At 72.3% G+C, this 55,204-nt stretch carries 54 protein-coding genes (1 of these 54 cut by a window edge); 13 read left to right on the top strand and 41 right to left on the bottom strand.

Annotation, left to right across the window (positions count from 1 at the left end; all coding sequences use genetic code 11):
- On the top strand, positions 1-643 hold the 3' portion of the coding sequence (locus tag ACE3QY_RS11845) for a matrixin family metalloprotease (RefSeq protein ID WP_374456229.1). The gene continues 794 nt to the left of window position 1, outside the view; the window shows 643 of its 1,437 coding nt (coding positions 795-1,437); its start codon lies beyond the left edge, outside the window; the stop codon is at positions 641-643.
- A 15-nt stretch (positions 644-658) separates the two neighbouring features.
- On the opposite strand, the gene ACE3QY_RS11840 is transcribed toward ACE3QY_RS11845, so the two are convergent.
- The 7 genes from ACE3QY_RS11840 to ACE3QY_RS11810 are packed head-to-tail and all read right to left on the bottom strand — an operon-like array spanning position 659 to position 5,254.
- On the bottom strand, positions 659-1,105 hold the full coding sequence (locus ACE3QY_RS11840) for a TadE/TadG family type IV pilus assembly protein (protein WP_374456228.1): 447 nt from the start codon (positions 1,103-1,105) through the stop codon (positions 659-661).
- Positions 1,102-1,554 carry a hypothetical protein gene (locus ACE3QY_RS11835; RefSeq protein WP_374456227.1) on the bottom strand — a complete coding sequence of 151 codons (453 nt, stop codon included), beginning with the start codon at positions 1,552-1,554 and terminating at the stop codon, positions 1,102-1,104. Before ACE3QY_RS11835 ends, ACE3QY_RS11840 begins: the two co-directional genes overlap by 4 nt.
- The gene (locus ACE3QY_RS11830; RefSeq protein ID WP_374456226.1) at positions 1,551-1,946 is read right to left on the bottom strand and encodes a TadE/TadG family type IV pilus assembly protein; all 396 of its coding nucleotides are present in this window, start codon (positions 1,944-1,946) and stop codon (positions 1,551-1,553) included. The genes ACE3QY_RS11835 and ACE3QY_RS11830 overlap by 4 nt, the downstream gene beginning before the upstream one ends.
- Positions 1,947-1,955: 9 nt before the next feature.
- Positions 1,956-2,138: a hypothetical protein gene (locus ACE3QY_RS11825; protein WP_374456225.1), complete on the bottom strand. Its 183-nt coding sequence runs from the start codon at positions 2,136-2,138 to the stop codon at positions 1,956-1,958.
- Positions 2,139-2,163: 25 nt separating this feature from the next.
- Positions 2,164-3,105 carry a type II secretion system F family protein gene (locus ACE3QY_RS11820; RefSeq protein WP_374456224.1) on the bottom strand — a complete coding sequence of 314 codons (942 nt, stop codon included), beginning with the start codon at positions 3,103-3,105 and terminating at the stop codon, positions 2,164-2,166.
- Positions 3,102-3,956, bottom strand: a complete 855-nt coding sequence (locus ACE3QY_RS11815; protein WP_374456223.1) for a type II secretion system F family protein — start codon at positions 3,954-3,956, stop codon at positions 3,102-3,104. The genes ACE3QY_RS11820 and ACE3QY_RS11815 overlap by 4 nt, the downstream gene beginning before the upstream one ends.
- The gene (locus ACE3QY_RS11810) at positions 3,956-5,254 is read right to left on the bottom strand and encodes a CpaF family protein (RefSeq protein ID WP_374456222.1); all 1,299 of its coding nucleotides are present in this window, start codon (positions 5,252-5,254) and stop codon (positions 3,956-3,958) included. The genes ACE3QY_RS11815 and ACE3QY_RS11810 overlap by 1 nt, the downstream gene beginning before the upstream one ends.
- A gap of 211 nt (positions 5,255-5,465) precedes the next feature.
- Here ACE3QY_RS11810 and ACE3QY_RS11805 point away from each other — a divergent pair, with 211 nt between their 5' ends.
- The gene (locus tag ACE3QY_RS11805) at positions 5,466-6,209 is read left to right on the top strand and encodes a fibronectin type III domain-containing protein (protein WP_374456221.1); all 744 of its coding nucleotides are present in this window, start codon (positions 5,466-5,468) and stop codon (positions 6,207-6,209) included.
- Positions 6,210-6,237: 28 nt separating this feature from the next.
- Here the strand turns inward: ACE3QY_RS11805 and ACE3QY_RS11800 are convergent, their stop codons facing one another.
- From ACE3QY_RS11800 to ligD (ACE3QY_RS11765), 8 genes are all read right to left on the bottom strand, one after another.
- On the bottom strand, positions 6,238-7,530 hold the full coding sequence (locus tag ACE3QY_RS11800; protein ID WP_374456220.1) for a hypothetical protein: 1,293 nt from the start codon (positions 7,528-7,530) through the stop codon (positions 6,238-6,240).
- 138 nt (positions 7,531-7,668) lie between these two features.
- Positions 7,669-10,707, bottom strand: coding sequence for a hypothetical protein (locus ACE3QY_RS11795; protein WP_374456219.1), 3,039 nt, complete (start codon positions 10,705-10,707; stop codon positions 7,669-7,671).
- 41 nt (positions 10,708-10,748) lie between these two features.
- Positions 10,749-11,942: a sensor histidine kinase gene (locus ACE3QY_RS11790; protein ID WP_374456218.1), complete on the bottom strand. Its 1,194-nt coding sequence runs from the start codon at positions 11,940-11,942 to the stop codon at positions 10,749-10,751.
- A gap of 2 nt (positions 11,943-11,944) precedes the next feature.
- Complete coding sequence (locus ACE3QY_RS11785; protein ID WP_374456217.1) at positions 11,945-12,634, bottom strand: response regulator transcription factor; 690 nt, start codon at positions 12,632-12,634, stop codon at positions 11,945-11,947.
- Between the two features lie 22 nt (positions 12,635-12,656).
- Positions 12,657-12,803 carry a hypothetical protein gene (locus tag ACE3QY_RS11780; RefSeq protein WP_374456216.1) on the bottom strand — a complete coding sequence of 49 codons (147 nt, stop codon included), beginning with the start codon at positions 12,801-12,803 and terminating at the stop codon, positions 12,657-12,659.
- A gap of 93 nt (positions 12,804-12,896) precedes the next feature.
- Positions 12,897-13,802 carry a non-homologous end-joining DNA ligase gene (ligD, locus tag ACE3QY_RS11775; protein ID WP_374456215.1) on the bottom strand — a complete coding sequence of 302 codons (906 nt, stop codon included), beginning with the start codon at positions 13,800-13,802 and terminating at the stop codon, positions 12,897-12,899.
- The gene (locus tag ACE3QY_RS11770; RefSeq protein ID WP_374456214.1) at positions 13,799-14,488 is read right to left on the bottom strand and encodes a L,D-transpeptidase family protein; all 690 of its coding nucleotides are present in this window, start codon (positions 14,486-14,488) and stop codon (positions 13,799-13,801) included. Before ACE3QY_RS11770 ends, ligD (ACE3QY_RS11775) begins: the two co-directional genes overlap by 4 nt.
- On the bottom strand, positions 14,485-15,399 hold the full coding sequence (gene ligD / locus ACE3QY_RS11765) for a non-homologous end-joining DNA ligase (protein ID WP_374456418.1): 915 nt from the start codon (positions 15,397-15,399) through the stop codon (positions 14,485-14,487). The genes ACE3QY_RS11770 and ligD (ACE3QY_RS11765) overlap by 4 nt, the downstream gene beginning before the upstream one ends.
- Before the next feature lie 84 nt (positions 15,400-15,483).
- Here ligD (ACE3QY_RS11765) and ACE3QY_RS11760 point away from each other — a divergent pair, with 84 nt between their 5' ends.
- On the top strand, positions 15,484-16,437 hold the full coding sequence (locus tag ACE3QY_RS11760; RefSeq protein WP_374456213.1) for a Ku protein: 954 nt from the start codon (positions 15,484-15,486) through the stop codon (positions 16,435-16,437).
- Positions 16,438-16,790: 353 nt separating this feature from the next.
- Here ACE3QY_RS11760 and ACE3QY_RS11755 read toward each other — a convergent pair whose 3' ends face one another.
- Genes ACE3QY_RS11755 through ACE3QY_RS11745 form a run of 3 tightly spaced genes read right to left on the bottom strand, consistent with a single transcriptional unit; the run spans position 16,791 to position 20,817 of the window.
- Positions 16,791-18,254 carry a carboxyl transferase domain-containing protein gene (locus ACE3QY_RS11755; protein ID WP_374456212.1) on the bottom strand — a complete coding sequence of 488 codons (1,464 nt, stop codon included), beginning with the start codon at positions 18,252-18,254 and terminating at the stop codon, positions 16,791-16,793.
- Positions 18,251-19,426 (bottom strand): CaiB/BaiF CoA transferase family protein, encoded by a 1,176-nt coding sequence (locus tag ACE3QY_RS11750; protein WP_374456211.1) that lies wholly within the window; start codon positions 19,424-19,426, stop codon positions 18,251-18,253. The genes ACE3QY_RS11755 and ACE3QY_RS11750 overlap by 4 nt, the downstream gene beginning before the upstream one ends.
- 5 nt (positions 19,427-19,431) lie before the next feature.
- Positions 19,432-20,817, bottom strand: coding sequence for an SLC13 family permease (locus ACE3QY_RS11745; protein ID WP_374456210.1), 1,386 nt, complete (start codon positions 20,815-20,817; stop codon positions 19,432-19,434).
- A 109-nt stretch (positions 20,818-20,926) separates the two neighbouring features.
- Here ACE3QY_RS11745 and ACE3QY_RS11740 point away from each other — a divergent pair, with 109 nt between their 5' ends.
- Both ACE3QY_RS11740 and ACE3QY_RS11735 read left to right on the top strand, forming a co-directional pair.
- Entirely contained in the window at positions 20,927-21,628 is a 702-nt protein-coding gene (locus ACE3QY_RS11740; RefSeq protein WP_374456209.1) for a FadR/GntR family transcriptional regulator, read from the top strand.
- The gene (locus ACE3QY_RS11735) at positions 21,625-22,395 is read left to right on the top strand and encodes a sulfite exporter TauE/SafE family protein (protein ID WP_374456208.1); all 771 of its coding nucleotides are present in this window, start codon (positions 21,625-21,627) and stop codon (positions 22,393-22,395) included. Before ACE3QY_RS11740 ends, ACE3QY_RS11735 begins: the two co-directional genes overlap by 4 nt.
- On the opposite strand, the gene ACE3QY_RS11730 is transcribed toward ACE3QY_RS11735, so the two are convergent.
- Positions 22,381-23,253: an SDR family NAD(P)-dependent oxidoreductase gene (locus tag ACE3QY_RS11730; protein WP_374456207.1), complete on the bottom strand. Its 873-nt coding sequence runs from the start codon at positions 23,251-23,253 to the stop codon at positions 22,381-22,383. The genes ACE3QY_RS11735 and ACE3QY_RS11730 overlap by 15 nt on opposite strands.
- Positions 23,254-23,263: 10 nt before the next feature.
- Positions 23,264-28,117: an NAD-glutamate dehydrogenase gene (locus ACE3QY_RS11725; RefSeq protein WP_374456206.1), complete on the bottom strand. Its 4,854-nt coding sequence runs from the start codon at positions 28,115-28,117 to the stop codon at positions 23,264-23,266.
- Between the two features lie 171 nt (positions 28,118-28,288).
- Here ACE3QY_RS11725 and ACE3QY_RS11720 point away from each other — a divergent pair, with 171 nt between their 5' ends.
- Entirely contained in the window at positions 28,289-28,759 is a 471-nt protein-coding gene (locus ACE3QY_RS11720; protein WP_374456205.1) for a DUF2505 domain-containing protein, read from the top strand.
- Here the strand turns inward: ACE3QY_RS11720 and ACE3QY_RS11715 are convergent.
- The 4 genes from ACE3QY_RS11715 to ACE3QY_RS11700 are packed head-to-tail and all read right to left on the bottom strand — an operon-like array spanning position 28,756 to position 32,438.
- Positions 28,756-28,959, bottom strand: a complete 204-nt coding sequence (locus tag ACE3QY_RS11715; RefSeq protein WP_374456204.1) for a hypothetical protein — start codon at positions 28,957-28,959, stop codon at positions 28,756-28,758. The genes ACE3QY_RS11720 and ACE3QY_RS11715 overlap by 4 nt on opposite strands.
- A gap of 11 nt (positions 28,960-28,970) precedes the next feature.
- On the bottom strand, positions 28,971-30,599 hold the full coding sequence (pruA, locus tag ACE3QY_RS11710) for an L-glutamate gamma-semialdehyde dehydrogenase (protein WP_374456203.1): 1,629 nt from the start codon (positions 30,597-30,599) through the stop codon (positions 28,971-28,973).
- Between the two features lie 46 nt (positions 30,600-30,645).
- Positions 30,646-30,990, bottom strand: a complete 345-nt coding sequence (locus ACE3QY_RS11705) for a hypothetical protein (protein ID WP_374456202.1) — start codon at positions 30,988-30,990, stop codon at positions 30,646-30,648.
- Positions 30,987-32,438, bottom strand: a complete 1,452-nt coding sequence (locus tag ACE3QY_RS11700) for a wax ester/triacylglycerol synthase family O-acyltransferase (protein WP_374456201.1) — start codon at positions 32,436-32,438, stop codon at positions 30,987-30,989. The genes ACE3QY_RS11705 and ACE3QY_RS11700 overlap by 4 nt, the downstream gene beginning before the upstream one ends.
- Before the next feature lie 33 nt (positions 32,439-32,471).
- Between ACE3QY_RS11700 and ACE3QY_RS11695 the strand changes: the two genes are divergently transcribed.
- Entirely contained in the window at positions 32,472-32,966 is a 495-nt protein-coding gene (locus ACE3QY_RS11695) for a hypothetical protein (RefSeq protein ID WP_374456200.1), read from the top strand.
- Positions 32,967-32,968: 2 nt separating this feature from the next.
- Positions 32,969-34,303, top strand: coding sequence for a hypothetical protein (locus tag ACE3QY_RS11690; protein ID WP_374456199.1), 1,335 nt, complete (start codon positions 32,969-32,971; stop codon positions 34,301-34,303).
- Here the strand turns inward: ACE3QY_RS11690 and ACE3QY_RS11685 are convergent.
- From ACE3QY_RS11685 to ACE3QY_RS11675, 3 genes are read right to left on the bottom strand one after another with little or no spacing between them, the layout of a single operon-like run.
- Entirely contained in the window at positions 34,266-35,147 is an 882-nt protein-coding gene (locus ACE3QY_RS11685; RefSeq protein ID WP_374456198.1) for a calcium-binding protein, read from the bottom strand. The two genes, ACE3QY_RS11690 and ACE3QY_RS11685, sit on opposite strands and share 38 nt — an antisense overlap.
- Positions 35,148-35,204: 57 nt before the next feature.
- A complete protein-coding gene (locus ACE3QY_RS11680) occupies positions 35,205-36,440 on the bottom strand; it encodes a CpaE family protein (protein ID WP_374456197.1) in 1,236 nt (411 codons plus the stop codon).
- A gap of 5 nt (positions 36,441-36,445) precedes the next feature.
- The gene (locus ACE3QY_RS11675) at positions 36,446-37,123 is read right to left on the bottom strand and encodes a hypothetical protein (RefSeq protein ID WP_374456196.1); all 678 of its coding nucleotides are present in this window, start codon (positions 37,121-37,123) and stop codon (positions 36,446-36,448) included.
- Positions 37,124-37,223: 100 nt separating this feature from the next.
- Between ACE3QY_RS11675 and ACE3QY_RS11670 the strand changes: the two genes are divergently transcribed.
- Positions 37,224-37,484, top strand: coding sequence for a helix-turn-helix domain-containing protein (locus ACE3QY_RS11670; RefSeq protein ID WP_374456195.1), 261 nt, complete (start codon positions 37,224-37,226; stop codon positions 37,482-37,484).
- A gap of 22 nt (positions 37,485-37,506) precedes the next feature.
- Here ACE3QY_RS11670 and ACE3QY_RS11665 read toward each other — a convergent pair whose 3' ends face one another.
- From ACE3QY_RS11665 to sigE, 3 genes are read right to left on the bottom strand one after another with little or no spacing between them, the layout of a single operon-like run.
- A complete protein-coding gene (locus ACE3QY_RS11665) occupies positions 37,507-38,976 on the bottom strand; it encodes a S1C family serine protease (protein WP_374456194.1) in 1,470 nt (489 codons plus the stop codon).
- Positions 38,973-39,476: a hypothetical protein gene (locus ACE3QY_RS11660; protein WP_374456193.1), complete on the bottom strand. Its 504-nt coding sequence runs from the start codon at positions 39,474-39,476 to the stop codon at positions 38,973-38,975. The genes ACE3QY_RS11665 and ACE3QY_RS11660 overlap by 4 nt, the downstream gene beginning before the upstream one ends.
- On the bottom strand, positions 39,473-40,096 hold the full coding sequence (gene sigE, locus ACE3QY_RS11655) for an RNA polymerase sigma factor SigE (protein WP_374456192.1): 624 nt from the start codon (positions 40,094-40,096) through the stop codon (positions 39,473-39,475). Before sigE ends, ACE3QY_RS11660 begins: the two co-directional genes overlap by 4 nt.
- 207 nt (positions 40,097-40,303) lie before the next feature.
- Here sigE and ACE3QY_RS11650 point away from each other — a divergent pair, with 207 nt between their 5' ends.
- A complete protein-coding gene (locus tag ACE3QY_RS11650) occupies positions 40,304-40,963 on the top strand; it encodes an O-methyltransferase (RefSeq protein ID WP_374456191.1) in 660 nt (219 codons plus the stop codon).
- A gap of 259 nt (positions 40,964-41,222) precedes the next feature.
- Here the strand turns inward: ACE3QY_RS11650 and ACE3QY_RS11645 are convergent, their stop codons facing one another.
- From ACE3QY_RS11645 to ACE3QY_RS11635, 3 genes are read right to left on the bottom strand one after another with little or no spacing between them, the layout of a single operon-like run.
- Entirely contained in the window at positions 41,223-41,561 is a 339-nt protein-coding gene (locus ACE3QY_RS11645) for a hypothetical protein (RefSeq protein ID WP_374456190.1), read from the bottom strand.
- Positions 41,561-43,093, bottom strand: coding sequence for a M17 family metallopeptidase (locus ACE3QY_RS11640; protein ID WP_374456189.1), 1,533 nt, complete (start codon positions 43,091-43,093; stop codon positions 41,561-41,563). Before ACE3QY_RS11640 ends, ACE3QY_RS11645 begins: the two co-directional genes overlap by 1 nt.
- A gap of 2 nt (positions 43,094-43,095) precedes the next feature.
- Positions 43,096-43,263 carry a DUF3117 domain-containing protein gene (locus tag ACE3QY_RS11635; RefSeq protein ID WP_179617972.1) on the bottom strand — a complete coding sequence of 56 codons (168 nt, stop codon included), beginning with the start codon at positions 43,261-43,263 and terminating at the stop codon, positions 43,096-43,098.
- 184 nt (positions 43,264-43,447) lie between these two features.
- Between ACE3QY_RS11635 and ACE3QY_RS11630 the strand changes: the two genes are divergently transcribed.
- Positions 43,448-44,263: an enoyl-CoA hydratase/isomerase family protein gene (locus ACE3QY_RS11630; RefSeq protein ID WP_374456188.1), complete on the top strand. Its 816-nt coding sequence runs from the start codon at positions 43,448-43,450 to the stop codon at positions 44,261-44,263.
- 69 nt (positions 44,264-44,332) lie between these two features.
- Here ACE3QY_RS11630 and ACE3QY_RS11625 read toward each other — a convergent pair whose 3' ends face one another.
- The 6 genes from ACE3QY_RS11625 to ACE3QY_RS11600 are packed head-to-tail and all read right to left on the bottom strand — an operon-like array spanning position 44,333 to position 48,517.
- Positions 44,333-45,103: a M14 family zinc carboxypeptidase gene (locus ACE3QY_RS11625; RefSeq protein ID WP_374456187.1), complete on the bottom strand. Its 771-nt coding sequence runs from the start codon at positions 45,101-45,103 to the stop codon at positions 44,333-44,335.
- A complete protein-coding gene (locus ACE3QY_RS11620; protein ID WP_374456186.1) occupies positions 45,103-45,525 on the bottom strand; it encodes a hypothetical protein in 423 nt (140 codons plus the stop codon). Before ACE3QY_RS11620 ends, ACE3QY_RS11625 begins: the two co-directional genes overlap by 1 nt.
- Before the next feature lie 15 nt (positions 45,526-45,540).
- The gene (locus ACE3QY_RS11615) at positions 45,541-45,840 is read right to left on the bottom strand and encodes a DivIVA domain-containing protein (protein ID WP_374456185.1); all 300 of its coding nucleotides are present in this window, start codon (positions 45,838-45,840) and stop codon (positions 45,541-45,543) included.
- 13 nt (positions 45,841-45,853) lie between these two features.
- Positions 45,854-46,624, bottom strand: coding sequence for a TIGR00730 family Rossman fold protein (locus ACE3QY_RS11610; protein WP_374456184.1), 771 nt, complete (start codon positions 46,622-46,624; stop codon positions 45,854-45,856).
- 58 nt (positions 46,625-46,682) lie between these two features.
- Entirely contained in the window at positions 46,683-47,741 is a 1,059-nt protein-coding gene (gene dapE, locus ACE3QY_RS11605; RefSeq protein WP_374456183.1) for a succinyl-diaminopimelate desuccinylase, read from the bottom strand.
- A gap of 8 nt (positions 47,742-47,749) precedes the next feature.
- On the bottom strand, positions 47,750-48,517 hold the full coding sequence (locus ACE3QY_RS11600) for a TetR/AcrR family transcriptional regulator (protein WP_374456182.1): 768 nt from the start codon (positions 48,515-48,517) through the stop codon (positions 47,750-47,752).
- A gap of 87 nt (positions 48,518-48,604) precedes the next feature.
- Between ACE3QY_RS11600 and ACE3QY_RS11595 the strand changes: the two genes are divergently transcribed.
- Both ACE3QY_RS11595 and ACE3QY_RS11590 read left to right on the top strand, forming a co-directional pair.
- Complete coding sequence (locus ACE3QY_RS11595; RefSeq protein WP_374456181.1) at positions 48,605-49,579, top strand: ATP-binding cassette domain-containing protein; 975 nt, start codon at positions 48,605-48,607, stop codon at positions 49,577-49,579.
- Positions 49,576-50,364 carry an ABC transporter permease gene (locus tag ACE3QY_RS11590; protein WP_374456180.1) on the top strand — a complete coding sequence of 263 codons (789 nt, stop codon included), beginning with the start codon at positions 49,576-49,578 and terminating at the stop codon, positions 50,362-50,364. The genes ACE3QY_RS11595 and ACE3QY_RS11590 overlap by 4 nt, the downstream gene beginning before the upstream one ends.
- 7 nt (positions 50,365-50,371) lie before the next feature.
- On the opposite strand, the gene ileS is transcribed toward ACE3QY_RS11590, so the two are convergent.
- Both ileS and ACE3QY_RS11580 read right to left on the bottom strand, forming a co-directional pair.
- Complete coding sequence (gene ileS, locus ACE3QY_RS11585) at positions 50,372-53,566, bottom strand: isoleucine--tRNA ligase (RefSeq protein WP_374456179.1); 3,195 nt, start codon at positions 53,564-53,566, stop codon at positions 50,372-50,374.
- Positions 53,567-54,007: 441 nt separating this feature from the next.
- Positions 54,008-55,045: a hypothetical protein gene (locus tag ACE3QY_RS11580; protein ID WP_374456178.1), complete on the bottom strand. Its 1,038-nt coding sequence runs from the start codon at positions 55,043-55,045 to the stop codon at positions 54,008-54,010.
- Positions 55,046-55,204 lie beyond the last annotated feature (159 nt).

The raw sequence follows: 55,204 nt of genomic DNA, 5'->3' as shown, positions 1-55,204 counted from the left end.
GACCTACAAGCCGAAGGGCTCGACGGCCCACCGCCTGATGTTCGGCCCGACCGCCCGCTGGAACGCCTGCGCGCCGATTCGCTACGCGGTCAACACCTCGAAGATGCCCGCGTGGGCCCCGAAGGAGATCCGCTACGCGCTGCGCGAGGCGTCGGCAGCGACCGGCCTGCGGTTCGCCGCGGCGGGGACGACCAATCACGTCCCGTTCGCTCGCAAGGAGACCCCCTACCCCGACAACGTCGACCTGGTCTTCGCCTTCTCCACCCCCAGGACCGTGCCCGACCTGGCCGGCTCCACCATCGGCCTCGGCGGCGCCGCCTACACCGGCAGCGTCGTCTTCGACGGCGGCGTGACGCTCGACGTGGCGCAGAAGACCACGAAGGCGAAGTGGCGCGAGGTCGTGCTCCACGAGGTCGGTCACGCGATGGGCCTCGGCCACGTCCGCGACCGGAAGCAGGTCATGGTCTCGGGGGCGACCGGCAAGAACCTCGCCTACGCCAAGGGCGACCTGACCGGCTTGGGCAAGCTCAGCGCCGACGCCGGGGCGTGCACCGGGGAGCCGAGCTTCTTCACGCGCGGTACGAATCACCGCCTCGCTCCGGACGCCCCCGTCGAACCGGTCCGTCACGTGGTGCTCCCCTGAGATCCGCGGGGCAGCTCACCCGGTTCCTACGACGGTGACGGCGGCCGTGCTGCTGGCGGCGACCCGCGGGCTGCTCGGTGAGCCGGGGATGGTCAGCGGGAGGTCGAGCGGCGCCACGAGCCGGACCGTCACGGACCGCCCGGCCGGGTCGACGTGCACGACGACGTCGACGCCGGGGTACTTCCGCGCAGCACCCGCCCGCGCGAGGTAGTCGTGCACCGCCGTGCGCACGGCCGCCTCCTGCTGGGACAACCGACCATCCCCCAGCCCCTCCTCGTAGATCCCGGACGAGCCGAGGTCGGCGCCGTAGAGGGCGGCGCCGTCGGCGAGGTTGTCGAGCCCCTGACGCTGGAGGTACGCCGACGACGCATCGATCACGGCGACGATCGCCATCAGCAGGATGCCGGCGAAGCCGATGATCAGCAGCGTGACCTGGCCGTGGTCGTCGTGTCGGCGCCTCACTCGGGATCCTCGGGCGCGCTCTCGACGTACTGCCCGATGGGGACCGTGTGACTGGCGTCGAGCGAGAAGGTCGCCGACCCCTTGCCCAGGATCGCGGGGAAGAACGGCAGGTCGACGCCCGAGTCGACCCGCACCGTGATGACAGAGGTGCCGACGTGGCAGTTGCCGCCCGGCGCGTCGCAGGAGATCTCGACCTGCGCCCGCTGGCCACGGGTGCCCTGGTCGGCCAGCACCTGCTCGGCGGCCGCCCGGGCGCGGGCCTCGCCAGTGGCGTCGTCGGGTGCGAGGGCGTACGCCCGCCCCGCGGCGCGGGCCGCGGCACTGGTGGCGAAGGCACCCCGCTGCACCTCGAACACCGACATCACCAACCAGATCAGCGGGACCAGCAGAATGATCGCCAGCCAGCTGAGCTCGACGAGCGCGGAGCCCGACTCGTCGCGCCGCCTCACGGGGCGACCTCGCTCGCCTCGGCGACCGCGTGGCCGGCGACCTGGACGTGGATGCCGGCCCCGCCACCCAGCCCCAGCACGCCGACGTCGGCCTCGATGACCACCTCGTAACCGGGTGCGCCGCCGACCACCGTCGGGCGCACCGTCACGGACCGGACGAAGTCCTCCGAGAGCGCGCCGTCGACGAGCTCCTGCACCTTCGCCCGACCTGCGGGCGCCGACGACCCGGCGACGGCAGCGTGGCGCGCGCCCTCGGCGGCGGCCGAGGCCAGCGTGTTGCGCACGTGGAGCACCAGTGCGAGCTGGAGGATCCCGACCACCAGCGGGAGCAGCACCAGCAGGATCAGCACGAAGTCCACGACGGCTGCTCCGCGCTCACCCTGACGCGTCACCGCCTCGCCTCAGCCGCTGACCATCGAGAACGCCCGCTCGAGCAGGCCGCGCAGCTCGTCGCCGACGAAGGGGGTCAGCGCCGCGACCACGATGGCGGTCATCAGCGTGACCATCACCCAACCGGGCACGTCGCCGCGCTCGTCGCGCTCGCGGTCGCGGGCCGGGACGAGCATGAGGAGGAACGGGTGCATGGGTGTGTCCTTTCGTGGAGACGAGTCAGGGCGTGGTGAGCCGGAGGCCGAGCACGCCGGGGTAGAAGGCGAAGAGGATCGTCACGGGGAGCACGAAGAACACGACGGGCGCCATCATCGCGATCTCCTTGCGGGCGGCCGTCTCGATCAGGAGCCGGCGACCGGCCTCGCGCACATCGGCCGCCTGGGCGTGGAGCACGTCGGCGAGCGGGGTGCCGCGCTCCATGGCGACGGTGATGCCCGTGGCGAAGCGCGCCACGATCGGCAGTCCGGTCGACCTGGCCAGCGACTCGAAGGCCTGCCCGACCGGCTCGCCGGTGCGCACGCGGCCGAGAACGGCGGCGAGGTCCTGGGAGAGGGCCCCGTGGCTGCGTCGCACCACCCGGTCGAGGGCGGACACTGGGCTCTCGCCGGCCGCCACCGACAGCGCCAGCAGCTCGGCGATGGTGGGGAACTCGGTGAGGACCTGACGCTCACGCGCCTTGACCTGGGTGCTCAGCCGGTTGTCGCGGGCGAAGACGCCGAGGACGAAGCCGAGCACGCACAGGACCAGGGCGGAGCCCGGGCTGCCCACGCCGCCGAGGGTGCGGACCAGGGTGAGCCCCGCCGCCGCGCCGAACCCGACGAGGCCCCACAGGACCTGCTCGATGCGGAACTCCTGCACGGACCGGACGAGGCCGGCGCGCTGCAGCCGGCGGCGTACGGACGAGCTGCCGCCCAGCACCCGCTCCACGAGGTCCGCGGCCGAGCGGAGCACCGGACCGAAGATGCCGGCCGCGGCGGAGGTCGGCGACGAGGAGGTCGTCCGCAGGGCCGGCGTCTGGTCGCGCAGCGGGACGTCCCGCAGGTAGGGCAGCACGCGGTCGGAGAGCTGGGGTCGGCGCAGCACGCTGATGCGCAGGAGGACCAGGACGACGCCGGCACCGCCGAGCGCGCCGAGCGCGGCACCCCAGAGGAGGGTGCTCACGACAGGATCCGCTTCTCGACGGGCAGCCGGCCGATTCGCATCATCGCCCAGTAGGCCACGACGCAGACGGCGAAGCCGACGCCGAGGACGATCACTCCGCCGGCCGAGGCGTAGTGGCGGATCGCACTCGTCTGGAACGACATCAGCAGCAGCACGATCCACGGCGCCGCCACCGCGAGCCGAGCGCCGTTGACCGTCCAGGCCTGGCGTGACTCCAGCTCGGAGCGGGTCCGCGCGTCGTCGCGCAGGAAGCCCGAGAGGTTGCGCAGCAGGCGGCCGAGGTCGCCGCCGCCGACCTCGCGGGCCAGCCGCAGGCCCTCGACGACACGATCACCGACGGGGTCGGCGAGCCGGTCCTTGAGCCGGTCGAGGCACTCACCGAAGCGTCCGGTGACCTGGTAGTCGAGGGCGAACCGGGCGAAGTCGCCGCGCAGCGCCTCGGGACCGGTCGTGCCCAGCGCGGACACCGCGTCGGGCAGCGACATCCCGGCGCGTACGGCACTCGCGAGGTTGTCGACGGCCTCGGGCCACACCTCGGCGAAGTCCCTCAGCCGCCGGGCGGCCCGCTGCCGCAGCAGCAGGATCGGGGCGTACGCCGCCATCGCGGCGAAGACGAACGAGATCGGCGCGGTCCGGGACACGGCCTGCACGAGCGCGAAGACCACCGCGAAGAGCACGGCGCACAGCGTCACCACGCCGGCCGGTGTCACGTCGCCCAGGCCGGCGCGGCCGAGGAGGCGGGCGAGCGCGGACGGCGTCGGGGCACCGGACCGCGGGGCTCGCGGCAGGGCGAACGCGGCCCAGACCAGCATGAGCCCGATGCCGACGCCGAGCCCGACGAGCGCACCCATCAGGCCTCCCCGGTGCCGTGGTCGGCGGTGGCCAGCACCTGGTGGACGTCGATGCCGACCCGTTCGTAGCTGTCGGTGCGCGCCGGCACTCCGCCGGTGCGCCGTAGCCCCGTGGCGTCGCGCACGAAGATCGGCTCGACCTCGATCACGTCGGCCTCGACCCGCCCGGGCACGGACACGATCTCGTTGACCCGCCGGGTGCCGTCGGCGTCGACGCCGAGGTGGACCACCAGGTCGACGGACGTCGCGACCGTCGGCACGACGAAGCGGGCCGAGATGTTGTCGCCGGCCAGCAACGGCAGGGTGCACATCTTCACCAGCGCCTCCCGCGCGCTGTTCGCATGGAGGGTGCACATTCCCGGGAGGCCGGAGTTCAGCGCCAGCAGGAGGTCGAGGCACTCGGCGGCACGCACCTCGCCGACGAGGATGCGGCTCGGCCGCATGCGGAGGGCCTCCTTGACGAGGTCGCGCAGCACGATCTCGCCGGTCTGCTCGAGGCCCGCCTGACGGGTCTGCATCGCCACCCAGTCGGGGTGACTGAAGCGCAGTTCGAAGACTTCCTCGGCGCTCACCACCCGCTCGCCACCGGGCACCGCGGCGGCCAGGCAGTTCAGCATCGTGGTCTTGCCGGCCTGGGTGCCCCCGGCGACGAGGATGTTGAGACCCGCCCGCACGGAGGCCTCGAGGAACCGCGCCGCCTGCGGGGTCAGGCTCCCGAGCGCGACGAGGTCGGCGAGCCGATGGGCCCGGAGCAGGAACTTGCGGATGTTGACCGCAGTGAAGCCGCGGGTGATCCCCTCCAGCACGACGTGGAGCCGGTGACCCTCGGGCAGCATCGCGTCGACGAAGGGCGTGCTGATGTCGAGGCGGCGGCCGCTCGACTTGAGCATCCGCTCGACGAGCTCGTTCACCTGGGCGGCGTCGAGCCGGAGGTTGGTCAGCTCGTGCCGCCCGCGCCGGGCGATGAAGACGCGGCTGGGGTCGTTGATCCAGATCTCCTCGACCTCGGGGTCGTCGAGGAACGGCTGCAGCGGCCCGAAGCCGGCCACCCGCGCCACCAGCTCGCCGACCATCGCCCCGTCGTCGGCGACCGGCGCGACCACACCGGTGAGGCTGAGCTGGTCGTGGTCGCGGACCACGTCCTCGGCGATGCGGCGTACGACGACCGACTCGCGCTGCGGGTCGACCCCCTCGCGTCGCACCCGCTCGCGCACCTGGCCGTCGAGCTGGCGCACCAGGTCGTCGTGGGCGTCAGGTCGGGCGAGCGTGGTCGCTCGATCCAGCCGATCTGTGGCCATGGCGGTGCCCCTGCTTCCCGAGAACGTGCACCGGTGACGCTACCCAGCCTGCGACCGCACAAACAGAGCCTGAGTAAAGGTTGTGGACAACCAGCGCGGAGTGCGAATCGGCCGAAAGCCAGCGAGGCCGGGCGGGGTTGGACGACACTGTCCTACGGGGGACGGCTGTTCCGGGACCCCTCGTCGCCGTTCGCGTGGAGGAAAGAGCTCGATGGATCGCTACCTGCGGTTGCTGGCCGCAGCGTGTGCCGGGCTCGCCCTGACCGCGACCTCGACGCCCGCGAACGCCCAGACCGTGACGTCCTTCGAGGCCGAGGACGTGCAGCTGACCGAGACCGGGTGCGTCTTCCAGCACGTCCGCACGGTGATCGCCTTCGACGAGGTCGTGACCTGGGACGCCCGGATCACCGTGACGGACCCAGACGGGACGCTGGTGCACTCGTTGGACCTCGTCGAGGAGACCGGGACGGGCCAGGACGCGACGTACGAGATGGTCTACTGCGCCGCGTCGGAGCCGGGGACCTACACGATCGCCGGCGAGGTGACCACCACGACGACGACCAGCGCGACGACCCGGCCACGAGCCGCCGCAGCCGCCGTCCAGAGCTGGACCGACACCTTCCAGGTGCTCGGTGCCACGCCAGCACCCACTCCGACGCCGACTCTGACCCCGACGACCACGTCGTCCGCGACCGCTCCGAGTCGGATGGGCGCGCCGAGGTGCACGGCGCGGCGCCGAGCCGTCGTCGTGAGGTGGAAGGCCCCGACCAGCAGCAGCCCCGTCACGGGCTACCTCGTCGACATCAGCAAGGGCCGGACCCGGACCGTCACCACCACGGGGCGACGGGTGAAGGTCCGGCACCTCTCCCCTGGGCGCTACCGGATCCGGGTCGCGGCGCGAAACGCCGCGGGCCTGTCCCCGTACAGCCGGTGGGTCGCCGTCCGGGTGTCCTGACCCCGGACGGCTCCACCACCACGCCGGATCAGCGCGTGACCCGAGCCGTGCGCCGGGTGCGCACCGTGAAGGGCTGGTACGCCGGCACGGAGGCCGTGACCTGCACGACGATCCGCTTGCCCAGCTGCTTGTTCGTCAGCTTGAACCACTGGCGGTGGGCGCCCCTGATCCGCTTGCCGTTGGCGTACCACGCGTAGTCGAGGTCCTCGGGGTACGGCGTCCAGGCGCCCTTGGTCACCCGGATGACCTTGCCGACGCGCAGCGTGCCCTTGACGACGGGCAGGCGGTCGTTGGCGACGGCCAGGACCACGACCGGGGGCACCGGCACGGCGGTGACGGGCGACGTCGCCGCGGACCACGCGGTCGCGCCGACCCAGCCGCCACCGCGAACGGCGGTGGCGTGCACCCGGATGGTCTTGCCGACGTCACCGGCTCCCGGGACGTACGTCGGGCCGGTCGGGTCGTCGCCCGGCGTGGTGTCGTCGCCGACCACCCAGCGATAGGTCACCGTCGTGCCCGCAGGGGTCCAGACGGAGCTGGCGGTGAGCGTCTGGCCCACCTGGGGTGTGCCCGTGATCGTCGGAGCGGCGGTGTTGGTGACCACGCCGGCGAGCAGCGCGTCGATCCCCTCGACCGCGTCCCCGCTGCCGACGAACAACGAGGTCGCGCTCGTGATGTCCGGCCGGTCGTCCCACGCCTCGGCGGCTCCGGACTCGAGGTCGCGGAAGACGAGGGCGTAGGTGGCGGACTTCAGGCCGGGGACCAGGTAGCTCCCGTCTGCTTCCGTCGCGTAGTCGTCGACCCAGGAGTAGCCCCCAGCGGTGTAGCGCCACCACACGCTGACCGTGCCGTTGTCGACCGGCGTGCCGGCACCGACGGTGAGCGTCCCGGAGATGCTGCCAGCCGGCTCGAGCTCCGTGTCGGGGAGCGTGGTGACCCCGCCGTCGGGCACGGCGACGAACGTGGCGAACGATCCCGCGACCGTGTCGAGGTGCCACTCGGTGGCGTACGTCGCGCTGGGGTCGCGGAAGCGGACCTTGTAGAAGGGGTCGGGGGTGATCCCGTCGACCTGGTAGGACCCGTCGGCGCCCGTGACGTCCTGCCCGACGACCACCTCGGCGTAGCCGAGGTTGTCCCAGACGGTCACCTCGATGCCCGCGAGGGGCGCGGCTTCCTCGTCCGTGACGACGCCGGCGATGCCGCCGGAGGCCAGGGCGGAGGCGGCGGGGACGGGTGCCAGGCCGCTGAGGGCGAGTGCCGCTCCAGCGACGACGGCGGCGAGGCTGCGGCCCGGCCGGGCCAGCAGGCGTGGGAGTTCCATGGTCGTGCTCCTCACTTCCGGGTGTGCCTCCAGCCTCGCAACGGGACCGGCCATGCGGCAGGAGCGAACGTCACCGGTCGGGTGGGCACACCGGCCCGTCTTGTCGGCCCCGTGAAGGACGCCCGGTCGCTACGACGCTCACGGCTCCGGGAGCGGCTGGACCTCCCCGATGTCCCAGTCGCTGTCCTCGACGAGCGCCTCGCCGAGCCAGGCGCAGACGCCGCGGCGGTACTCGATGGTGTGCTGGTAGCCGCTGTGCGTCGAGACGGTCGGGCCCGGGTCGCCGGCCTCCCGCGGCGGCACCTCGGGGGTGGGCACGTCGTGGTCGGAGTCCTCGTCGGAGAAGACCCGCCAGCCGAGCGGGTCCCCGCGGCGGAAGAGGTTGAACCAGCCGTCCTTGCCCAGGCAGTCCCACAGCGTCTTCGGGTCGTGGCCGGGCGGCGCGACCTCGGCCGTGGCGAGCACCCGCGGCGCGTCGGGCATCGGGTCCTTGAACGTCGGCGACCCGTCGGTCGGCTGGTTGCCCAGCACCGCCGGGCCGAGCACGCGCGGGAAGATCCGGCCGTAGAGCGCGCGCAACTGGCTGCCGTACGTCACCAGCGTGACCCGCTCCAGCTCCTCCTCCTCGAGCCGGATCAGCGTCGCCGCCGCGATCAGCGAGCCCTGGCTGTGGCCGGAGACGACGACGGTGCCGTGCCGCTCGAGCGCCCACCGGATCCGCGTGGTCAGCTCGGGCACGACGCGCTCGGCGTAGCAGGGCGGGCTCAGCGGGTGGGCCGCGCGCGGCCAGAAGGTGGTGAGGTCCCAGAGGATGCCCACGGCCTTGCGGGTCGCCTCCGAGCGGCGCACGTAGCTGCTCAGCAGCACGAAGCCGGCGCTGAGCGCGAGCACGACGTAGAGCGACAGGCTCGCCAGCAGGTGCGGCAGGTCGCTGCGCAGGTCGGGGAAGAGCTTGCTGACGAGGGTGTTGGGCGGCAGCCCGGTCGCGGACAGGCAGAGCAGGAGCAGCACGCACACCACGGTCACCCCGCCCAGCAGCTCGATGAGCCGCTCGGCGCGGTGGGCGTACGCCGCTCGCAGCCGCTTGCTGCGGATGTCGTTGCGCGACTCGGTGGCCACCCCCTCCTTGTCCATCAGTCGCTTGATGCGGGGGTAGGTCCGGGCCTTGAGCTGCACGTAGCACCCGAGGGCGATCAGCCCGGCCAGGAGTGCCCACAGCACCTGCACGATCGGCGCCCAGATCAGCACCTGCGGCACCACCAGCGGCGTCGCCGGCGGCTCCGCGACGGAGAGCCGGACCCGCCCCTCGTCGTTCACCACGAGCAGCTGCCCGTCGACCGTCTCCTCCACCGCCGACACGAACGTCGGATCCTCGGGGTGGCATGCCGGCGGCTGCACGTCGCCCACCTCGACCTTGCAGGTGTCGACGAGCAGCAGGGTCGGGTCCTCCATCCGCAGCAGACCCTTGAAGATGACCGTGTCGGCCAGCCGCCGGATCTCGCGCTTCTTAGTGTCGAGGTACTCCGCGGTGTCGACCTCGAGGGTGCCGCGCACCAACATCGGCGGGGCGCCGCCGGCTCCCAGCACCACGATGCCGTCGCGCACCACCGCCTCCTTCGAGAGGTCGACGACGACGCGGTCGGTGTCGTCGTTGGTCACCTCGTCCGGCGCGGTCGCCTCCTCCACTGCCGTGGACACCGACGTCAGGTCGGAGACCGTCTGGTCCGGACCGTTGAGGTACTCCGCGGCCGCCGTCACCGCTGCGGTGGTGAAGAGCAGGGCGATCCAGCCGGCGGCCCCGATCATCACGGCAGGCGCGCCGCCGTACCACGCCTTGTCGGCCAGCGCGGGCACCCGCTTCTGGGACAGCTGCCAGAAGAGCATCACGCCGAAGAAGGCGAAGGCGAAGCCGAACGACAGCCCCAGGATCACCGCGAGGTCCCGGTCGTCCTTGATGTCCTCGCCCTGCAGGCTCCGCCACGCCGCGATGCCGACGCCCGTGGCGAACACGACGATCGTCATGGTGGCCGGCACCCGGTGCATCCGGCCCGCTGCGAAGACGGCGATGTTGACCGCGGACAGCGCGACGAACAACCCGATGAACCACAGGTTGTGGCCCCACCAGCCGATGGTGGAGTCCCACGTGCGCGACCTGTCGGCGACCGAGGGCCACGCCAGCCAGCCCAGCTGCGTCAGCACGAGCAGCACGGACAGGCGCATCAGCCACGGGGCCCACTTGTCGTAGGGGCCCTTGCTGTCGATCTGCTGCTTGGTGTACTCGAGGTCCTGCGGGTGCAGCCGGGCCGTGGCGACGAAGCAGACCACCAGGATCGCGACCGCCACGAAGGTCCACACGTTGGGGTCGCCGGTCAGCTGCCCCACCTGGATCCCGACGTACGCCATCAAGGTGGCGACGGCGGCGGCGATGTGGATCCGCTGGAGCCGGACCGTGCGGCGGGTCGAGGACCAGAACCGGGTCTTCTGCAGCAGGTGCGGGCCGCCGCCGAGGTCGGTGCTGTCCGTGCAGGCCTCGTAGCGGGCCAGGGTCCGGCGGGACAGGAACCACATCAGCGCGATCACGCCGAGGGGCACGAGCGACGCGACCGCCAGGCGCTCGCTCGGGGACAGGAACATCATGAAGTCCAGCAGGCCGGGCAGCACGTCGCACGACTTGGTGCCACCGCGGTAGCACTGCCACGCCACCAGGTCGAGGGAGATCAGGCAGGTCGTCAGGACGATCAGCATCGTCAGCAGCAGCGCGGCCCACCGGACGGCGCCGGCGCCGCCGCGGGCCGTCTGGGTGTCGGTGCCGACGTGGAGGCGCGCCCAGTACGCCAGGTTGACCAGGGCGAAGGGCAGCAGCACCAGCCAGAGCACGCGCTGCACCCACCCGAGGGCGCCGCGCACGGCCGAGGTGAGTGCGCCCCACGAGTACGCCTCCACCGCGTGCCCCGGGCGGAGCGTGCGGCGCGGCAGGGTGTCGGCGCGGAAGACGCCGGTGATCCCGTCGCCGGCGACCTGGCGCGGGTCCTTGACCCCGAGCATCGAGGCCGGGGACGTGCCGTGCACGCCGTGGACCCTCAGCTCCAGCGCGGCGCGCGGCTCCAGCCCCGGGTCGACCGGCGCGACGGCATTCCCGAGGTCCTGACTCCTGCTCCCTGGGGCCAGGGTGCCCATAGGGGCATGGTGGCCCTGCTGGGGCTGTTGGTAAAGGAGGGTCAGCGTCGGGGCAGCAGGATGTCCAGACCACCTGCGAGCGCGTCGCCGTCCCATCGCCCGCCGAGGACCCGGGTGATGGCGGCGCCGGCGGCCGCGTCCGGGCGCTCGGTCGGAGGGTCGACCTGGGTCCGTCCGGTCACGTGGATGCGCAGGTGGCCCTCCTCGGCCTCCATGCGCACGGTCACCGGGCCGGCGCCGTGGCCGCAGACGTCGGCCAGCACGCTGTCCAGCACCTGCTCGACCGGACCTGGGGTGACCGTGAGCTCACCGCCGCCCTCCACCCGCATCCGCACCTCGCAGTCCTCCGGCAGCTGCCGGCGCCACCGCCGGGAGACGTCGTCGGCGAGCTCGCGCAGCGGGATCGTCGTACGTCCCAGGAGGCCGCGGCTGCGCCCCGCCTCGACCAGGTCGCCGATGGTGTCCTGCAGGCGCTCGACGCCGGACTGGCAGCGGACCAGTGCCTCCCGGGTCTCCTGGTCGAGGTCGTCGGCCATCAGCAGCTCGTCGAGCTCGAGCCGCAGGGCGGTGATCGGGGTGCGCAGCGCGTGGGAGGCCTGCTGGGCGTACTCGCGGTTGCGCTGGAACTCGTGCTCGAGGTTCTGCGCGCTGGTCTTCAGCGCCGCCCCCAGCGCGACCACCTCCGGGATCCGCGAGTCCGGCAGGTCGATGTCGAAGCGGCCGCGACCCAGCGCCTCCGCGCTGCGCGCCAGCGAGGCGAAGGGCTCGGCGAGCCGTCGGGCGATCACCAGGCCGACCATGATCGCGAGCAGCACCGCGACCAGCATGATGGCGAGCAGCGAGGTGACCAGGTCCTGCGTGCTCGCCCGGACGTGGGCGTCGCTCTGCACGGCGACGACGGTGGTCTCCCCCACCTTGCGGGTGACCTGCAGCGGCTCGCCCGGCGCCTCCGCGCGGAACCGGTCGCCGGTCGCCGTCAGGTCCGGGGAGTCGGGGTGGATGACCGTCAGCCGCGTGTCGGTGCTGGTGAGGTCCTGCAGCTGCAGCGAGGAGACCGGGAGGCCGCCCTCGAAGCGGCGGTCGAAGACGACCGCGACCTGGGTCGCGTGCTCGCCCAGCGTGTCCAGCTCGTCCTCGCGGACCTCGTGCGAGAGCCAGAGGCCCCGCACGATGCCCACCAGGACCAGCAGGACGAGGGTCAGCCCGACGAAGGCGAGGGTGAGCCTCTCGCGCACCCCTAGCTGCCGGTCTCCAGGCGGAAGCCGACACCACGGATGGCGACGACGCGCTCACCGGCGTCGGCGGCCTCCAGCTTGCTGCGCAGACGGCCGATGGTGACATCCAGGGTCTTGGTGGAGCCGTACCAGTTCTGGTCCCAGACCTGGTTCATCAGCGTCTCGCGCGGCACCACCTTGTCGTGGTGGGAGGCGAGGACCGCGAGGACGTCGAACTCCTTCGCGGTGAGCGCGATCTCCTTGTCGCCCAGGTGGACGCGGCGCGAGGCGGCGTCGATCTTGAGGCCCGAGGAGGTGACGACGGTCGTGTCGTCCGGCGCGACGTGGGCACTGCGCCTGAGCAGGGCACGCACCCGCGCGAGCAGCTCGGCCAGGCCGAAGGGTTTGGCGAGGTAGTCGTCGGCACCGACGTCGAGGCCGACCACGCGGTCGAGCTCACCGGCGCGGGCGGTCACCATGATGATGCCGCCGAGGTAGCCACCCGATCTCATCTTGCGGCACACGTCGATGCCGTCCATGTCGGGCAGCCCGAGGTCGAGGATCACCACGGCGGGCTCCTGCTCGACGACGAAGGTCAACGCGTCCGCACCACCCGAGACCCGGCTGACGTCGTAGCCCTCACGCTCCAGGGTGCGCATCAACGGGACGGCGATGTCCTCCTCGTCCTCTACCACCAGCACGTCGTGCACCATGCGTAGGAGCATAGAGGGGGGATCAGCGGGTGGTGGAGGGAATCTCCGTGTCGACCTGCTGGGAGACCGAGGTGTGGGCCGGCTCGGCCGACCCTGCCTGGCCAGAACCGACCACCACGGAGCCGGCAGCCAGGATGACTGCGACGGGGATCAGCGCGATGCGGGACATGTGTCAACAATCCTGTTTCGCGATCCACAGCCCGCCCTCGGACCAGTTACCCAGAGGTAAAAGTATCCGGGCACTTTCCCACAGTTTCGGGCCTCAGGCCTCGAAGACGTCACCCAGCTCGGTCACCCGCTCGAGCACCTGATCCATCGAGAACTGGTCCAGCGCGAGCTCGTCCTCGGCGCCCTCCTCGACCTCGTCCCACGTGAGCGGAGTGGCGGCGGTTGGTCGCTCCCTACCGCGCAGCGAGTACGGCGACACCGTGGTCTTGGAGCCGGAGTTCTGCGACCAGTCGAGGAACACCTTGCCCGGCCGCTTGGCCTTGGTCATCACGCTGGTCACCAGCGCCGGGTGCTCCTGCTGGAGGGCCTCGGCCACCTCCTTGGCCAGCGCGGTGGTGCCGTCGCTGTCGAGCGTGCCGTCCATCGGGGCGTAGAGGTGGAGGCCCTTGCTGCCGCTCGTGACCGGCGTGCAGGTGAGGTCGCGCTCGGCCAGCGCGTCGCGCACCATCAGCGCCACTTGGGCGCACTCGTGGAGCCCGGCCGGCTCGCCGGGGTCGAGGTCGATCACCAGGCGGTCGGGGTTGCGGGGCGTGCCGTCCGCCTCGACGGTCCACTGGTGGACGTGCAGCTCGAGGGCCGCGAGGTTGGCCAGCCAGGTCAGGGTGGCCAGGTCGTCGCAGATCGGGAAGCGGATGGTGCCGTCGCCCTTGCCCGACCGGGAGCCCGTGGTGGGCACCTCGGCCGTACGCACCCACGACGGCGTGCCGGCCGGTGCGTTCTTCTCGAAGAAGCTCGCCTTCTCCACGCCGTGCGGCCACCGGATCCGCGTCACCGCCCGGTCCTTCAGGTGCGGCAGCAGCACCGGCGAGACCTGCGCGTAGTAGTTGAGCACCTCGCCCTTGGTCGTGCCGGTGCGCGGGTAGAGCACCTTGCCGAGGTTGCTGATCGTCAGCGTCCGGCCCTCGACGTCGACCTGCACCTCCTGCGTGGCCGGGCTCATCGGCCGATGCCGATCACCGGGACGCGCGCGGGGTCGAGCAGCCGCACCAGCGCGCGGATGGTGCGCCGGGGTGCGCTCACGCAGCCGGCGGTCGCCCCGCGGCCGTTGACGTGGAGGAAGATGCCCGAGCCGCGGTGGCGTACCTGCTCGACGTTGAAGTCGGTGACGATCGACCACTCGTACTGGCGCGGGTAGTCGGTCAGCCGCTCCGAGGAGTCGGGGTGCGACGACGGCAGCCACCAGCGGAAGCCGCCGTCGCGCTGGTTGCGCAGCCGGTTGTAGAAGTCCGACCGGTTGTCCTGCACCCAGAAGTCGCCGCGGCGGATGCGGTGGTGCGGCAGCGCCGCGCCCGGGTCGGTGCCGTGCGTGCCGAAGGTCGAGGTGAGGCCGTAGGTGCCCAGCGGCGTCGTGCCCGTGCCCTGCACGCGCCGGTCACCGCGCACCAGCCCGCCGTAGCCGGTGCGGCCGTCGCGGGTGGTGAGCTGGCGCTTCCAGCCGGAGGTGGTCAGCCGCCACAGCGACACCGTGGCGCGTACACCGCGGGTGTGGTCGACGGTCACGACCTGGGACGTCCCGGGCCGCAGGTCCACGCGCACGCCGCCGAGCTCGACACGCTCGGCGTGCGCCGTCGCCGGGGCGACGACCACCACCAGCGCGGCTGCCAGTGTGGCGAGGAGCGTCCTCATGCCAGGTCCTCAGGGGTCAGGTCGGTGCGCACGCCCTGGAAGGACGGCTGGCGGAGCCGCTCGTACCCCAGACCGTGCGTGTCGATGTCGACGACCACCCGCGGCTCGACCCAGAACGTGCCCTCGGCGTCCACGCGCGGCACCTCGTCGACGAAGGGGTTGGTGTCGCTCGTCAGCGGCGCGAGGAGGCCGGCCAGACGGGTGCTGGCGGCGCCGGCGATGCCGCTGCCGACCCGGCCGCGGTAGAGCAGCCCGTCGGGGGTCTGCTCGCCGACGAGCAGCGCGGCCAGCCGGTTCGTCGTACCCACCTGGGGGCGCCAGCCGCCGACGACGAACGACCCGCGGTGCCGGTGCGCGAGCTTGCGCCAGTCCTCGCTGCGCTGGTCGAAGCGGTAGCGGGACGTGCGCCGCTTGCTGACCACGCCCTCCAGACCCTGCTGGAGGGTGGCGTCGAAGAGCATGTCGCCGTCGTCGTACGCCGCCGGGACCTGCCAGCGCGACTCGGCGAGCGGCAGGCCCTCGAGCAGCGCGCGCCGCTCCTCCAGCGGACGGCCGGTGAGGTCCTCCCCGTCGAGCCGGAGCAGGTCGAAGACCATGAGCGTCGCCGGCACGGTCTTGACCAGCCGCGCGACCTCCTTGGCGTTGCGCAGGTGCATGCGGTGCTGCAGGACGCGGAAGTCCGGCACGCCGCGCTCGTTGAGCGCGATGACCTCGCCGTCGACCATCAGGTCGCGCTCGCCGAGGGGCGGGTCGCTCAGGTCGGGCCAGGCGGCGGTGACGTTGTTGTCGTTGCGGCTGGTCATCCGCACGACGCCGTCGCGCACGTCGACCAGCACCCGCACGCCGTCCCACTTCACCTCGTGCAGCCACTGCGCACCGGTGGGCACGCGGTCGGTCTTGCTGGCGAGCATGGGGCGCACGCGGGCCAGTCTGGCATCCCCGGGTCCCCCATCTGGAGGGAGACGTGTGTCTGATGTGACGGCTATCGTCGTCGCATGCGAGCGATCTGGAAGGGTGCCGTCTCCTTCGGCCTGGTCAGCGTCCCCGTCAAGCTCTATGCCGCGACCGAGAGCCACGACATCTCCTTCCGGCAGGTGCACGCCAAGGACGGCGGCCGCATCAAGTACCAGCGCGTCTGCTCGCTCGACGGCGAGGAGGTGGCCTACGCCGACATCGCCAAGGGCTACGAGACCGAGGACGGCGAGATGGTCATCCTCACCGACGACGACATGGCCGAGCTGCCGTCGACGTCGTCGCGCGAGATCGCCGTCGAGAAGTTCGTGCCCCGCGAGCAGATCGACCCGCTGCTCTTCGAGAAGTCCTACTACCTCGAGCCCGAGGGCGCCGGCGCCAAGCCCTACGCCCTGCTGCGCCAGGCCCTCAAGGACGCCGACCGGATGGCGGTCGTGACGGTCGCGCTGCGCCAGCGCACCACCATCGCCGTGCTGCGCGTCCGCGAGACCGAGGCCGGCGAGGTCATCGTCCTCCAGACGATGATGTGGCCCGACGAGGTGCGCGTCCCCGACTTCAAGGTCGAGGTCGACGACGCCAAGCCCGCCGAGGTGAAGATGGCCCACATGCTCGTCGAGACGCTGGCCGGCGACTTCGACGCCACCGAGTTCGAGGACGATTACGCCGGCGCCGTCGAGGCGCTGGTGAAGTCCAAGATCGAGGGCGGCGAGATCAAGCGCACCGAGACCTCGACCAAGACCTCCGGCGAGGTCGTCGACCTGCTCGCCGCCCTCCAGAAGTCCGTGGCCGCGGCCAAGACCGCCCGCGGCGAGGAGGTCGACGAGGACGACGAGAAGCCCGCGAGGAAGACGGCCGCCAAGAAGTCCGCGGCGAAGAAGACCCCTGCCAAGAAGGCCGCCACGAAGAAGACGGCGGCCAAGAAGTCGGCCGCCAAGAAGGCCGCCGCGAAGAAGACCGCGGCCAAGAAGGCCAGCTGACCGTCGGTCGCGCTCCTCGGGCGGTGGTCCACCCACATTTCCGGCGTACGAAATGTAGGTGGGTCACCGCTCACTCACGGACTCGCGCCGACACGCCGGCCGGCGGTGGTCCACCTACATTCCCGGCGCGCGAAATGTAGGTGGGCCACCGCTGGAGCGGTCAGCGGTGGCCGAGGGGGATTTCCGAGCCGCAGAACCCCCCTCCATCACCGCCCGGCGACGCGCCGGCGTACGACACGCGGGCGAGCGGTGGCCGAGGAGGATTCGACGGTCCCAGAATCCCCCTCCATCACCGCCCGGAGACGCGTCGGCGTGCGCCAGGCGCGCAAGGGAGTCGGCGAACGCGCACCCGCCTACGAGGCGTGGGCCACCGGTGCGCGCCCAGCGAGCTCGCGCAGCCGGGTGCCGACCTCGGCGGCAACCGCGACGGCGAGGTCGCGGGGCGACTCCCCCTCGACCTCCGGCACCACGTGCTGGACCACGCCGTCGGCGAGCAGGTCGGCGGCCCGGACCCGCTGGCGGGTGGCCATCTCGGCGGCGTGGTCGACGTCTCCGTGCACGATCAGGCTGGCGCCCTCGGGTGGCAGGGGCGAGAGCCATGCGTGCTCGGTCGCGACGACGGTCCGGGCGGGCAGGAACGCGAGCGCCCCTCCCCCGCAACCCTGGCCGAGGATCACCGAGACCGTGGGCACCGTCATCGTGGTCAGGGTGGCGATGCACCGGGCGATCTCGCCGGCGATGGCACGCTCCTCGGCCTCGGGCGAGAGCTCGGCGCCGGGGGTGTCGATGATGCTCACCAGCGGCAGCCCGAGCTCCTCGGCCAACCGCATCCCGCGACGGGCCTCCCGCAGCGCGCCGGGACCCATCGCGTGGCCGGGCACCTGGCGCGAGCGATCCTGCCCGATCACCACGCACGGCTGGTCGTCGAGGCGGGTGAGCGCGACCAGGACGCTGGAGTCGCGCTCGCCCTCGTCGGTGCCGCGCAGCTGGAGGGTGCCGGTGGCGCCGTGCGCGAGCAGGTCGCGCACGCCCACCCGGTCCGTACGCCGGGTGCGTTCGATGCTGGCCCACGCCGACCCGTCGCCGATCGGGCGCGTCGCCCGGACGGGCAGCCGGCCCGGGCCGGGCGCGTCGACGAGGACGGCGAGCGCCTGGTCGACCATCTCCGGCAGGTGCTCCGCGGCGACAACGCCGTCGATGACCCCCGCGGCGGCGAGGTTCTCCGCGACCTGGACTCCCGGGCGGAACGGCCGGCCGTTGAGCCCCTCGTAGACCTTCGGCCCGAGGAAGCCGACCAGCGCACCGGGCTCGGCGACGGTCACGTGGCCCAGCGATCCCCAGGAGGCGTAGACGCCGCCGGTGGTCGGGTGGCGCAGGTGGACGAGGTAGGGCAGGCCGGCGGCCCGGTGGTCCATCAGCGCGCGGGAGATCTCGGCCATCCGGACGAAGGCGGGCGTGCCCTCCTGCATCCGGGTGCCGCCCGACGCGGTGCTGGCGAGCAGCGGCAGCCCCTCGGCGGTCGCGCGGCGCACGGCGGCGGTGATCCGGTCGGCCGCGACCCGGCCGATGGAGCCGGCGAGGAAGCGGAACTCGTTGACCACGACGGCCACCGGGCGGCCGCGGACCTCACCGCGACCGGTCAGGACCGACTCGTCGGTGCCCGCCTTCGCGGCCGCGGCCTCCAGCGCGGCGCGGTAGTCGGGGTCGGCGTACGAGGTGTCGACGGGCTCGTCCCACGAGGTGAAGGTGCCCTCGTCGAGCACCAGGTCGAGCAGCTCGTGCGCGGTCCAGCGCCTCGTCGCGTGGGGTGTCCTCATGCGCCACCCCCGCGGACCCAGGAGCGGATCTCGTCGGCGTGCTGGTCGAGCAGCGGTGGCGCGACGTGGTCGCGTCGGGTGACCTCCTCGCCGGCGGCGTCGAAGAAGCGCAGCGGCGGGCCCGGGAGCGTGATGTCGCCCAGCGTGGGGTGCGCGACGTCGAGGAGCAGTCCCTGGCTGGCGACCTGGTCCCACTCGTAGACCTCGTCGAGGGTGCGCACCTTGCCCGCGGGCACGCCGACCTCGGCGAGCCGGGCGAGCAGCGGCTCGGCGTCCCAGTCGGCGAAGACCTCCTCCACCACCGCGATCACGCGGTCGCGCGCGGCGACCCGCTCACCGTTGGTGGCCAGCCCCTCGGCGTCCGGGTCGAGCCCGAATCCCGCGCAGAACTTCTTCCACAGTCCCTCGCTCCCGAGGGCGATCTGCACGGCACCGTCGCGGCAGTGGAACAGCCCGTAGGGCGCGATCGAGGGGTGGTGGTTGCCCTGCGCCCGGCCGACCTCGCCGGCCACCGTCCAACGCGTGCCCTGGAAGGCGTGCACACCCACCACGGACGCGAGCAGCGAGGTGCGCACGACCTGGCCGCGGCCCGTCGCGGAGCGCTCGTGGAGCGCGGCGAGGATGCCGTGGGCGCCGTACATCCCCGACAGCAGGTCGGCGATCGGCACGCCGACGCGCTGCGGGTCGTCGGGCCCCGAGCCGGTCAGCGACATCAGGCCGGCCTCGCCCTGGGCGATCTGGTCGTAGCCCGCGCGCCCGCCCTCGGGCCCGTCGTGGCCGAAGCCGGTGATCGAGAGGACCACGAGCCGCGGGTTGCGGCGCATCAGCTCCTCGATGCCGAGGCCGAGCCGCTCGAGGACGCCGGTGCGGAAGTTCTCGACCAGCACGTCGGCGCGGTCGACGAGGCCGAGCAGGACGTCCTTGTCGGTCGCGTCCTTGAGGTCGAGCGCGATCGACTCCTTGTTGCGGTTGGTGCACAGGAAGTACGTCGACTGGCGGGCGTCGGGCTCCCCGACGAACGGCGGCCCCCAACCGCGGGTGTCGTCACCGCTGCCGGGCGCCTCCACCTTGATCACGCGGGCGCCGAGGTCGCCCAGCATCTGGGTCGCGTGCGGCCCGGCGAGGGCGCGGGTGAGGTCGACGACGAGGAGGTCGGAGAGAGGTCCGGTCATGAGGTTCACCATCCAGGGAGGACGAGGGCGACCCACACGAGGAGCGGGCCGACGAGGGTGACGATCGTGGCGTAGCCCAGGATCTGCTTGTAGTAGGTGTTCTCGTCGATCGTGTCCGGCTTGTTGGCCAGCATCAGGGCACCGTTGGTGGAGAACGGGCTGACGTCGACGATGGTCGAGCTGACCGCGAGCGCAGCGACGAAGAAGCCGGCCGAGAGGCCGCCCTCGGCGACGAGCGGGATCGCGATCGGGATGATCACCGGCAGCAGCGCGGTCGAGGACGCGAACGCCGAGACGACGCCGCCGACGTAGCAGAGGATCAGCGCGCCGATGGCGGCCGCACCGAGCCCGGCGGCCCAGTTGCCGACGAACTCCGGGGAGCCCGCGGTCGTGAGGATCGTGGCGTACGTGCTGACGCCGGCGACGAGGAGCACGGTCGGCCAGGCGATCTGCTTGACGGTGTCCTTGTACGCCTTCGGCGTGAGGATCGAGAGCACGACGGCTGCCGTGATCGCGGCGAAGCCGATGTTCTTCTCGAAGACCAGCGCGACGACGGCGACGGCGAGGAAGGCGAGCAGCGTCAACGTGTGCTCGAGGCGCGTGCCGGCGTCGCCGGGGTTCGGGGTGCCGGTGGTGGGGGTGGCGCCGGTGGCGGAGCGGGCGTCCGAGCGGTCCGGGTGCACCCGGGTCTCGCTCCCGCCTGCAGCGGTCGCGGACCCGGTCGCGGCGCCGGCCTCGACGAGCTCGCCGTCCGCGTCCATGCGCAGCCTCATCAGTTTGCGGCCGCCGAGCACGACGAAGAGGATCGCGGCCATCACGGTGTTCACCGCGAGGCTGGAGAAGAAGATGGTGAGGTGCGAGGCGCCGAGCCCGGCGTCCTCCATCACCGAGTTGGTGATCGTGCCGTAGATCGAGATCGGCGAGAAGCCGCCGGCCTGGGCGCCGTGCACGACGAACATGCCCATCATCAGCGGGCTGATGCCGTAGCGGCCGGCGAAGCCCAGCGCGATGGGGCCGATGATCGCGCAGGCGGCCGGGCTGGCCGCTCCGATCGCGGTGATCACCGCGGTGACGGCGAACATCACCCACGGGATCAGTGCGACGCGCCCGCCGACCGAGGCCACGGCGGTGCGCACGATGAGGTCGACCGTCCCGTTCTGCCGCGCGATGGCGAACAGGTAGGTGACGCCGATCAGGGTGAGGACCAGGTCGGCGCTGATGCCGGCGAGGATCTCCTTCTCGTCCAGCCCCAGTGAGTACATGCCCACCAGCCATGCTGCGACGTAGGCCAGCGCACCCATGTTGATGGGCAGCACCGTGCCCACCACGAACAGGGCGACCAGCGCGAGGATCGCAATCCATTCCGGACCCATGGTCCACCTCCGAGTCATGTCCAGAGTCGGGGCCAGCACGGCGGACGGCGGGGGTGACGCCCATCACGTATCTGGCTCAGTGGCCTAGCCAATAGCACAATGAGCCACCAGTCAATAGGCTGTCCCCATGTCCGACTCCTTCCCCCCGCGACTGATGCGGACCCGGCTCTACGAGCAGGTGGCCGGCCAGATCTCGTCGTGGATTGCCGACAACGGCCTCGCCGCGGGCGACAAGCTGCCGCCCGAGCGCGAGCTCGCGCAGCGGCTCGGGGTCAGCCGCGCCACGCTCAGCCAGGCGCTCGTCGCGCTCGAGGTGGTCGGGGTCGTGGAGGTACGCCACGGGGACGGCACCGTCGTCACCGCGCGCCAGCAGCAGGCGACCCGCATCGTCGAGGCGATCCGCAGCCACGCCGACCGGCTGCCGGAGGTCATCGAGACCCGCGACGCGCTGGAGACGAAGATCGCGGCGCTCGCGGCGAGCCGCCGCACCGACGACGACCTGGCCCGCATCGACGACGCGCTGGCCGCGATGGAGGCCGACATCGAGGCCGGCGGGCGCGGCGTCGAGGGCGACGAGCGCTTCCACGGTGCCGTCACCGCGGCCGCTCACTCCCTGCTGCTCGCCCGCCTGATGGACGAGATCGGCGACCTCATCAAGGAGACGCGCATCGAGTCGCTCGGCCAGCCCGGACGTCCCCAGGACTCACTTGCCGGCCACCGCGCCATCGCCGAGGCGATCCGCGCCGGTGACCCCGAGGCCGCCTCCGAGGCCATGCACGCCCACGTCGCGATGGTCAGCGACGTCGCCCTCCTCCGCGAGCAGCCGTGACCGCTGCTGAGGTGCTCCTGGTCCTGGCGGCCGGGCTGGGCGCGGGCGTGCTCTCCTCGACCGTCGGCGTCGCCTCGCTGCTGAGCTTCCCCATCCTGGTCGGTCTCGGCCTGCCGCCCGTGGTGGCCAACGTGTCCAACACCCTCGGGCTGATCCCCGGCGGGCTCGGCGGTGTCCTCGGCTACCGCGCCGAGGTGCGCGAGGCGGGCCCGATCGCGAAGGCCATCGTCATCGTGTGCGCCCTCGGCGCCGTGATCGGCGCCGCGCTCCTGCTGGGCCTGCCGCCGGGCGTCTTCGAGGCCATCGTCCCGTTCCTCATCCTGTTCACCTGCCTGCTCGTCGGGATCCAGCCGCGCATCGCGCGGTGGCTGCGCACGCGCCACGAGCAGCTGCACGGCGAGCAGCTCGCCGAGCGGCGGCACATGTCCCCCGCCACCACGGTCTTCGCGACGATCACCGGTGTCTACGGCGGCTACTTCGGCGCGGGTGCCGGCGTGATGATGGTCGCCGTCCTCGGCATCGGCACCGACCTGGAGCTGCGGGTCGTCAACGGCCTCAAGACGCTCTCGCTGATGGTCAGCAACGTCGTCGCGGGGCTGATCTTCGTCTTCGTGGCCGACCCGCGCTGGGACGTGGTGGTGCTGCTGGCGGCCGGCTCCCTCATCGGTGGCTACGTCGGCGCCCGCGTCGGCCGCAAGCTCCCCGACGCCGCCTTCCGCTGGGCCGTGGTCGCGGCCGGTGTCGTGGCGGCGCTACTGCTGTTCTGACACGCCGCGCGCGACCGCCGAGTCCGGCACGGACCGGTGGAAGCGCGACATCAGGGCGTCGCTCAGCCGCGGCGCGACGACGTTGACGACCGCGCCGACGCGGCCGGGCACCGTGTCCCACGTGACCGGCCGGTCCTCCAGCGCCCGCACCACCTTCGCGGCGGCCTGCTCGGCGCTCATGCTCGCCCGGTTGTCGTAGGCGTCGGTCGGCACGACCATCGCGGTGGCGACCAGGGAGAACCTCATGTTGCTGAACGTCACCCCGTCGGCGTACGTCTCGCGCCCGGCGATGCGCGACCAGGTGTCGAGCGCGGTCTTGGAGGCGATGTAGGCGGCGAACTTCGGCGCCTTCATCTGCACCCCCCACGTGACGATGTTGACGACGTGGCCGAACCCCTGCGCGCGCATCGCCGGCAGCAGCCCCATCGTCAGCCGCACCGGAGCGAAGTAGTTGATCGCCATCGTGCGCTCGAAGTCGTGGAACCGGTCGTGGGACAGGTCGAGCGAGCGGCGGATCGAGCGGCCGGCGTTGTTGACGAGGTAGTCGACGGTCCCGACCTCGGCGAGCACCCGCGCCACCAGCGCGTCGATCGCGTCGAGGTCGGTCAGGTCCGCGACGTACGTCGACGCGCGTCCGCCGGCGGCCTCGATCGAGGCGCGGACCCGCTCGAGCTCGTCGACCCGCCGGGCCACCAGCACGACGTGGGCGCCGCGCGCGGCCGCGCCGAGCGCGGTGGCCTCGCCGATGCCGGAGCTGGCGCCGGTGACCAGCACCGTCCGCCCGGCCAGCGGGCTGAGCCCGCCCCGCCCGGCCAGCCTGCGCAGCCGGGCCCGGGGCGTGACCCACAGCAGCCCCATCAGGACCCCATCAGGACAGCAGGCCGCGGACCACGCGCAGGCCGACCGACAGGCGGGCCAGCTCGGCGGTCTCCTCGCGGCAGATCTCCTCGAGAGTGGCGGCCGAGCGGCCGATCAGCTCCTCGTCGGAGTCCTCCCACGCGGCGACGCGAGCCGGGGCCGGGTCGTCGGCGCTGGTGCTTTCCAGGACCTGCGCGGTGAGCTGCTGGTGCACGCCGTAGAGGTCGTCGCGCACGGCGGCGCGGGCCATCGTCTGCCAGCGGTCGTCGCGCGGCAGGGCGAAGATCCGCTCGACCAGGGCGGGCAGCCCGAGTCGCTCCCCCAGCGCGAAGTGGACGCGGGCGACCTCGACCGGGTCGAGGCCGAGCCGGTCGGCGGTCTCGACGATGCCGAGCAGCGCGTAGGCCGGGGCCAGCACCGCGACGCGGGAGGCGAGGTCGTCGGAGACGCCCTGGTGGGTGAGCCGCTTCGCGCGGGCGACGTAGTCGTCGAGCTCGTGGCCGCTCATGATGCTCGGCAGCTCGGCCATCACGGCCTGCACCCGCTCGCGGAAGAACTCGACCGTCGCGCTCGAGTCGAGCGGGGGGCGCCGGTTGGTGACCAGCCAGCGGGAGGCGCGCTCGACCAGGGTGCGCATCTCGATCCGCATCCGGGTCTGGCGCTCGGCGGGCACCTGGTTGTCGAGCGCGGCGATCTCCTGGCGCAGCTGCAGCGACCCGAAGATCTCGCGGGCCACGAAGTTGGCGCGGGTCAGGTCGGCCGGGCTCGCCCCGGTCTCCCCCGCCAGCCGCGGCCAGAAGGTCATGCCGGCGCCGTTGACCAGGTCGTTGACGACCTGGGTCACGATGATCTCCCGGCGCAGCGGGTGCTCCTCCATGGCCGCCTCGAGCTCGGGCTTCATCCGGCTCGGGAAGTAGGCCAGCAGGTCCTCGCGCAGGTAGGGGTCGTCGGGCAGGTCGGACTCGATCAGCTCGTCGGCGAGCACGATCTTGGTCCACGCCAGCAGGACCGACAGCTCGGGCGCCGACAGCGCCTGCTTGCGGTCGAGCCGACGGCGTACCTGCCGCGTGGAGGGCAGGCCCTCGAGGTCGCGGTTGAGGACACCCCGCCGCTCGAGCGCGCGCATCCAGTCCTCGTGCACGTGCAGCAGCGAGGGGGCGTGCGCCTCGGCATTGGCCAGCGCGAGGTTCTGCTCGTAGTTGTCGCGCAGCACGAGCGCGCCGACCTCGTCGGTCATCTCGGCGAGCAGCTCGTTGCGGGCCGGCTCGTCCATCGCGCCCGAGCGGACGACCTTGTCGAGCAGGATCTTGATGTTCACCTCGTGGTCGGAGGTGTCCACACCGGCGGAGTTGTCGATGAAGTCGGTGTTCATCCGGCCGCCCTCGCCGCCCACGCCGAACCTGGCGTACTCCACGCGGCCGAGCTGGGTGAAGCCGAGGTTGCCGCCCTCGCCGATGCACTTGGCGCGGAGGTCCTCGCCGTTGACCCGGATCGCGTCGTTGGCCTTGTCGCCGGCGTCGGCGTTGGTCTCCTCCGAGGACTTCACGTAGGTGCCGATGCCGCCGTTCCAGAGCAGGTCGACGGGCGCGAGCAGGATCGCCTTCATCAGCTCGGCAGGCGTCATCGCGGTGACGTCGGCCCCCAGGCCCAGCGCGGTGCGGACCTGCGCCGAGACCGGGATCGACTTGGCCGAGCGCGGCCAGACGCCGCCGCCCTCGGAGATCAGCGAGGAGTCGTAGTCCTTCCAGCTCGAGCGCGGCAGGTCGAACAGCCGGCGCCGCTCGGCGTACGACGACGCCGCATCCGGGTCGGGGTCGAGGAAGATGTCGCGGTGGTCGAACGCGGCCACCAGGCGGGTGTGCTCGGAGCACAGCAGGCCGTTGCCGAACACGTCGCCGGACATGTCGCCGATGCCGACGGCGGTGAAGTCCTCGGCCTGGCAGTCCACGCCCATCTCGCGGAAGTGGCGCTGCACCGAGACCCACGCGCCCTTGGCGGTGATGCCCATCGCCTTGTGGTCGTAGCCCACCGAGCCACCGGAGGCGAAGGCGTCGCCGAGCCAGAAGCCGTAGTCCTTGGCCACCCCGTTGGCGATGTCGGAGAAGGTCGCCGTGCCCTTGTCGGCCGCCACCACGAGGTAGGAGTCGTCGCCGTCGTGGCGGACCACGTCGCGCGGCGGCACGTTGTCGCCGTCGACCAGGTTGTCGGTGATGTCGAGCAGGCCGGAGATGAACGTCTTGTAGCAGGCCACGCCCTCGGCCAGCCACGCGTCGCGATCGGACGGGTCGGGCAGCTGCTTGCAGAAGAAGGCGCCCTTCGCGCCGACCGGGACGATGACGGTGTTCTTGACCATCTGCGCCTTGACCAGGCCGAGCACCTCGGTGCGGAAGTCGTCGCGTCGGTCCGACCAGCGCAGGCCGCCACGGGCGACCGCGCCGAAGCGCAGGTGGGAGCCCTCCACGCGCGGGCTGTAGACGAAGATCTCGTAGCGCGGCCGCGGCTCGGGCAGGTCGGGGATCGCCGACGGCTCGAGCTTGAAGGAGATGTAGGGGTGCATTTCCCCCTCGGCGGTGCGCTGGAAGAAGTTGGTGCGCAGGGTCGCCCGGATCAGCGTGCGGTAGGAGCGCAGGATGCGGTCGTGGTCGAGGCTGACCACGTCGTCCAGCGCCTTGGCCAGCCGCTCCTCGATCGCCTCGACCTTCGCGACGCGCGCCTCGGCGTCGGCCTCGAGCGCGCGGTCGCCTCGACCCGGGTCGAAGCGCGACTCGAACAGCTCGACCAGCAGGCGGGTGATGTCGACGTTGCTGCGCAGCGCCTCCTCGATGTAGTCGAGGGCGAAGGGCGAGTTGCCCTGCTTGAGGTACTTGGCGTACGCCCGCAGCACCGTGGCCTGTCGCCACGTCAGCCCGGCCGCCAGCACCAGCTGGTTGAAGCCGTCGATCTCGTTGAAGCCGTCCCACACCGCGCGCAGCGCCTGGGCGAACAGGGTGCGCTCGTGGGGCGGCAGCACCCGGCCGTGGCGCAGGCCGAACTCGTAGATGTACGACGGCCGCGCCAGGCCGCTGAGCTCGTAGGGGCGCTCGTCGACGACCTCGACGCCCATCGAGGTGAGCATCGGCAGCATGCGGCTCAGCGACAGCGGCTCGCCGACGCGGAACACCTTGAGCCGTGACTCGCCGCGACGGTAGGTGCCGGCCTTCTCGTCCTGGTCGAAGAGCGCGAGGTCGATGCCGTCGTCGCCCTCGATCGCCTCGATCCGGCCGAGGTCGGCGGAGCCGCGCTGCGGTCCGTAGTCCTCCTTGTAGGCCTCGGGGAACGCGTCGGCCCAGGCCCGGGCGAGCCGCGAGCCGCGGTCCTCGCCGTGCTCGCTGACCACGGCCGCCATGAAGTCGTCGCGCCACGACCGGGACGCTTCGGTGAGGCGGCGCTCGAGCTCGGCGACGTCGACCTCGGGGATCTGGCCGCCCTTGGGCGGGTGGACCACGAAGTGCACGCGCGCGGTCGTCGACTCGTTGACCCGCGCGGTGAACTCGACGTGCTCCCCGTTGAGGTCGTCGCGCAGGATCTCGGAGAACCGCTCGCGGACCGCGGTGCTGTAGCGGTCGCGCGGGAGGTAGACGAGGACCGAGACGTAGCGGCCGTAGGTGTCGCGGCGCACGAACGCGCGCAGCTGGCGGCGCTCGCGGGCGAACATCACGTCCTGCACGACCGGCGCCAGGTCGGCCGGCGAGGTGTGGAACAGCTCGTCGCGCGGGTAGTTCTCCAGCGTGTCCATGAGCGCCTTGCCGGCGTGGCTGCGCGGGTCGAACTCGGCGCGGCGCATCACCTCGGCCACCTTCTCGCGCAGCACCGGGATCCGGGTGACCGACTCGGTGTAGGCCGCGCTGGAGAAGAGCCCGAGGAAGCGGCGCTCGCCGACGACCTCGCCGTCGGGCCCGAACGTCTTCACGCCGACGTAGTCGAGGTACGCCGGGCGGTGGACGGTGGCGCGCGAGTTGGCCTTCGCGAGCACGAGCAGCGTCTTCTCGCGCGCCTTCGCCTTGGCCACCGGGGGCAGCTTGGCGAACGCGCTGGACAGGTCCTGGTCGTGGCGGAGGATGCCGAGCCCGGAGGCGGGCACCGCCCGCAGCCCGCACTCGTCGGGGTGCCCCTCCTCGGACTCGAGGTGGTACTCGCGGTAGCCCAGGAAGGTGAAGTGGTCGTCGGCGAGCCAGCGCAGGAAGTCGCGGCCCTGACGGACCTCGTCGGCGGGCAGCGGCGGCGGGTCCTGGTCGAGCTCGGCGACGACGGCCAGCGCCTGGGCGTGCATCTTGTCCCAGTCCTCGACGGACTCGCGTACGTCGCGCAGCACCCGCTGGAGCCCGGCGGTGATCTCCGCCGCCTCCTGCTCGTCGGTGCGGTCGATCTCGACGTGCATCCACGACTCGCTGCCGGCCTGGTCGTCGGCCTGCGGCTCGTGGGCGTGGACGTGCTGGAGCTCGCCGGTGATGTCGCGCTCGACGTTGAACTGCGGGTGGATCACCGAGTGCACGTTGTGGCCGAGGCGGTTGAGCTCCATGCCCACCGAGTCGACGAGGAAGGGCATGTCGTCGGTGACGACCTCGACCACCGAGCGGCCGGACGCCGACCAGCCGGCATCGGCCATCGTGGGCGTCACGACGCGGACGGCGGCGGTGCCCTGCGGGCGCGACGAGGCGAGCTCGCGGTGCGAGGCGAGGGCACCGAACAGGTCCTCCGGCGAGCGCTCCGCGACCTCCTCGGGAGCCACGTGCCGGTAGTAGGCACGGAGCAGCTCCGCCCACTCCGGGCGCCCCTGCGTCGCTGCGTCGAGCTGCTGGTCCTTGATCTCCTCCGGCGTCGCCACGCTCCGACCCTAGAACCCGTCGTGTGACCCTCACAACACAGGGTCCTACCCGCGCGTCACGTCCCCGTCTCGGCCATGATGGGCGGGCAGTCCGACCCTCACGACGGCACGACGACGGCACGACGACGACACGACGACGACACGACGACGACACAGGATGCAGGTGGTTCGATGAGCACCAGGCTCGCCAAGCAGTTCACCTACGACGCCCCGGCGGAGGCGGTGGCCGCGATGCTCGACGACCAGGCGTTCCGCGAGGAGGTGCTGCGTCGGCAGAAGGTCGTGCGCGGGTCGGCGAAGGTCGACGGCGACCACGTGCGGATCGAGCAGGTCCGCTCCGCCAAGGACCTGCCGTCCTTCGCCGCCAAGCTGGTCGGCGACGAGATCGTCATCGTCCAGGAGGAGACCTGGACGTCCCCGACGGGGTGCGACGTGCACCTGTCCATCCCGGGCAAGCCCGGCGAAGCGGTCGGCACGATGCAGCTCGTCGAGTCCGGCGGCACCACCACCGAGCAGGTCGACCTCGTGCTCACCGTCCGGATCCCGCTCGTCGGCGGCAAGATCGAGGGCCTGATCTCCGGGCTGTTCAAGGAGGCGCTCGACATCGAGCACCGCGTCGGCGTGGAGTGGCTCAGCCGTTAGGCGTCCCGAGCGGTGCTCGAGGGGGATTCCCGGGACGCGGAATCCTCCTCGGCCACCGCGTGCTCGCGGGTGCGCAGCCAGACCACGACCCCGAGCACGACGAAGGGACCGAAGGCGAGCAGGAGCGTGAGCCACTGCTCGACCGGGTGCAGGGCACCCATGTGCATCGGGACCGGGGTCGGGAACGGGAGCGTGGTCATGGCGGCGTACGTCAGCCCTGGTGGGGGTAGAGGTGCTCCTTCGGGGGAACGAAGTTCTCCTTGATGGAGCGCGGCGAGGTCCAGCGCAGCAGGTTCACCGCCGCGCCGGCCTTGTCGTTGGTGCCCGAGGCGCGGGCGCCGCCGAACGGCTGCTGGCCGACGACCGCACCGGTGGGCTTGTCGTTGATGTAGAAGTTGCCGGCCGCGAACCGCAGCGCCTTGCGGGCCCACGCGATGGCCGCACGGTCCTGGGCGATGATCGCGCCGGTCAGGGCGTACGGTGCGAAGGACTCCATCTGGGCCACGACCTTCTCGAACCGGTCGTCGTCGTAGACGTGGACGGCGAGGATGGGGCCGAAGTACTCGTCGGAGAACATCTGGTCCGTGGGGTCGGTCGACTCGATGATCGTCGGGCGCACGAAGTAGCCGACGGAGTCGTCCGCCTGGCCGCCGGCGAGCACCGTGAGGTGCTTCTGCCGCTTGGCCCGGGCGATCGCGGCCTTGTGCTTGGCGAACGCCCGGTCGTCGATCACCGCGCCCATGAAGTTGGTGAGGTCGGTGACGTCGCCCATCGTGAGCGCCTCGGTGTCGGCGACGAGCTGGTCCTTGATCTTGTTCCACACCGACCGCGGCACGTAGGCGCGCGAGGCGGCCGAGCACTTCTGGCCCTGGAACTCGAAGGCACCGCGGATCATCGCGACGCGCAGCACGTCGGGGTCGGCGGACGGGTGGGCGACGATGAAGTCCTTGCCGCCGGTCTCGCCCACGATGCGGGGGTAGGAGCGATAGCCGGAGATGTTCTCGCCCACCGTGCGCCACAGGTGCTGGAAGGTCGGGGTGGAGCCGGTGAAGTGGATGCCGGCCAGGTCGCGGTGTGCCAGCGCCACCTTCGACACGTCGAGGCCGTCACCGGGCAGCATGTTGATGACGCCCGGCGGCATGCCGGCCTCCTCCAGCAGCTCCATCGTCAGCGACGCGGCGAGCTGCTGGGTGGGCGAGGGCTTCCAGATGACCGTGTTGCCCATCAGCGCCGGGGCGGTCGGCAGGTTGCCGGCGATCGCGGTGAAGTTGAACGGCGTGATCGCGTAGACGAAGCCCTCGAGCGGGCGGTGGTCGGTGCGGTTCCAGATGCCGGGGCTGTTGGCGATCGGCTGGTCGGTGAGGATCTGCTTGGCGTAGTGGACGTTGAACCGCCAGAAGTCGATCAGCTCGCACGCCGCGTCGATCTCGGCCTGGAACGCCGTCTTCGACTGGCCCAGCATGGTCGCGGCGTTCAGCGTCTGGCGCCACGGACCGGCCAGCAGGTCGGCGGCCTTGAGGATGATCGCGCACCGCTCGTCGAACGGCATCGCGGCCCAGCCCGGCGCCGCGTCGCCGGCGGCCTTGATCGCGGCCTCGGCGTCCTTGGTCGTGGAGTTCTTGAACGTGCCGAGCACGTGGGCGTGGTCGTGCGGCTGGACCACCTTCATCTCCGCGCCGCCGCCGTTGCGGCGCTTGCCGCCGATCACGGCGCGCAGGGAGTGCTGCTTCTTCTCCAGCCGGGCCAGCTCGGTGACGAGGGTCTCCCGCTCCGGGCTGCCGGGCGCATACGTCAGGTTCGGCTCGTTGGTGGGAGCCGGAGGAAAGGTGATCGCGTCCATGCGGCTGATCGTGTCAGACGCGGACGCGCGCCTCAAAAGGGCTGCGTCAGGACCCGGCCAGCAGGTCGTCGATCTCCTGCGTGGCCCACCACGCCAGGTCGTCGTCGGGGTCGGCGTCGTCGCGGTCGTCGGCGTGCACCGCGACGACGTCACGCCACGTCACGGGCGCACCCTCGGCGGCGGTCTCGGCGACCACCACCACCCGGCGGCGCTGGCCGTCGGGCAGCCCGCCCAGGAGCTCGGCCGAGGCGTCGGCCGCGGTCATCAGTGCGGCGTACTCGCTCTCCTCGGCGTCGTCCTCGGCGACCACGGAGTCGAGGACCTCGGGACCATCGGCGTCCCGAGAGGCGGCGAGGCGCGGCAGCGTGGTCGGCAGGTAGCGGCGGGTCACGTGCGGGCCTTCTTGCCCGACCGCGACCGCCCACGCGGCGCGCGCGGCCGGGTGTCGCTGGCGGAGTCCTTGAGCTCCTCGAGCGCCTCGAGGATGCACTGCCCGAGCGTGTCCGCGTCGGGTACGGCGTCGCGGTCGGCCGTGATGCCGTAGAACACGCCGCCGTCGTAGGACGTCACGCCGATCGCCAGCGGGTGATCGGGCAGCAGCGGGTGGACCGGGTAGGACTCCAGCATCCGGGCGCCGTCGGCGTACAGCGGGAACTGCGGTCCGGGCACGTTGGTGATGGAGACGTGGAAGCCGTGCCGCAGCTCGGCCGCGGCGACGCGGGAGCCCAGCGCGTGGAACGTCGTCGGCGCGAAGCCGGAGATGCCCGACAGGCGGCGCGCGGAGACCGCCTTGCCGGCGTCGCGGTGGGCCTTGAGGTCGTAGCTCACCTGGTGCAGCCGGACCACCGGGCTGGGCTCGCCGATCGGCAGGTGCACCAGGTGGCCCTTGACCTGGCTGCCGAGCGAGGTCGCCTCGAGCTCGTCGTCGATGACCGACATCGGCACGATCGCCTTGACCGTCTTGAGCCCGCCCATCGACTCCGCGCGGGTCATCAGCCAGCCGCGCAGGCCGCCGGCGAGGGTGGCGAGGACGACGTCGTTGACCGTGCCGCCGTGGACCTCGCGGATCGCGCGGTAGTCGGAGAGCGAGGTGCGTAGCGCGAGGAAGCGGCGCTGCTGGGAGAGCCGGCGGTGCACCGGCGTGGAGTGGACCGGCCCGCGTCCGGCGAGCGCGTTGGCGACCTCGGCGAACCGGGCACCCGTCGCCGACGCCTGGCGGCCCAGCGACTCGGCGTTGGCCCGTGTCGTCGACCAGAGCGTGCGCGGGTTCTCCAGGCTGTCGGTCACCGCGTTGAGCGCGGCCGCGACCGGGCCGGCCGTGCGGCGCGGGCGCCAGTCGTCGTCGTGCCCCAGCGTCGAGCGGTCCGGGGAGGTGTCGAGGAGCACCTGGCCGATGTCGACGGTCTCGCGGCCGTCGACGAGGATCTGGTGGCTCTTGGTCAGCAGCGCGACCCGGCCGCCCTCGAGACCCTCCACGAAGTAGCACTCCCACAGCGGGCGGCTGCGGTCCAGCGGCCGGGAGGCGATGCGGGCGACCAGCTCGCGCAGCTGGTCCATGTTGCCGGGCCGCGGCAGCGCCGAGCGGCGTACGTGGAAGCCGAGGTCGAAGTTCTCGTCGTCGACCCAGGCGGGGTTGGCCAGCCGGCCGGGCACCAGCTGCAGGCGCTGGCGGTAGCGCGGGACGAACGCGATGCGGTCGGCGATCAGCTCGACCAGCCGGTCGTGGTCGAATCCGGAGTCGCCCGGCTCGAACACCTCGACCGTGGCGTTGTGCATGGGCGTCGTGGGGGACTCGGCGGCCAGGATGGCCAGGTCCCGCGGCCGTAGCCGCTCGCTCATCTGGTGCCCTCTCGTCGGTGACGCTTGTCCCGCATGGGATTCTGGCAGAGCCGGTGGCCCGCCGCGTGCGTGGCCACCGTCGCCGTGCTGTTCGGTCCTGAAGGAGAAGTCGTGTCCCGTCGCGTGCTGTCGCGCCTCGCCCCCCTCACCCTCGTGCTGGCCCTCGCGCTCACCGCGTGCGGCGACGGAGGTGACGACGAGCAGGCGACCACGCCGAGCGGCTCCCCCAGCGACTCCTCCAGCAGCCCGGCCGCCGAGGACGGCGACTCCGTCGCAGTCACCGTGACGCGGGAGGGCGACACGTTCACGCCCAACGGCGAGCGGGTCGAGATGGAGGTCGGCCAGACCCTCGACCTCACCATCACCGCCGACGCCGCCGGCGAGCTCCACGTGCACAGCACGCCGGAGCAGGAGATCGAGTACGACGAGGGCACCAGCGAGCACCAGATCACCATCGACCGACCCGGCGTGGTCGAGGTGGAGAGCCACGAGCCCGACTCGATCGTCCTCCAGCTCGAAGTCCGCTGAGCGTGGGCCAGGTCGACGTGGGCAGGATCTCCGCCCACGGGCTCGGCGGCGCCAAGGACCTGCCGATCCCCTCGGAGCTGGCGATCGCCGGCGCCGTGGCGGCACTGGTCGTCTCCTTCACCGTGCTGGCGGTGGCGTGGCGCGAGCCCCGCTACGACGCCGCGACGAGCGGCCGGCCAGCGCCTGCGTGGCTGGACCGCCTCGCCTCCTCGCGCGGCCTCGCGGTCGCGCTGCGGGTGCTCGGCATGGCGTTCTTCCTCTACGTCGCCGCCGCCGCGGTGCTCGGCAAGGACACCCTGATCAACCCGTTCCTCGGGACCTTCTACGTCATCCTCTGGGTCGGCCTGGTGCCGGCGTCGCTGCTCTTCGGCCCCTTCTTCAAGGCCGTCAGCCCGGCCCGCACCATCAGCATGCTCTTCGCCAAGGTCTCCGGCGTGCCCGAGGGCCAGGGGCTGTACGCCTACCCCGCGCGCCTGGGCTACTGGCCGGCCGCACTCGGCCTGTTCTCCTTCGTCTGGCTCGAGCTGGTCTACCCGCACTCCACCGACCTCGGTCCGGTACGCCTGTGGTGCGCCGCCTACCTCGGCATCATGCTCATCGGGTCGGCCGTGTGGGGCACGACCTTCCTGGCCCGCGCCGATCCCTTCGAGGTCTACTCGTCGCTGGTCGCCAAGCTGTCGGTCTGGGGGCGTCGCGACGGCGCGCTCGTCGTGCGCAGCCCGCTGGCCAACCTCGACACCATCGCCGCGCGGCCCGGCCTGGTCGGCGTCGTCGGGGTGCTCTTCGGCAGCACCGCGTTCGACTCGTTCCGCGAGTCGAGCGAGTGGCTCGGCCTCGTGCAGTCGATGTCGATGTCGCGCATCGTGCCCGACACCCTCGCGCTGGTCGCGTTCTCCGGGGGCGTCGCGCTGGTCCTCACCGTCGCCACGATGGCCACGGGCGTCACCAGCGACACCCCGAGGCGGGCCCTGCCCGACCTCTTCGCGCACTCGGTGGTGCCGATCATCGTGGGCTACATCGTGGCCCACTACCTGACCTTCTTCGTCGAGTACGGCCAGCAGACGCTCATCCAGCTCAGCGACCCGTTCACCCGCGGGGACGACTACCTCGGCACCGCGGACCTGCAGGTCAACTACTGGCTCTCGCTCCACCCCACGTTCCTCGCGGTGACCAAGGTGCTCGCGGTCGTGCTCGGGCACGTGGTCGGCGTCGTCGCCGCGCACGACCGGGCGATCAAGCTGCTGCCGCCGCGGCACCACCTCACCGGTCAGCTGCCGCTGCTGGTGGCGATGGTGGGGTTCACCGCGGGAGGTCTGTACCTGCTGTTCGCTGCGTGACCGGGCCGTAGGGCCAGCCGGCCGGCAGCTCCTGGGTCACCATGACGACCTCGCAGCGACCGCCGTAGGGGTCGACCTGGTCGAGCGGGTCGCGCCGGCCCACGAAGATCACGCGGTCGTTGTCGCCGTTGGCCTGGCCGTCGTCGTCACAGCGGATCTTGTCGACCATGCCGTCGGGCAGCACGTAGATGGTGTCGTTGCCCTGCTCGGTGAAGACCTTGTCCGCGCCGGGGCCGAGGAAGACGGTGTCGTCGCCCTCGTCACCCTTGACCAGCCAGTCGTTGCCGTCGCCGTCGATCAGGACGTCGTTGCCGGGGCCGCCCTGGATGGCGCCGTCGTCACCGGGACCGCCGTCGATCCAGTCGTCCCCGGGACCGCCGATGTGCTTGTCGGTGCCCTCCCCGCCGACGAGCCGGTCGTTGCCGTCACCGCCGCCGAGGGTGTCGTCGCCCGTCTCGCCGTGGACGACGTCGTTGCCGACGTTGGACATCAGCACGTCGTTGCCATCGCCGCCGTAGAGGGTGTCGTCGCCGGAGCCGCCGTCGACCTTGTCGTTGCCGAGGCCGCCCGCGACCCAGTCGTTGCCCGGCTGGGCGGTGATCCAGTCGTCGCCGTCGTCACCGGTGACCACGTCGCTGCCCTTGCCGGCGTAGACGGTGTCGTTGCCACCGTTGGCCGTGACGCGGTCCCGGCCGCCCAGCGCCATGATGTGGTTGGAGCGGGCATTGCCCTTGATGACGTCGTTGCCGGTCGTGCCCTGGGCCTTCGCGAGAGCGGGCGCCGCGGTGAGGGTCAGGGACAGGGCGACGAGCGCGAGGCCGGTCGTACGCATGGTGTCAACCATCGGAGTCTCCTTGGAATCAGACTCCAAGTTAACGAAATCTTGACGGAATCCAGAATTTCACCGGCGACGCCGACGTCGGCCGCGCCCCACCTGGGGCCTGACCGTGGCCGGGAACAGGGCGTCGGTGAGCGCGGCGAGGCCGCGCACGAGGGCGGAGTCGCCGCCCTCGGCGAGGGACCGTCCGGTCACCAGCGCCCGGTCCGTCGCGGCGCGGTCGTCGGGCAGGAAGTGCAGCCCGGCGACCCGGCTGAAGCCCTCCACCATCCCGGCGATGTCCTTCTCCGACCAGCCGATGGAGCCGCGCATGCGGTTGACCACGACGCGGACCGGCACGCCGCCGGTGCGCTCGCGGAGGTCGACGAGACCGCGGGCCAGGCGGGTCAGCCCGACGGGATCGGCCGCACCGACCACGACGACCTCGTCCGCCTGCTCGAGGGCCGCCAGGGTGAGCGCGTTGCGACCGGGGCGGCCGCCGAAGTCGGGGCCGGCTTCGTCCTCGAGGCTGAAGCCGGTGTCCACCACGACGTCGCCGAGACCGCGCGCGTGCTCCAGCACCTGCTCGGCGTGGGCCGCGCGCACCTCCCGCCACCGGTCGGGCCGCGGGAGCCCGGTGACGACGGCGAGGTGCTCGCCCACCGCGCGGCAGACCGAGGCGAAGCGTTCCTCGAGCTGCCCCGAGCCGGCCAGCCGGGCGGCCGACAGCAGTCCCGACACCTCGTCGAGCACACCCAGCTGCTGCGCCACCGCCCCGCCGTAGGGGTCGAGGTCGAGGAGGACGACGCCGGTCCCCCGTGCGGCGACCTCGCACGCGAGGTTGGTCGCGACCGTCGTACGTCCCGGTGCTCCGGCCGGTCCCCAGACCACGACCACGCGGCCGCCGTCGGACTGCAGGACCGGCGCAGGCAACGGCTCGGCGTCGCGCACCCGGGTGTCGGCGACGTCCTCGACCGTGGTCACCACCTCCGGCAGGGTGGCCAGCTGTCCCGCGCCGACGACCGCCGAGATGCCGAGCCGCTGCGCGTGCTCGCGCACGTCGAGGTCCTCGGGCACGGCCGTGGTGACCGCGACCGGGCGGACCGCGTGGCGACGCAGGTGGGCGATGCTCGAGGGGTCGAGGCCGGGCGCGTCCAGGGAGATCACGGCGACGTCGGCCTGGCCGCTGGTCACCGAGGCGAGCAGGTCGTCGACGTCGACGCAGCGCTTGAGCACCACGACGCCGGGGTGCGCCTCGAGGTCGGCCAGCACGGGAGACTCCCACCCCTCCCCCGCGGCGAGCAGCAGGACGCAGATCACGGCCGTCAGCCCCGGCCGACGACGCGGACGCGGTCGTCACCGCTGGCCGCGAGCACCGCGGCGAGCGACTCCTCCTCGGCCTGCGGCACGGCGAGCACCAGCTGCCGGCTGGTCGCGGAGGCGAACGAGTCGGTGACGACCGGTGCGTCCAGGATCACCACGTCGCCCAGCACCAGCTCCGCGGCCGCCCGCGAGCGGGGGTCGTCCCCGATCACCCACACGTCGACGCGAGAGCCCCGGGTCAGGTCGGTGGGCACGTGCTCGGCCGGCACCGCGATCGAGACCGAGACGGTGTCGTCGCCGGTCGACTCGCCCAGGGCAGCGGCCGGCACCAGCTCGCCCTCCGCGAGCGGGCGGGTCAGGGTGAGCGCGGACGGGAGCTCGTCGTCGACGGCGAGGTAGCGCCGCGCGTCGGCGGCGTCGTCGAAGCGCACCCGGGTGGCCGCGAGGTCGTCGGCCTGCAGCGTCTGGCCCGCGGTGAGGTCACCGGAGGCGGCCCAGACCGACGTCATGTCGTCGGCCCCGGCCATGATCCGCGCGCCCGCCACCACCGAACCGGTCACGAGGGCGACGCCGATCCACAGCCGCGGGTCGCGCCAGCCGGCCGAGCGGGTGCGGGTGGCCGCGGGGACGTCGAGGAGGCGGTCGTCGCGCGACGGGGTCCGAGAGGGTTTCCGAGACACGCGAGCATCATTGCCGCACCGGGCCGACTTCACACCTGTCTGTCCACAGGCTCCCGCCGGTCGGCGCCGGGAGCAGCCGCGCGGGTGGCACGATGACCCCATGCCCGAGGACGCCCGATTCCTGACGCTCGCCGACGTGGCCGAGGTGCTCAACACCTCCAGCGCGCAGGTCTACGCCCTCGTGCGCCGCGGCGAGCTGCCCGCGATCAAGATCGGCGGTCGCGGCCAGTGGCGCGTCGAGCGGTCCCAGCTCGAGGAGTTCATCCAGCGGATGTACGCCGAGACCAGGTCGTTCGTCGAGGAGCACCCGTTCGTGGATGCCGAGGCAGCGCCCGCGGACAGCGAGTCCTCGGACCTGTAGCCGGACGCCGGCGCCGGGCTGACTAACCGACCTTGCCGTCGAGCTCGATCTCGACGACCTGCTCCTCGCCGCCCCGCACGACCGACATCTCGACGGTCTCCCCCGGTCGGTGGGTCCGGATCGCCACGATGAGGGCGATGCCATCGTTGACGGGCTGGTCGCCGACCCGGGTGATCACGTCGTCCTTCTGCAGCCCGGCACGCTCGGCCGGGGTGTCGGGCATGACCTCGGTGATCGTGGCGCCCTCCGAGTCCTGCTCGCCGCCGGTGCGCACCTGGGCGCCGATCACCGGGTACTCCGCCTTGCCGGTGCGGAGGATCTGGTCGACGGTCGTGCGCACCTGCTCGATCGGGATCGCGAACCCGACGCCGATGTTGCCCGACTCGGTCGTCGCGCCGCCGGTGGTGGCGATGGCGGAGTTCACCCCGACCACCTCGCCGGCCAGGTTGACCAGCGGGCCGCCCGAGTTGCCCGGGTTGATCGCGGCGTCGGTCTGCACGGCGTTGATGTAGGAGGAGTCGTCGGCGGAGTCCCCGGTGGTGACCGGACGGTTGAGGGCGCTGACGATGCCGGACGTCACGGTCTGGCTCAGCCCGAGCGGGGCGCCGAACGCCACGACCGGGTCACCGACGTGGAGCACCTGGGAGGCGCCCAGGGCCGCCGGCTCGAGGCCGTCGGCGGCCTCGACCTGGAGCACGGCGAGGTCGTAGACCGAGCTCCGGCCCACGATGGTCGCGTCGTGCCGCTTGCCGGCGTGGTCGATGACCACGATCGGGCCCTCGTCCTCGGCCGCCGAGGCGACCACGTGGTTGTTGGTGACGACGTGGCCCTCCCGGTCGAGCACGAAGCCCGACCCGGTCGCGCCGCCCGACTCACCGTCGTACTCGGCGACGATCTGGACCGTGCTGGGCAGCAGCGCCTGGGCCACCGCCGGGACCGACCCGTTGTCCGCGTCGAGCGGCGCCGCGCTCTGGGTGCGTACGCCGTCGAGGCCGTTGTCGACCGTGCCGCCCTGCGAGGACAGCTCGTCCTGCAGCGCCGCGCCGGCCAGGCCGCCGAGGACTCCGACGACCAGCGCGACCGCGGCCACGGCGACCCAGGACCACAGCGGGAGCTTGCGCGCCGGCGTGGGCCGGGCGTAGTCCGGGCGCGGGTAGGGACCGGGACCGAAGTACGCCGGTCCCGCGACGGGCGGGCCGAACTGGGGCGCCATCGGCACGGTCTGCGGCGCGGTCGGCGGCGCCTGCTGAGGGGCCTGCTGAGGAGCCGGAGGCGCCGGCTGGGCTGCGGTCGGCGGCGGTCCGGCGACCAGGTGCTCGTCGGCCGACGGCTCGGGAGCACGCTCGGGGGTCGGCTCGGGGGACGCACCGGCCGCGTCGCCGTACGCCCGACCCTGCGGGTGCGCGGGGCGCGGCTCCTCCGGACGCCAACCCGCGAGGGGCTGCGTCGGCTCGTCGGATGACTGCGCTTCCGGCCTGTCCTCGTCGCTCACGGAGCAATCTTCTCCCGGATCGCAACCAAGCGCTCGGCCAGGGGCGTCCGGGAGGGTGAGACCGGGGTGCGGACGGAGCGGTCGTCCGTGGTGGTCTGGGGTGCGGCCGGGCCGGCGGGGCGGCTCAGGTCGGTGGCCGGCGGGCGCGGGTCGATCCGCGGGGCACCGGCCACGCCGAGGGCGAGGACGCCCACGACGCAGGCGCTCGCCGCGCCGCCCCCGATGGCCACCAGGCCGCGGCGGGACCGGTGCTGCGAGGTCGGGAACGGCTCCGGGGCGAGGCTCGAGCAGCTGCCGAGCAGCGAGGACTTGAGGTCGCGCGAGCAGGTCGAGGGACCCATCGACAGGCGCGCCAGCTGGGTCTTGACCCGGCCCTCCTGCTCGACGAGGTCGCGGCAGGCGTGGCAGGAGTGCACGTGCGCCCAGCAGCGCTCCTCCTCCTCGGGGGCCAGCCGGCCGTCGAGGAGGGCGCTGACGCGCGAGCCGAGGTGCGTCATCACGACACCGCTCCACGCGGCTGGGTGGCGGTGGGGCCGGAGTAGCGCTGGCGACCCGCGGCGGGCTCGCGGTGCGCCAGGGCCTTGCGGAGCATGGTGCGGCCGCGATGGATGCGCGAGCGCACGGTGCCGAGCTTCGCGTCCATGATCTCCGCGATCTCCTCGTAGCTGAGCCCCTCGACGTCGCACAGCACCACGGCGGCGCGGAAGTCCGGCGGCAGCGTGGCCAGGGCGGTCTCGATGTCGTCGTCGAAGGTCTGGTCGGCCACGGCGAGCTCGGGCCCGGCGACCGGGCTGGTCAGCCGGGCGGCCCGCTCGTCGGAGAGCGGGTCGAAGCGGATCCGCTGCTTGCGGCGGGCGCCGTCGAGGAACAGGTTCGTGGTGATGCGGTGCAGCCAGCCCTCGAACGTGCCGGGCGTGTAGGTGTCGAGCGAGCGGAAGACCCGGACGAAGACCTCCTGGGTGAGGTCCTCGGCGTCGGGCCGGTTGCCGGTGAGCCGGTAGGCCAGGCGGAAGACCCGGTCGGAGTGCTGCTCGACGACCTCGTCCCAGCTCGGCACGGCGCCGGCGACCGCTCCCTGGTCCTGGCTGGACTCCGGGGTGGTCTCGACCTGGTCACCCACGGGTGCCCCCTGGCTCGTCGTCTTCCTCGACCGCAGCTGCAACGGTTCGCTGTCCTTCCTGACGCTAGGGACCGCGCCTGAGAGTTCCCTGTGAACCCCATGCGCGACGCCCAAGAACTTCTCGGCGTCCAACGACCCCTCCAACGACCCAGGTGCCCCGTGTGTTCCCGGCCACGTCGCGCCGTCGCTGCGCGATAGAGTCCGCTCGTGCCCCACACTGCGCCGATCAAGACCGCGAGCTGGACCTACGCCGAGGACTTCGTGGCCGAGGACGAGATCCTGGCCGCGGCCCGCAGCCGCGCCGAGGAGGTCGGCGTCGCCCCGATCGGGTCCGGCACCGGCGCGGCCCTGCGCTTCCTCGCCTCGGTCCTCGACGCCCGCGCGGTGGTCGAGATCGGCACCGGCACCGGCGTCTCGGGGCTCTGGCTGCTGCGCGGCATGCGCGCCGACGGCGTGCTCACCACCGTCGACATCGAGGCCGAGCACCAGCGGCTGGCCAAGGAGACGTTCACCGAGGCCGGGATCCCGGGCAACCGCGCCCGCACCATCGCCGGCGCCGGGCTCGACGTGCTCCCCCGCCTCACCGACGGCCACTACGACCTGGTGTTCTGCGACGGCGACAAGCGCGAGTACGCCGCGTACCTCAAGGAGGCGCTGCGCCTGCTGCGCCCCGGCGGCATCGTGGCCTTCGACAACGCGCTCTGGCACGACCGCGTCGCCGACCCGGCCCAGCGCGACGAGGAGACCGTCACCATCCGCGACCTCGGCCGCACCATCCTCGAGCACGACGCCCTCGTCCCCGTGCTGCTCCCCGTCGGCGACGGGCTCCTGGCGGCCAAGAAGGAATGGGCCCCCGAGGCTGGCTGAATGGCGCTCGCTCCGCTCGCGCGTGCTCGGCGCCCTTCAAGACGTCGTCTTCCCTCGTCGCTCCCGAGCTGCCTCGCTGCGCTCGTCGCACTCGCTCGCTCCTCAGTCCAGACGACGTCGGGCGCCGAGCGCGGGGGCTGAGGAGGCCGGGGCGATCCGGGACGCTGGCTGACGCACACGTGTCCGGGATGTCGCCCTCAGGAGGGACCAGCGAGGGCGGTTTCGCGGACACGTGTGCCGGTCTGGCCCGCGAGCGCCATCAACACCTCGGCGAGGCCGTGAAGCCTTCCCAGCCCTCGGCGATGGCGACGATGTCGCAGGCCTCGACGAGGATCGGCGGTGAGCCGATGATCTGCGAGCCGGGTGAGTCGGCGGCGCCCTCGGTGAAGGTGCGCTGGAACTCCGCGCGCGCCTCGTCGGTGGCGAAGACGTAGCAGCCCTCGAACCACTCGCCGCGGACCATCCGCCAGGTCTTGAAGCGCAGGCCGGTCATGCCGGTGAAGCGGGCGTGGGAGGTCTCGGCGACGTAGGTCGCCAAGCGGTCCTCGACACCGTCGGCAGCGTCGGCGAGGGACCAGCGGACGGTCAGGCCGAGCATCAGGCGATCCCGTCGAGCGGATCCTCGGAGCCGAGCCAGCTCAGCAGCAGTCGGGGGCCGTAGCCGCTGGGGCCCGCGGTCCACTCGTGCCGATCGGTCGGGGACTCCGCAGCCGACGCGAAGTCGATGTGGGCCCAGGGCACGTCCCCGGCGAAGTACTGGAGGAACAGCGCGGCCGTGATCGCACCCGCACCGCCGGCGGCGTTGTCGCCGTCGGCGATCTTGGAGGTCACCTTGTCCTCGTAGTCCTTGACCAGCGGCATCCGCCAGACGTTCTCGCCGGACTCCAGCGCCGCCGCCTCGACGTGGGCGGCCAGGCCCTCGTGGTTGGCGAAGTAGCCGCCGGTCCACTGGCCGAGCGAGACCTTCATCGCGCCGGTGAGGGTGGCGATGTCGACCAGCACGGCCGGCTCCACCTCCGAGACGGCGTACGCCATCGCGTCGGCGAGCACGAGCCGGCCCTCGGCGTCGGTGTTGTTGACCTCGGACGTGCGACCGCCGTAGTGGGTGATCACGTCGCCGGGGCGCATGGCGGAGCCGCCGATGGAGTTCTCCGCGGCCGGCACCAGCCCGACCACGCGGACCGGGCAGTCGACGTCGCGCAGGGCGGCCATCGCAGCGATCACCGCAGCACCGCCGCTCATGTCGCGCTTCATGGTGAGCATCGACTCGCTGGGCTTGATGTCGAGGCCGCCGGTGTCGAAGGTGATGCCCTTGCCGACGAGCACGATGGTGGGCATCTTCTTCGTGGCGCCGCGCGGGGTGTAGTCCATGCGGACGAGGCGGGGCGGGTTGGCCGACGCGCCACCGACGGCGAGCAGGCCGCCGAAGCCCTCGGCACGCAGCTGCTCCTCGTCCCACACCGTGACGGCCAGGCCGGCCGCCTCGCCGACCTCGACGGCCTGCTCGGCGAGCCAGGCGGGCGTCTTGAGGTTGGCCGGGACGGTGGCCAGGGCACGGGAGCGCCAGCCGGCACCGCCCAGGGCGATGGCCCGGGCGAGCTCGTCGTCAGCGCCGTCGTCGCTGACGTCGGCGAGCACGATGCGCGCGACGGGACGCTCCTTCGGGCCGGTCGAGCGCCAGTGGAAGGAGAACGAGCCGAGCATCGCACCGACGACCAGGGCGCCGAGGCCGTCGTCGGGGGCGATCGCGGCGAGCGTGGTGACGACGCTGGCGCGGTCCTTGGTGGCGCGCGCCAGGGCGGCGCCGGCGCGCCGGAAGTCGGTGACCGAGCCGTCGCCGACACCGACGAGGAGCACGAGGCTCACCGCGTCGGCGGGGCCGGCCGCCACCGGGACGGTGGTGATCTCACCGGTGCGACCGGTGGCCCTCGCGGCCTCGAGGGCCGCGAGGAGGTCGGTGCCGAGGGCCTCGGAGGCCTCGTCGGCACCGGGTCCGAGAAGGAGTCCGTCCGGGTCCGGGAGGACCGGGAAGGCCCAGACCTCGGCCCCGCCGATCTGGTGCGGCAGGGCCGGGCTGAGTGCGAACTCGGGTGGAGATACCTGCGTGGGCAGCTGCGCAGTGGTGGCCACGATCAGCCGACGACGTCCTTGAGGGCGTCGCCGAGAGATGTTGCCTCCTCGGCGTTCAGCTCGACCACAAGCCGCCCACCACCCTCGAGCGGGACGCGCATGACGATGCCGCGTCCCTCCTTGGTGACCTCGAGGGGTCCGTCGCCCGTGCGGGGCTTCATGGCGGCCATCGGCGCACCTCTTCCTGTTCAGCCATCTCGTGACGATGGTGGCTCTTCACATGCGAATCGAGGCGGCTGAGTCGTTCCTGGCCACCCCGATCGGCGTCGTACGGTCCCAGTATCCCTCATGACGCACGTGATCGGCACCACAGGGCGCACGGACGGGGAGCGGACGTCCGGCAGACTGCCCCCCATGACTGCTCCCCAGACCACCGACGAGGCCTCCCCCGTCCTGCTCACCGTCGTCGACTCCGTCGCCACGATCACCCTCAACCGGCCCGACGCGATGAACGGTCTCGACGTGGCCACCAAGGACCTCCTGCTGGAGACCGTGCAGCAGGTGGCCGAGGACCCGGAGGTGCGCTGCGTGGTGCTCACCGGGAGCGGCCGGGCCTTCTGCGTCGGGCAGGACCTCAAGGAGCACCTGGCCGGGCTGAAGGGCGACGCCGACGTCCCGCTCTCGGACACCGTCGAGAAGCACTACAACCCGATCCTGCTTGCCCTGGCGACCATGCCCAAGCCCGTCGTCGCAGCCGTAAACGGCGTCGCCGCGGGTGCGGGCGCGAGCCTGGCGTTCGCCGCCGACTTCCGGATCCTGGTCGACACCGCCGGCTACAACACCTCCTTCGCCGGCGTCGCGCTCTCGTGCGACACCGGGTCGAGCTGGACCCTGCCCCGGCTCGTCGGCCGCGCGAAGGCGATGGAGCTGCTCTACTTCCCACGCACCGTCTCGGCGCAGGAGGCGCTCGACCTCGGCCTGGCGACGCAGGTGGTGCCCGAGGACGGCTTCCGCGCCGCCGTCGGCGAGCTCGCCACCCGTCTGGCGGCGGGCCCGACCGTCGCGTTCGGCTCGATCCGGCAGGCGGTGGCGTACTCCGCGGCCCACCCGCTCGAGGAGTCGCTGGCCTTCGAGGCGGAGAAGATGGCGCTCACGGGCGGGACCGAGGACCACCTCGCCGCGGTCGACGCCTTCGTGGCGAAGGAGAAGCCGGCCTTCCGGGGCCGCTGACGGCGGGCCGCTGGGTCGAGTGCGCGGCCCCGCGGTGACTGGTGCCGCGGGGGCACTCGACCCTGTCGGTCAGCCGCGCCGGGTGCGGTGCGCCCCGATCACGCCGAGGACCTGGCGCGGCGCCTGGACGACCATGCGGTGGCGCGGCGGGCGCGCGCCATACTCCACGGTCAGCGCGGACCCGGCGAAGTGGCGGTTGAACCACATCGTCATGGTGCCGTGGCACAACCCACCGCAGTCCAGCGTCTTGCGCGGCAGCCGCAGGGCGCGCGCCACGCGGCGCGCGAAGCCGGCGTCCTTGGTGTCGGTGTCGACGCCGACGAGCGGCTGGTGGAAGCTCAGCACCCGGCGCGGGTCGACCTCGCGCAGGAACGCCATCACCGCGCGCGTCTCCGGCTCGCTCGCCGGCCGCGGGCCGGACTCGTAGTTGCCGTCGAGGTCGGCCCACTTGAAGGGAAAGTTGCGGTTGAGGTCGACCCCGCGCGCGTTGCGGCGGCTGTGGCGCGCCAGCCCGTCGGGGTTGTACGTCGGGATGACCCACAGGTCCACCCCGCGGATCGCGCGGCCGTCGCGCAGCGTCTCCAGGATCCTGCGGGTGTGCGGCTCGTTGCCGTGCATCGTCGAGATCAGCACCATGGGCCGCTTGCCCGGCTCACCCAGTCGCCAGGCCCGGATCGGCCGGCCGCGCACCGAGTGGCCGATGGTGCGCACCTCGACGACCGCGGGTCGGTTGGGCGAGCGCGCCTCGACGGCCGCTGTGCTCGCGGTGGACCCCGGCCCGCCCACCAGCCCGCCGGTCAGGAGGCCCGTCGTCAGGAGGGCGGCGAGGACGGCCCGCATCAGACGGCCGCGGCGAGGTAGGCGTAGGTGAAGACCAGCACGCCGACCACCATGCCGAGGTGGGCGAGCAGCGAGAGACCGGGGCCGTCGCTCCAGCCGTCGCCGGACGCCTCCGGGACGTGTCGCCCCTTCGCGGGCAGCCACCGCGCCAGGATCAGCAGCCCGCACACGGCGGTGACCCACCACGCGGCGATCGCGACGATCCCCACGACCGCGCCCCCGATGAGCGAGTCCTCCGGCGCCACCAGCACACCGAGCCACAGCACCAGCGCCACCATGCCCGCGCCGAAGTGCACGAGGGAGATCCGCCGGCTGATCGAGAACTGGCCGGCCGCCTCCTCGCCGCTGAGGCGCAGACGGGTCAGCACGATCGCCACGGCGGCCAGCGCCGTGAGGATCCACACGACAATCGGGAACGACATTCGAGGAATCCTGCCCTAGGAGGGTCCGGGGTCGCCAGACGCGTCCCCGTCAGGTCCAGACCCCTCCCGCTCCGCGTCCTCGAGCTGGGTGGCCAGACGCGCCAGCAACGCGTCGACGTCGGACATCCGGTAGCCGCGCAGCGCGAGCGGGAAGCGCACCGTGCGCAGGTCCTCGGCCTCGATGGGCCGGTCGTCGGGCAGCGCGAGGTCGGGACGGTCGTCGTAGGCCGGCGCCATCGAGCCGCCGCGGCCGGAGGCCACCATGGCGACCCCGCCCATCACGACCACGACCAGCACGGCGAAGAGCCACATCATCGGCCGACCCCGCTCACTCGGGCCGCTTCGGCGACGGGGTGGGCCAGCGGTCCTCGCGGGCCGCGACCATCAGCGCCACGGCCTCGTCGACGTCGTCGGTCACGACCATCATGTCGAGGTCCTGCGGATTGATCTTGCCCTCGGCGAGCACGGTGTCGCGCATCCAGTCCATCAGCCCCTGCCAGTACGCCGTCCCCAGCAGCACGATGGGGAACGAGGTCACCTTCTGGGTCTGGACGAGGGTGAGCGCCTCGAAGAGCTCGTCGAAGGTGCCGAGGCCGCCCGGCAGCACGACGAAGCCCTGGGCGTACTTGACGAACATGGTCTTGCGGGCGAAGAAGTAGCGGAAGTTGATGCCCTTGTCGACCCACTGGTTGAGCCCCGCCTCGAAGGGCAGCTCGATGCCCAGGCCGACACTGACGCCGCCGGCCTCGCAGGCGCCCTTGTTGGCCGCCTCCATCGCACCGGGCCCACCCCCGGTGATCACCGCGAAGTGCGCCTCCGCGAGGCGGCGGCCGACCTCCTCGGCCATCGCGTAGTGCGGGTGGTCGGTCGGGGTGCGGGCCGACCCGAAGACCCCGATCGCCGGTCCGAGCTCGGCCAGCGCACCGAACCCCTCGACGAACTCGGCCTGGATCCGCAGGACACGCCACGGGTCGGTGTGCACCCAGTCGGTCGGACCGCGGGAGTCGAGCAGCCGCTGGTCGGTCGTGCTGCCCTCGCGGACCTGCCCGCGGCGCTCGATGACCGGGCCCTTCATCCGGTCGTGCGTGCGGTCGCTCATGTGGGGTCCCCTCGGCGTTGTTCGGGGGAGCGAAGCGGAGGAGAAGAACGTGGTGTATTCATGCCAGCCACTCCTTCAGGGTGCGCTCGCAGCGCTCGACGTGCTCCATCGGGACGTGCTCGTCCTGCTTGTGGGCGAACATCGGGTCGCCGGGTCCGTAGTTCACCGCCGGCACGCCCAGCTTGGTGAACTGCGCGACGTCGGTCCAGCCGAACTTGGGAGCCGGCTCGCCGCCGACCGCGTCGACGAACGCCTTGGCCGCCGGTCGGTCCAGCCCGGGCAGGGCGCCGGCGGCCATGTCGGTCACCGTGACGTCGTAGCCCTCGAAGAAGTCGCGGACGAACGCCTCGGCGTCGGCCTCGCTGCGGTCGGGGGCGAAGCGGAAGTTGACCTCCACCACGCACTCGTCCGGGATGACGTTGCCGGCGACGCCGCCGCGGATGCCGGTGGCGTTGAGGCCCTCGTGGTAGGTCAGGCCGTCGATCTCGGGCTGCCGGGCGACGTAGTCGTTGAGCCGGGCGAGCACGGGCCCTGCGAGGTGGATGGCGTTGACGCCCTTCCAGCTCCGGGCGCTGTGGGAGCGCTCGCCGGTGGTGCGTACGTCGACGCGCATGGTGCCCTGGCAGCCCGCCTCGATCGAGGCGTTGCTCGGCTCCATCAGGATCGCGAAGTCGGCCTCGAGCAGGTCGGGGTCGCTCTCGGTGAGCTTGCGCAGCCCGTTGTGGACCGAGTCGACCTCCTCGGCCTCGTAGAAGATGAAGGTGAGGTCGCGGTTGGGCGCGGGGAGGTCGGCGGCGAGCTTGAGCATCACCGCGTCGCCGCCCTTCATGTCGCAGGTGCCGAGGCCGTGCAGGATCCCGTCCTCGCGACGCGCCGGCAGGTTGTCGTTGAGCGGCACCGTGTCGAGGTGGCCGGCGATGACGACCCGCTCGGGCCGGCCGAGGTCGGTGCGCGCGACCACTGTGTGCCCGCGCCGGGTGACCGTGAGGTGCGGCAGCGCGCGCAGCGCCTCCTCCACCGCGTCGGCGATCTCCTGCTCGTGGTGGCTGACCGAGAAGGTGTTGACGAGCTGCTCGGTCAGGGTGACGACGTCGGCGGAGAGGTCGAGGTGGGGCATGCCCTGATTCAACCAGCCGCACCTCGTCGCTCGGCGAGGAGTGCGAGCACACCGTCGATGATGCGTGCCAGTCCGAAGTCGAGCTCGCGCCCCGGGTCGCTGGCCGCTTGGTACGCCTCGCCCGCGGCCGAGCCGACCCTGCCGGCGAGCGGGTAGTCCCGGCCGGCCATCACCTCGCCGAGCGGGCCGGCGTTGGCCTCCCACCACTGGGCGTCGGTCATCCCCGACTCGCGCTCGGCCTGCCGCACCGCGTGCTCTGCCCGGGCGATGCTGGTCCCGAAGGACGCGAGCAGGGTGATCGTCTGGTCCATCTCCACGTCGTCCAGGCCGATGCCCTCCACCGCGGCGAGCTGCCACTCGTAGCGGTCGGCCACGTGGGGACCCAGCCACGCGCGGATGCCCGCCACCTCGAGCAGCCAGGGGTGCTCGCGGCAGTCCTGGTGCTGGATCCGGGCGACGGCCTCGAGCCGCGCCCGCAGGTCGTCGCCGTGCGGCGGCAAGGACCTGCGGCCGAACACCTGGTCGACCATCAGCACGATCAGGTCGGTCCGGTTCGGGACGTAGGTGTAGAGCGTCATGGCGCCGATGCCCAGGTGAGTGGCGAGCACGCGCATGGAGAGTGCCGGCAGCGAGTCGCGGTCGGCGAGCTCGATCGCCGCGTCCACCACGTCGTCCACGCTCAGCCGCTGCCGGGGACCCCGGCGGGGCGTCGGGGCCTCAGCCGCGGGCGCGGCGTGGCGCCACAGCAGCGCGAGCACGGGATCGGGGTCGGGCACGCGCCCACCCTAACTTCTTCGTACGACGTACGGAATAAATGCTACAGTGGTGCGCTTATCTCCGTACACCGTACGAAAAGGAGTTCCATGACCACGTCTCCCCCACCGCTCACCGCCCGGGGACTACGCAAGCGGTACGGCGCCACGGCCGCGCTCGACGGCTTCGACCTGACCGTCGCACCCGGGTCGGTCCACGCCCTCCTGGGCCCCAACGGCGCCGGCAAGAGCACCGCCGTGAACACCCTCGCCACCCTCACCCGGATCGAGGAGGGCACGGCCAGCGTCGCCGGCTTCGACGTCCGCACCCAGCCGCGGCGGGTCCGCTCCGCCATCGGGCTGATCGGCCAGGCCGCCGCCCTCGACGAGATCCTGCACGGCCGGGAGAACCTCGTGATGTTCGGCCGGCTCCACGGACTGTCGAAGGTGGCGGCCGGCTCCCGCGCCGACGACCTGCTGACCGCCTTCGACCTCGCCGAGGCCGCGGACCGCAAGGTGTCGACGTACTCCGGGGGGATGCGGCGCCGCCTCGACATCGCGACGGGGCTCATCACCCGGCCGGCGGTGCTGTTCCTCGACGAGCCAACGACCGGCCTCGACCCGCGCGGCCGCGCCGACGTGTGGGACGCCGTACGCCGCGCGGTCGCCCTCGGCACGACCGTGCTGCTGACCACGCAGTACCTCGACGAGGCCGACCAGCTCGCCGACCGGATCACCGTGATGAACGCCGGCCGGGTCGTCGCCGAGGGCACTCCGGGCGAGCTCAAAGCGCGCCTCGGGGGCGACCGGGTGCTTGTCGGGCTCCCGCCCGGCACCGACGCGGGAGCCGTGGTCCGCCTGGTCGCGGACACAACGGGGCACGGGGTGCAGCTCCTCGCGGACGAGTCCGGGCTGGTCGTCGAGGCGGGCACCGCCGGTGGCACCGCCGCGCTGCTGTCCACGGTCCGGGCGCTCGACGCGGCCGCCGTACGGCCCAGCCACGTGCAGCTCCGCGAGCCCACCCTCGACGAGGTGTTCCTGCACCTGACCGACCACACCACCACCACGGACGGGAGCCGCCGATGAGCACGGCCCGGGCACTGCGACAGAGCTGGATCATCGTCCAGCGCGACCTCACCCACTGGAAGCGCGAGCCGTGGGCCCCGCTCTTCGGCATCGCCTTCACGATCATGCTGGTGCTCGTCTTCGGCTACCTCTTCGGCGGCTCCATCGCGCTCCCCGGAGGCGGTGACTACCTGCCCTACCTGCTGCCGGGGATGTTCGCGCTCGCGATGATGTTCGGCCTCGAGGGCACGATGTCGGCCATCGCGAACGACTCGAAGAAGGGCGTGACGAACCGCTTCCGCTCGCTGCCGATCAGCAGCGTGGCAGTGCCCCTGGGGCGCGCCGGTGCCGACATGGTCAACACCGCGGTCGAGCTGGCCGTGCTGGTGGTCGGCGGCCTGCTCATCGGGTGGCGCGCGGACGGCACGTGGGCCCAGACCCTGCTCGCCGTCGCGCTCCTGCTCTGGCTGCGCTTCGCCTTCCTCTGGCTCGGCATCTTCCTCGGCCTCGTCCTGCGGGGCGAGGGCGGCGTGATGGCGGTGCAGATCCTGGTGTGGCCGATCGGCTTCCTCTCCAGCGTGTTCGTCTCACCCGAGGACATGCCCGGCTGGCTGGGCTTCCTCGCGGAGTGGAACCCGGTCTCCGCGACGGCGGCCGCGTGCCGTGAGCTGTTCGGCAACCCCTCGGGCCTCACCGACGGCGTGCTCGCCGACCATGCGGTGCTGGTCGCCGCGCTCTGGCCGCTGGCGATCGCCGCCGTCTTCGTGCCGCTGTCGGCGCGTGCCTACCGGAGCTTGTCCGTCTGAGCCGCCGTCAGGCGCGGGCGACCTCGACCGCGAGGTCGTCCGCGTCGACGTACGACACGCTCGTCGCGAGGGTCTCCTCGGCGAGCAGCGCCTCGTGGGTGCGCGCCGCGTCGAGCGTCGCTGCCGGGCCGGAGAGCGTCAGCGCGATCCGGTCGGACACGGCCAGCCCGGCGTCCTTGCGGGCCTGCTGGACCGCACGCACCAGGTCGCGGGCGGTGCCCTCGGCCTCGAGCTCCGGGGTCACCTCGGTGTCGAGGACCACGAAGCCGCCGCGCGGCAGCACGCCGGTCGCGGTGCCGCCGGACGCGTCGCCGGCGACGGTGTCGAGGGCGTACTCCCCCTCCACCAGGGCCAGGCCGCCCGCGGTGACGGTGCCGTCCTCGGCCACCGACCAGTCGCCCGTCTTCGAGCCCTTGATCGCGAGCTGCACGTCCTTGCCGAGCCGCGGTCCGGCGGCGCGGGCGTTGACGGTGAGCCGCTGCTCGACGCCGTACGACGCCGCCTCCGGGGTGTCGAGGTCGAGGAGGCCGACCTGCTTGAGGTTCAGCTCGTCGGCGACCAGCTGCTCGAAGCCGGTGAGGGACGAGGCGTCGGGCACCACGACCGTCAGCGACTGCAGGGGCAGGCGGTTGCGGAGGTTGGCGGCCTTGCGCAGCGCCGAGCCGGCCGAGCAGACGTCACGCACCGTGTCCATCGACGCCGCGAGGGCGTCGTCGGCCGGCAGGTCGTCGACGGACGGCCAGTCGGTGAGGTGGACCGAGCGCTCGCCGGTCAGGCCGCGCCACACCTCCTCGGTCGTCAGCGGCATCAGCGGCGCGGTGAGCCGGCAGACCACCTCGAGCACCGTGTAGAGGGTGTCGAAGGCTTGGGCGTCCTCGTCCCAGAAGCGGTCGCGCGAGCGGCGGATGTACCAGTTGGTGAGCACGTCGAGGAAGCCGCGCGTGGAGTCGCACGCTGCCGCCACCTCGTAGTTGTCGAGCTGGTCGGTCATCGCGGCGACGTAGTCGCGCAGCTTGGCCAGGATGTAGCGGTCCATCGGGTGCGCGCTGTCGGTGCGCCACACGGCGTCGTGGCCCGCGCTGTCGCCCGCCGCGTTGGCGTACAGGCTGAAGAAGGACCAGCTGTTCCACAGCGGGATCAGCACCTGCCGCACCGAGTCGCGGATGCCCTGCTCGGTGACGACGAGGTTGCCGCCGCGCAGGATCGGGCTCGACATGAGGAACCAGCGCATCGCGTCGGCGCCGTCGCGGTCGAAGACCTCGCGCACGTCGGGGTAGTTGCGCAGCGACTTCGACATCTTCTGGCCGTCGTTGCCGAGCACGATGCCGTGGCTCAGGCACGTCGAGAACGACGGGCGGTCGAAAATCGCGCCGGCCAGCACGTGCATCGTGTAGAACCAGCCGCGGGTCTGGCCGATGTACTCGACGATGAAGTCGCCCGGGAAGTGGTGCTCGAACCAGTCCTTGTTCTCGAACGGGTAGTGCACCTGCGCGAACGACATCGAGCCCGAGTCGAACCACACGTCGAGGACGTCGGTGACGCGGCGCATCGTCGACTTCCCGGTCGGGTCGTCGGGGTTGGGGCGGGTGAGCTCGTCGACGAAGGGCCGGTGCAGGTCGGGGTTGCCGTCCTTGTCACGCGGCAGCCGCCCGAAGTCGCGCTCGATCTCCTCGAAGGAGCCGTAGACGTCGATGCGCGGGTAGTGCTCGTCGTCGGACTTCCACACCGGCACCGGGGAGCCCCAGAAGCGGTTGCGGGTGATCGACCAGTCGCGGGCGTTCTCCAGCCACTTGCCGAACTGGCCGTCCTTGATGTGCTCGGGGACCCAGCGGATCTCCTGGTTGAGCGCCATCAGGCGCTCCTTGACCTTGGTCACCTCGACGAACCACGACGAGACGCCCTTGTAGATCAGCGGCTGCCGGCAGCGCCAGCAGTGCGGGTAGGAGTGGTCGTAGGTCTCGCGGCGCAGCAGCACCGTGCCGGGCGTGACGCTCCCCGTCTCGCCGTCTCCGCTCGTCGCAGCCTTGAGGTGGTCGATGATCTGGAGGTTGGCGTCGAAGACCTGCATGCCCTCGTAGTCGGTGACGGGGAACGTGAAGCGCCCGTCCTTGCCGACCGGCATCACGGCCTCGATGCCCTCGCGGTCGGTGACGACCTTGTCGTCCTCACCGAAGGCGCCGGCGGTGTGCACCAGGCCCGTGCCGTCGGTGGTCGTCACGAACTCGGCCGGCACGAGCCGGAACGCCTTCGCGTGGCCGGCGTAGTAGGAGAACGGCGGGGCGTACTCCAGGCCGACGAGGTCGGCGCCCTTCCCGCGCCAGGTGACCTGCGGGTCGTCGCCCAGCTCGCGGGAGTACGACGCCACGCGGGCCTCGGCGAGGAGGTAGCGCACTCCGTCCACGTCGACGACGACGTAGTCGATGTCCTCGCCGACCATGACGGCGAGGTTGGACGGCAGCGTCCACGGGGTCGTCGTCCAGACGAGGACCTTGACCCCCTTCAGCGGGCCGTCGGTGGTGACGTCGTAGCCGACGGTGACCGCCGGGTCCTGCCGCACCTGGTAGACGTCGTCGTCCATCCGCAGCTCGTGGTTGGACAGCGGCGTCTCGTCCTGCCAGCAGTAGGGCAGCACGCGGAAGCCCTCGTAGACCAGGCCCTTCTCGTGCAGTTGCTTGAAGGCCCAGATGACCGACTCCATGAACTCCGGGTTCATGGTGCGGTAGTCGTTGTCGAAGTCGACCCAGCGCGCCTGGCGGGTGACGTAGTCGCGCCACTCGCCGGTGTACTTCAGCACCGACTGGCGGCAGGCCTCGTTGAACTTCTCGATGCCCAGCTCAACGATCTCGTCGGTGGTCTTGATGCCGTTGAGGCGCATCGCCTCGAGCTCGGCGGGCAGCCCGTGGGTGTCCCAGCCGAAGCGGCGCTCGACCTTGCGGCCGCGCATCGTCTGGTAGCGCGGGATCAGGTCCTTGACGTAGCCGGTGAGCAGGTGGCCGTAGTGCGGCAGGCCGTTGGCGAAGGGCGGGCCGTCGTAGAAGACGAACTCGTTGGTGCCGTTCTCCCCGGCGTCGCGCTGCTCGACGCTCGCGCGGAAGGTGTCGTCCTCCTCCCAGTACGCCAGCACCGCCTCCTCGACCTCGGGGAAGCGCGGGCTGCTGGCCACGGTCGTGGCGCCGGTGTGCGAGACCTTGGGATAGGCCATCTGGAGTGCTCCTCGCGGTGCGTCGTACGTCTCGGGCTTGTCACCACGAGGACGATCTGCTGACCGCGGTACCACCTCGCTTGGGACCCGGAGGTCCCCGCTTCGTTTGCGGCTGTGTCGGGCCGTACCCGTCAGGTTCTACTGGGGCCGCGGCCGGGTCGCCGCACCTGTTCTTCCCGAGGCTCGCCGCTGATGACGGCTCGAACGCCTCCCCCGATCGTACGGCGCTCGCGCGCGGGGGCGCCAATCGTTTGGTGCCGCCCGGGGGTGTAGTCCAGTGGCAGATGGCTCATGCGTCTGGGTAGTCCAGTGGCAGATGGCTGTCCGGAGTGCCGATCGACAACCATCTGCCACTGGACTACCCCGGCGAGCGGGGACGGCCATCCCGCGCCATCCCCGGCCGGCCGGGCCGGCCCGCGCCAACTTGCAGCGGGCGAGCGGTCAGGCAGCGAGGCGGTAGCGCAGGTAGCGGGCCTTCTCCCACTCCGCGAGCGCCCGACGCCTTTCGACGGTCTCGGTCGCCGTCCACCACGGCGGTGGCTCGATCGTCCAGCCCCTCGGGGTGTGCCGGTCGCGAGCGCGACGAGCGGCCGCCTGCAACCTCCGCACGAAGTCGTCGAGGTCGTTCCAGTCGGTGGCGAGCATGCTCACCGGCTCGAGCCCGAGGTCCCGGAAGTCGGCCTCCTGCTTGTTGTCCTTGGCTGCGCCGACGAGGCTGATGTGGGACTCACCGTGGTAGAGCCCGACGAGCCCGCTGGCCGGGTGGATGAGGTCGGGGGTCCCGACGTGCTGTCCGTCCAGGGTGAAGACCGGGACGTTGCACCGCGGCCGCGGGAGCCCGGCGCGACGCATCCACACCCCGCGCATCCGGGTCTCGCGCGGCGACCACGAGTTCTCCTCTGCCTCGGCAACGGCGTCACGTGCCTGCTGGATGCCGGTGACCGGCCCCAGCTGCGCGACGTACGCCGCCACCTCGGCGACCGACACCAGGTCCGAGTAGCAGGCCATGTCGACGGCCTCGACCGCTGGCCCGAGCCCGTCGGCGTACCGCATCTCGAAGGTCACCGAACGCACGTGGCTGGTGATGGGCACCCCGTCGACGACCACGATCTCGTCGGGGTGCAGGAACTCCTGGCTGACGGCGAACCCCGGCTGGGCCGTCAGGTGACGACGCGCCACGACCGTCACGTCGCGCGGCGACACACCGTCCGCGGTGCCGTCGAACCACGGATCGCCCGCCCAGTGGAGGGCGGCCCACCCGGTGACCGCCTCGTCCTCCTGGAGCACCGCGGCCGCCTCGACGACGCGCTGGGTCGGCACGGTCGGCACCTCGGCCGGCACGACGAGCCCGTAGCTGGTGGACCTCCAGCGCGGGCCGCGCGCCTGACCGCGCGTCGGACCGGCCACCCCGGTCGGGTCGACGCGGACAGGTGCCACCAGTCCGGAGCGCTCGGGGTGGAAGGGCTGCGGGGAGAACATGGGGAGAGCCTTCCCCCGTACGCGCCCCTCGGGCCGTTCTCCACAGGGCAGTTCCGTCGCGAGCTGGTGGGGTAGTCCAGTGGGGGGTTGGTGGCCCGGGGGGCGCACCCCCGCCCACAGCCCCAGGGCAAACGCGGGGGGGCGACCCAACCCCCCACG

The sequence above is a fragment of the Nocardioides sp. genome, from assembly GCF_041913365.1.
Taxonomy (GTDB): domain Bacteria; phylum Actinomycetota; class Actinomycetes; order Propionibacteriales; family Nocardioidaceae; genus Nocardioides.
The sequence above is the reverse complement of the archived record's forward strand: the minus strand, read 5'-3'. Positions and strand labels throughout refer to the sequence as shown.

Excerpts from the sequence above, each read along its gene's own strand:
- ACE3QY_RS11800 (WP_374456220.1), bottom strand. The coding sequence starts at position 7,530 with ATGGAACTCCCACGCCTGCTGGCCCGGCCGGGCCGCAGCCTCGCCGCC.
- ACE3QY_RS11745 (WP_374456210.1), bottom strand. The coding sequence starts at position 20,817 with ATGACTCGGAGGTGGACCATGGGTCCGGAATGGATTGCGATCCTCGCG.
- ACE3QY_RS11635 (WP_179617972.1), bottom strand. The coding sequence starts at position 43,263 with ATGGCCGCCATGAAGCCCCGCACGGGCGACGGACCCCTCGAGGTCACC.
- ACE3QY_RS11720 (WP_374456205.1), top strand. The coding sequence starts at position 28,289 with ATGAGCACCAGGCTCGCCAAGCAGTTCACCTACGACGCCCCGGCGGAG.
- dapE (WP_374456183.1), bottom strand. The coding sequence starts at position 47,741 with ATGCCCCACCTCGACCTCTCCGCCGACGTCGTCACCCTGACCGAGCAG.
- ACE3QY_RS11810 (WP_374456222.1), bottom strand. The coding sequence starts at position 5,254 with ATGGCCACAGATCGGCTGGATCGAGCGACCACGCTCGCCCGACCTGAC.
- ACE3QY_RS11595 (WP_374456181.1), top strand. The coding sequence starts at position 48,605 with ATGACCACGTCTCCCCCACCGCTCACCGCCCGGGGACTACGCAAGCGG.
- ACE3QY_RS11740 (WP_374456209.1), top strand. The coding sequence starts at position 20,927 with ATGTCCGACTCCTTCCCCCCGCGACTGATGCGGACCCGGCTCTACGAG.
- ACE3QY_RS11715 (WP_374456204.1), bottom strand. The coding sequence starts at position 28,959 with ATGACCACGCTCCCGTTCCCGACCCCGGTCCCGATGCACATGGGTGCC.
- ACE3QY_RS11750 (WP_374456211.1), bottom strand. The coding sequence starts at position 19,426 with ATGACCGGACCTCTCTCCGACCTCCTCGTCGTCGACCTCACCCGCGCC.
- ACE3QY_RS11785 (WP_374456217.1), bottom strand. The coding sequence starts at position 12,634 with ATGGTGCACGACGTGCTGGTGGTAGAGGACGAGGAGGACATCGCCGTC.
- ACE3QY_RS11755 (WP_374456212.1), bottom strand. The coding sequence starts at position 18,254 with ATGAGGACACCCCACGCGACGAGGCGCTGGACCGCGCACGAGCTGCTC.
- ACE3QY_RS11815 (WP_374456223.1), bottom strand. The coding sequence starts at position 3,956 with ATGGGTGCGCTCGTCGGGCTCGGCGTCGGCATCGGGCTCATGCTGGTC.
- ACE3QY_RS11615 (WP_374456185.1), bottom strand. The coding sequence starts at position 45,840 with ATGATGTGGCTCTTCGCCGTGCTGGTCGTGGTCGTGATGGGCGGGGTC.
- ACE3QY_RS11770 (WP_374456214.1), bottom strand. The coding sequence starts at position 14,488 with ATGAGGACGCTCCTCGCCACACTGGCAGCCGCGCTGGTGGTGGTCGTC.
- ACE3QY_RS11625 (WP_374456187.1), bottom strand. The coding sequence starts at position 45,103 with ATGCGGGCCGTCCTCGCCGCCCTCCTGACGACGGGCCTCCTGACCGGC.
- pruA (WP_374456203.1), bottom strand. The coding sequence starts at position 30,599 with ATGGACGCGATCACCTTTCCTCCGGCTCCCACCAACGAGCCGAACCTG.
- ACE3QY_RS11670 (WP_374456195.1), top strand. The coding sequence starts at position 37,224 with ATGCCCGAGGACGCCCGATTCCTGACGCTCGCCGACGTGGCCGAGGTG.
- ACE3QY_RS11825 (WP_374456225.1), bottom strand. The coding sequence starts at position 2,138 with ATGCACCCGTTCCTCCTCATGCTCGTCCCGGCCCGCGACCGCGAGCGC.
- ACE3QY_RS11610 (WP_374456184.1), bottom strand. The coding sequence starts at position 46,624 with ATGAGCGACCGCACGCACGACCGGATGAAGGGCCCGGTCATCGAGCGC.
- ACE3QY_RS11590 (WP_374456180.1), top strand. The coding sequence starts at position 49,576 with ATGAGCACGGCCCGGGCACTGCGACAGAGCTGGATCATCGTCCAGCGC.
- ligD (WP_374456418.1), bottom strand. The coding sequence starts at position 15,399 with ATGCTCGCCAGCAAGACCGACCGCGTGCCCACCGGTGCGCAGTGGCTG.
- ligD (WP_374456215.1), bottom strand. The coding sequence starts at position 13,802 with ATGAGCCCGGCCACGCAGGAGGTGCAGGTCGACGTCGAGGGCCGGACG.
- ACE3QY_RS11795 (WP_374456219.1), bottom strand. The coding sequence starts at position 10,707 with ATGGGCACCCTGGCCCCAGGGAGCAGGAGTCAGGACCTCGGGAATGCC.
- ACE3QY_RS11645 (WP_374456190.1), bottom strand. The coding sequence starts at position 41,561 with ATGCTCGGCCTGACCGTCCGCTGGTCCCTCGCCGACGCTGCCGACGGT.
- ileS (WP_374456179.1), bottom strand. The coding sequence starts at position 53,566 with ATGGCCTATCCCAAGGTCTCGCACACCGGCGCCACGACCGTGGCCAGC.
- ACE3QY_RS11620 (WP_374456186.1), bottom strand. The coding sequence starts at position 45,525 with ATGTCGTTCCCGATTGTCGTGTGGATCCTCACGGCGCTGGCCGCCGTG.
- ACE3QY_RS11580 (WP_374456178.1), bottom strand. The coding sequence starts at position 55,045 with ATGTTCTCCCCGCAGCCCTTCCACCCCGAGCGCTCCGGACTGGTGGCA.
- ACE3QY_RS11685 (WP_374456198.1), bottom strand. The coding sequence starts at position 35,147 with ATGGTTGACACCATGCGTACGACCGGCCTCGCGCTCGTCGCCCTGTCC.
- ACE3QY_RS11695 (WP_374456200.1), top strand. The coding sequence starts at position 32,472 with ATGGGATTCTGGCAGAGCCGGTGGCCCGCCGCGTGCGTGGCCACCGTC.
- ACE3QY_RS11700 (WP_374456201.1), bottom strand. The coding sequence starts at position 32,438 with ATGAGCGAGCGGCTACGGCCGCGGGACCTGGCCATCCTGGCCGCCGAG.
- ACE3QY_RS11780 (WP_374456216.1), bottom strand. The coding sequence starts at position 12,803 with ATGTCCCGCATCGCGCTGATCCCCGTCGCAGTCATCCTGGCTGCCGGC.
- ACE3QY_RS11805 (WP_374456221.1), top strand. The coding sequence starts at position 5,466 with ATGGATCGCTACCTGCGGTTGCTGGCCGCAGCGTGTGCCGGGCTCGCC.
- ACE3QY_RS11730 (WP_374456207.1), bottom strand. The coding sequence starts at position 23,253 with ATGGGGCTGCTGTGGGTCACGCCCCGGGCCCGGCTGCGCAGGCTGGCC.
- ACE3QY_RS11760 (WP_374456213.1), top strand. The coding sequence starts at position 15,484 with ATGCGAGCGATCTGGAAGGGTGCCGTCTCCTTCGGCCTGGTCAGCGTC.
- ACE3QY_RS11630 (WP_374456188.1), top strand. The coding sequence starts at position 43,448 with ATGACTGCTCCCCAGACCACCGACGAGGCCTCCCCCGTCCTGCTCACC.